The following is a 57671-nucleotide window of genomic DNA, read 5'->3' on the forward strand; positions in this document are numbered from 1 at the left end:
GGGAGCGTCGCATGCGTGCTTGCACGTATGTCGTGACTGCGTGCCTTTTGAAGAATGAGCCTGCGAGTTTGCGGTATGTTGCGAGGTTAACCCGGGTGGGGTAGCCGTAGCGAAAGCGAGTCCGAAGAGGGCGTTGAGTAGCGTGCCCAAGACCCGAAGCGGAGTGATCTAGCCATGGGCAGGTTGAAGCGGAGGTAAGACTTCGTGGAGGACCGAACCCACCAGGGTTGAAAACCTGGGGGATGACCTGTGGTTAGGGGTGAAAGGCCAATCAAACTCCGTGATAGCTGGTTCTCCCCGAAATGCATTTAGGTGCAGCGTCGTGTGTTTCTTGCCGGAGGTAGAGCACTGGATAGGCGATGGGCCCTACCGGGTTACTGACCTTAGCCAAACTCCGAATGCCGGTAAGTGAGAGCGCGGCAGTGAGACTGTGGGGGATAAGCTCCATGGTCGAGAGGGAAACAGCCCAGAGCATCGACTAAGGCCCCTAAGCGTGTGCTAAGTGGGAAAGGATGTGGAGTCGCAGAGACAACCAGGAGGTTGGCTTAGAAGCAGCCACCCTTGAAAGAGTGCGTAATAGCTCACTGGTCAAGTGATTCCGCGCCGACAATGTAGCGGGGCTCAAGCACACCGCCGAAGTCGTGTCATTGCGGTATTACCCCTAACGGGGATCGTGATGGGTAGGGGAGCGTCGTGTGCCGGGTGAAGCAGCACTGGAAGGTAGTTGTGGACGGTTCACGAGTGAGAATGCAGGCATGAGTAGCGATACACACGTGGGAAACGTGTGCGCCGATTGACTAAGGGTTCCTGGGTCAAGCTGATCTGCCCAGGGTAAGTCGGGACCTAAGGCGAGGCCGACAGGCGTAGTCGATGGACAACCGGTTGATATTCCGGTACCCGCTTTGAAGCGCCAAACATCGAATCAGGCGATGCTAAGTCCGTGAAGCCGCCCTGAGCTCTTCGGAGTGTAGGGGAGTGGTGGAGCCGACGGACCAGACTTGTAGTAGGTGAGTGATGGGGTGACGCAGGAAGGTAGTCCAGCCCGGGCGGTGGTTGTCCCGGGGTAAGGGTGTAGGCCGTGCGGTAGGCAAATCCGTCGCACGTTAAGGCTGAGACCTGATGCCGAGCCGATTGTGGTGAAGTGGATGATCCTATGCTGTCGAGAAAAGCCTCTAGCGAGTTTCATGGCGGCCCGTACCCTAAACCGACTCAGGTGGTCAGGTAGAGAATACCGAGGCGTTCGGGTGAACTATGGTTAAGGAACTCGGCAAAATGCCCCCGTAACTTCGGGAGAAGGGGGGCCATTGCTGGTGAGGGGTCTTGCATCCTGAGCTGGTGGTGGCCGCAGAGACCAGCGAGAAGCGACTGTTTACTAAAAACACAGGTCCGTGCGAAGCCGTAAGGCGATGTATACGGACTGACGCCTGCCCGGTGCTGGAACGTTAAGGGGACCGGTTAGTGACCTTTCGGGGTTGCGAAGCTGAGAACTTAAGCGCCAGTAAACGGCGGTGGTAACTATAACCATCCTAAGGTAGCGAAATTCCTTGTCGGGTAAGTTCCGACCTGCACGAATGGCGTAACGACTTCTCGACTGTCTCAACCATAGGCCCGGTGAAATTGCACTACGAGTAAAGATGCTCGTTTCGCGCAGCAGGACGGAAAGACCCCGGGACCTTTACTATAGCTTGATATTGGTGTTCGGTTCGGCTTGTGTAGGATAGGTGGGAGACTGTGATCTCGTCACGCCAGTGGCGGGGGAGTCGTTGTTGAAATACCACTCTGGTCGTGCTGGATGTCTAACCTGGGTCCGTGATCCGGATCAGGGACAGTGTCTGGTGGGTAGTTTAACTGGGGCGGTTGCCTCCTAAAGGGTAACGGAGGCGCCCAAAGGTTCCCTCAGCCTGGTTGGCAATCAGGTGTTGAGTGTAAGTGCACAAGGGAGCTTGACTGTGAGACTGACGGGTCGAGCAGGTACGAAAGTAGGGACTAGTGATCCGGCGGTGGCTTGTGGAAGCGCCGTCGCTCAACGGATAAAAGGTACCCCGGGGATAACAGGCTGATCTTCCCCAAGAGTCCATATCGACGGGATGGTTTGGCACCTCGATGTCGGCTCGTCGCATCCTGGGGCTGGAGTCGGTCCCAAGGGTTGGGCTGTTCGCCCATTAAAGCGGTACGCGAGCTGGGTTTAGAACGTCGTGAGACAGTTCGGTCCCTATCCGCTGTGCGCGTAGGAGTCTTGAGAAGGGCTGTCCCTAGTACGAGAGGACCGGGACGGACGGACCTCTGGTGTGCCAGTTGTTCTGCCAAGGGCATGGCTGGTTGGCTACGTTCGGAAAGGATAACCGCTGAAAGCATCTAAGCGGGAAGCCTGCTTCGAGATGAGGGCTCCCACCTCCTTTGAGGGGTTAAGGCTCCCAGTAGACGACTGGGTTGATAGGCCAGATATGGAAGCGCCGTAAGGTGTGGAGTTGACTGGTACTAATAGGCCGAGGGCTTGTCCTCAGTTGCTCGCGTCCACTGTGTAGGTTCTGAAGTAACGAACTCGCCTTGCTGGCCGGAGTTGTTATCTTCATAGTGTTTCGGTGGTCATAGCGTTAGGGAAACGCCCGGTTACATTCCGAACCCGGAAGCTAAGCCTTTCAGCGCCGATGGTACTGCAGGGGGGACCCTGTGGGAGAGTAGGACACCGCCGAACAAATTTTAGAGAAAGCCCCGTAGGGAACCTGGTTCCCTACGGGGCTTTTTCGCGTTTTTGGAAGCTGTAAGCCAGTCCTGTGCATTGCTGAGCCCGGGTCATGAAGCCGGTCGGCGGCGCGGGAGATGGTAAAGGGTGTGCAGGGCTGCCAGGCGGGTGGCGCGAAGGATGCGCAACGGCGCGTAGACGTCTTTGTCGTGCCACAGAGCCGGGATGTTGTCGGTGACGCACTCGGCCTGGAGGATACGGCGGGCGGAGGTCAGGGCCTGCCGCGCGGCTCCGGTCTGCGGCGTACGGCCCAGCAGGATCCACACCGCGTACGCGGTCTCCTCCACGGTCCCGTTTGCGCCGTGGCCCCAGCGTCCACCGGGCAGACGGGTGGCCAGCGCCCAGGCCGACGCGCGGGCCAGAGCTGGATGGGCGACCGGCCCGGCGAATGCGGCCAGCGCACGGACACAGCAAGCGGTGGCGTAGTAGGGGGAGGCGTGCCACTTGTCGCTCCAGGAGCCGTCGGGATGCTGCTGGGCGAGCAGCCAGTCGATGGTCCGACGGATGACGGACCGGTAGCGCCCGCGGTCGGCGGGGTGACGCGCCACGTACAGGACAAGAGCCTCCAGGGCGTGGGCGTTGGTGCTGGAGGAGGGGGACCGTTCCTCGGGGTAGCAGCAGAAGTGGTCGTCGGTGAAGTACGGCATGAGACTGTCGGGGCGTATGTGGTCGCCGTGGTGCAGGAGGGCGTAGAGAACGGCAGCGGTGTCGTCGGCGTCGGGGGGAAGACCGGGGCTGCCGGGAGCGCCGGCCTCACCCAGCGCATCGCGCAGACCGGCGAGGAGCGCGGGCGGCGGGGTGTGCGGGACGCCGTGATGGGCGAAGAGCCCTGCGATCCAGGCGCGTTCGAAGGTGGTGATGGGGGCGGCGACGGGGACCGGGCCACCGTAGCGGCTCTGTATACGGTGCAGGTAGCGGAGGCCGGCCTGTCGCCGCTCGCTGTCGTGTGGCCGGCCCAGCCAGGCGGCGGTGGCAGCCGGGGAACAGCTCACGGCCCCCTCGTACGGACGGATGTGACGGTCGGGGTGTTCGGTGGCCGGGGCGAGGATCTCCCAGGTGTGCCAGAGCTTTTCCGGTAGTGGTTCTCCCTGGTAGACCGCAGCGCGCAGCTCGGCCAGGACCGAAGGAAGGCACCCTTTCGGCCGGGCGAGAAGTATGGAGGAGGCCCAGGGCAGAAGAAAGGGTGGCCGACTGCGTGCGCAGCGGCCCAGGTGCTGGTGGATCCGGTCGATCAGGGCGGGAACGATGAGTTCGACCGCGACGGTGTCGGGCAGCGTCGGGGGGCACTGGTGGTTGCCGAGCGAGTGACTGAGGCGGGTGACGGCGAGTGCGGTGGTGTTGACCAGTTGGGGGCGGGGGACGTGGACATCGTCGCCGCGGGCGAGGACGGTGAGCAGTGCCTCGGCCGCGCTGAGGGTCTGCAGCAGTCCGTGTTCGGCGGTGCCCCAGGTGCCGTCGGGGTTCTGACGCTCGCAAAGAAAGCGGACCCGCCGGCTGTGGCCCTCCAGCCACGGGGCGTCGGACACCAGGCGGGCGGTCTCGTACACCGATGGTGTGCTCTGCCCGAGGTCGTCGGCGGTTGCCTCGTTCAGCAGCTTGGCTGCATGCAGGTCAAAGGGAGTGTGGTTCTTCACGGTGGACTTCCGTTCCGGGCAGTTCGAAAAGCAGGCATGCGACCGAGCGGCGGAAACACGGCTCGGCACCCGGTAGCCGTGGGAGCACTCTGGTGATGCGGAGGTATTTCGCTCCGGTGCTTGTCCGGTGCCGCCTCCTGCTGTCCTATGGGGACAGCAGGAGGCGGGAAGGTTCACCGGAATCATCGGTAGAAGTGATTGGCTTCGTACCAGCCGTTGGAACTCACCAGTACTGCCATTCCCTGGGCGAAAGCCCTCAGTTGGGGGTCGGGCGAAGCCGCGAGCTCGTCCGACAGGCGGCGGACCCGGGCGATCTCTGCGTCGAGGATCGCCACGGACCGGTCGACTGCCTCGTCCAGGCCGTATGCATGGTGCGCGGCGAGTACGCCGGGCAGGGAGAACGGCAGCCCTCCGCGAACGTCGTGTTCCCTGAAGGCGGAGTAGATGTCGTTCACCCAGCCGATGTCGTTGGCCACAGCCATCCGCAGGTCGTGAACGGTCGGGGAATCGCGTACCTCGGGGGGCAGGTCGCATTCCATGGCCAGCTCGGCGAAGAGGACGCTGATGTGTCCGTAGACCACATGCCTACGGAGCACCGTGAAGTCTTCGAGTGTGACGTCGGCCGGGTCCTCCAGCAGGGCTTCACAGAGCATTGCGGCGAAGGCGGCGTGGTACGCCATCACGACGCGCTCTGTCATGCGACCACTTGCGGTGGCGCGGAGCCGGGCCACGAAAGCAGCCAGGGCCGAGGCGAAGCCGGGCTCGGTGGGACGGGCACCGGGTTCCAGCATGCGCATCATGGTGGTTATGCGTCGTGCGAAGCCCGGCATATCGGCTCGGGCGCGTTCCTCGCAGTGGACGTCGTCGAATACGGTCAGCCACCACATGCCCTCCCCGATGATCTCCGCCATGACCGGGTCGGTGACTTTCCACCACCCCAGATGGATCCCCAGGGCCAGACGTGAGCGGTATTCCCTGTCACGGACCACCGAATTTTCCATGAGGTGGTGCTCTTCCGCCCAGGCGCGGATGTGCCGTTCCACGGCATGTCCGATCCGGGTGAATTCGGGAGGCTGTGCAGCCCATACTCCCGCCAGTTGGGGAAAATGCCGCTGCAGGCTTTCGTACATCGGTGTTCGGTCGGTGCCGTCATTGACCTTGTTCCAGGCCCTGACCGGTTCGGTGGTCATCGTGGGTGCCTTTCGGAGCGGGCTGCGGCGCATGCTCTGTGCTGTCTGTTTCGGGTTTCTTGTCCGCCGTGGGTGACGGGGGCTCAGAGGGGGGAAGAGGCGTGGCAGGCCGGCAGGCAGGTGGCGTGCCGGGAGTCACGGAGGAGGCAGGCAGAGACGGAGATGGTGGGGCGGAGGAAGCAGCACGGCCCTCGTCAGGACCGGTCGGGCGAGCGGCGGACGACGCGCGTTGTGGTGTCAGCGTTGAAGAAGCCGGCGAAGACGCGGTGAGCGATCTGTTTGTGGCTGCGGCGGGTGGGGGCTGCACCGGTTGGTTGGGAGGTTGGTTGGGAGATGGCCAGGGTGACGCCATCGCGGGTGGGGGGACGATGCGTACGTCGGCGGTTATGGGGGGTGTGGTGGCGCAGGCTGCGGCGGTGAGGAGGGTGCACAGGGCGAGGGCCAGGAGCAGGGTTCGCATGGGGGAGCCTTCCGTTGGGGATTGGCTTGACTGAATGGCGAGTCAGGAGGCGCTGAGGGTTTCTACGAATTTTTTGAGGCCGGTGAAGAATTTGGTGATGCCGTGGGCCATGTCCAGGAGAGTGTGGGCGGTCTGGACGGGGGCTATGGCTACGAGAAAGAGGAAGGTGATCAGGACCAGCCAGAAGAGCAGTCCTCGGGGTTGGCTCAGCACGGCGGTGTCTCCCTCCGGTGGGGTTCGGCCGCGGGCGTGCGCGTATCAGGTGGGTGGCTGATGGTGGCGGTGGCGTCTCCACCAGGTGAGGGCGAGGAGTACGGCGAGGGAGTCGCGGAGGACTTTGTGGTTGCTGAGTGGGAGGTTTTGTAGGGCGCGGTTCATGGGGAGCTGGTTGACCTGGACGGTGAGTTCGCGATTCGACAGGTCGCGGATGATGCTGCGGGTCTGCTGGGGTGCGGTGGCGCTGCCGAGGATGAGGTCGAGGGCGGTGCGGGCGGCCTGTTTCTCGGAGAGGGCTTCGGTGGCGAGGCGGAAGGCGATGTGCCGGAATTCCTCTTCGAAGATGTCGATGAGGGACAGTTCGGGGCACAGGTTGCGGATGGAGCCTTCGAGGTTGGCGAAGGACTTGCCCAGTACGGAGATCATGGGGCTGGTTTTGATGCCGCGTTGGGTGGAGTGTTCCAGGATGGCGGTGAGGGTGACGCCGAAGTTGAGTTCTTCCAGGGTGGCGGTGGCGATCTGGGGGACGAGGGCGGCCATGTCCTCGATGAAGTCGGTGACTTCGGCCCAGGGAGTGGCGTGGCCCATCTCGATCCAGGCTTTGGCGGTGGCGGCGCCGTCGTTCTGGGCGAGGCTGAGCAGGACCAGCAGGATGCTGGTGCTCAAGGGGCGGTCGATGCGGCCGACCATGCCCCAGTCGATGAGGTGGGCGGGCTGGCCGGGGTGGACGAGGATGTTGCCGGGGTGGGGGTCGGCGTGGAAGGTGCGGGTCAGGAAGTAGGAGCGGTACATGAAGGCGAGCAGGTCCCGCCCGATGCCCGCGCGTTCCTCCAGAGAAAAGTCGTGGGGGCGGGCGTCGGCGATGGAGCAGCCCGGGGCCAGGCTCTGGATCAGGACGCGGGGGGTGGCGGAGATCGGGGTGGGGACGGTGAGGTGTTTGAAGTCCGCGGTGTGTGTGCGGGCTTGGTGCATGTTGCGGGCTTCGAGGGTGAAGTCGAGTTCGGGGCGCATGGCGTCGAAGACGACGCCGAGCATGGCGCTCACATCGATGACGGCGTTGAAGCGGGGGGACTGGCGGGCGAGGAAGCGGGCCGCCTTGGTCAGCAGGGCCATGTCGGCTTCGACCAGGGGGCGTACGCCGGGGCGCTGGATCTTCAGGGCCACCGGGGTGCCGTCGGCGAGGGTGGCGGCGTAGACCTGGGCCAGGGAGGCGGTGCCCAGGGGGCGGTCGGTGTCGATGTCGCGGAAGCCGGCTGCCCACAGTGGGCCGAGGTCGCCGGCCATGACCGGTTCGAAGTCGGCGAAGGGGGACGGGCTGACCTGGTCGTGCAGCGTCTGCAGTTCCTCGATCAGGGTGGGGGAGACCAGGTCGGGACGGGTGGAGAGGATCTGGCCGACCTTGATGTAGAAGGGGCCCAGGCTCTCCAGGGCCTCGCGCAGCGCGCGGGCCCGGTCACGTGCGGCACTCTCACCGTCGGCGTCGCGGTGCCGGGTGTGCCGGGCGAGGGTGTGCGCGCCCTCGCGGACGAGCAGGGTGCCGAACGTGGTGAGGACCAGGCGGGCACGGCCGGTTGCCATGGGCAGCTCCAATAAAGGCGCGGGAGGCCGGGGTGCGGGGCTCAGCGTCCTCCGGTGGGCGTGGCACCGCGGCGTGGCGGGTCGCCCAGCAGCGTGGCCGGATTCAGGGGGCTGTGGGCTGCCGCGGTGGGGACCCACGCCCCGAGTGCCCAGGCGATCACCTCGGCCAGTACCTGGTACGTACAGTCCTCGCCGGTCCGGTGGTCGCGTACGACGAACTGGCGGCTCGCACGCAGGTCCTGGATCAGTTCGTCGAGGGTGACGGGTTCGTGCAGCCGTACGTCGATGAGCCGGCCGCCGCCGTGCCGGTTCAGGACGCGGTCGGGCGGCGGCCCCGGCCGGTGCCGGTGCCGGCGCGGCGAACCGGCTCCGGCCGGGGGCAGGCGGCCGGGACCGCCCGGCACCGTCACGACGACGGCTGCTTGGCGCGCCCCGCGGGCTGGGCGGCGACGGTCCCCTCCTGCTGCTGGCGCAGCAGCTCCTCGATCTGCCCGAGCTTGGACCACAGGGCCGCCATCTCCAGTTGCGGGCTCCGTGCCTCGTCCGGGCCCGTACGGCGCCGCTCGGTGTCCCGCTCGGTGTCCCGTTCGCGCTCCGGGCGCAGGCTCCTGCTCAGCGAGTCGCGGGTGTCGTGCTCCAGGTCGCAGACGCTGTCGAGGGCGTCGTCGAGCATGTCCTTGATGTCGTCGACGATGTTCGAGACGGTCTTGGTGATGCCGGTACGGCGGGCCATGGTGTCTGCTCCTTCTGGTTCTCTACGGGGGTCCGGTGTGGCGCGGGTGGCGGTCGGCCGTCAGGCCAGTGGCGAGGCCGGTGGTCAGGCCGGTGCGTCCGGGGGCGGCGGCCCGGTGGTCCGGGGCACGAGGTTGCGGGGCAGGGCGAAAAGCTGGTGCTCCTCGGCCGCCCGTACCACGTCGATGCGTGTGAATCCGTACGTGGCGAGCCGGTCCAGGACGCCGTCGACGAGGAGGTCGGGAACCGAGGCGCCGGAGGTGACACCGACCGTCCGTACGCCGGTCAGCCAGCCCTCGTCGATGTCCTCGGCGGTGTCCACCAGGCGGGCCGCGCCCGCGCCGGCGTCCAGGGCGACCTCCACGAGCCGTACGGAGTTGGAGGAGTTGCGGGAGCCGACGACGAGGACCAGGTCGGCGTCGGCACCCAGCCGTTTGACCGCCGCCTGGCGGTTCTGTGTGGCGTAACAGATGTCGTCGCCGGGCGGGGAGAGCAGGTGCGGGAAGCGGGCCCGGAGGGCGGCGACCGTGGCCGTCGTCTCGTCGACGGACAGCGTGGTCTGGGACAGCCAGGCGACCTTCTCCGGGTCGCGGACCTCGACGGTCGCGGCGTCGTCGGGGCCGTCGACCACGGTGATGTGGTCGGGGGCCTGGCCGCTGGTGCCGATGACCTCCTCGTGCCCGGCGTGGCCGATCAGCAGGATGTCGTAATCCTCGCGGGCGAACCGTAGGGCCTCCTTGTGGACCTTGGTCACCAGCGGGCAGGTCGCGTCGATGGTGGTCAGACGGCGGGCGGCGGCCTCCTCATGGACGCCGGGGGCGACCCCGTGGGCGGAGAGGATGACGGTGGCGCCTTCCGGGACCTCGGTGGCCTCGTCGACGAAGACGGCGCCCCGGTGCTCCAGGGACTTCACGACGTACTTGTTGTGGACGATCTCGTGGCGTACGTAGACGGGCGCGCCGTACAGCTCCAAAGCCTTCTCGACGACGGTGACGGCGCGGGCGACGCCGGCGCAGTAGCCGCGGGGAGCCGCCAGCAGTACCCGGCGCCGGGCGGTCGGTGTGCTCATAGGGCACGCTCCGTGAGGGTGTGGGCGACCTCGCGCAGCGCGTCCCGGGCGTCGGCGGGGAAGGGCGCGCAGTCCAAGGCGCGCAGAGCGGTGTGCAGGTGGGAGTCGATGAGCGTCTCGACCCGGGCGCGGGCACCGGTGCCGGCCAGGACGGTACGCAAGGTGGCGGCCTGTTCCTCGTCCAGGTCCGGGTCGCCGACCAGGTGGCGCAGCGTCCGCGCCTGGCGGGCGTCGGCGTGGCGCAGGGCCAGGGCGAGCAGGACGGTGCGTTTGCCTTCCCGCAGGTCGTCCAGGACGGATTTGCCGGTGACGGCGGGGTCGCCGAAGACGCCCAGCAGGTCGTCGCGCAGTTGGAACGCCTCGCCCAGCGGCAGGGCGTAGGCGCTCAGCGCGGCCCGTACGGCAGGCCCCGAACCGGCCAGGGCGGCACCCAGGTGCAGCGGGTGCTGGACGGTGTACTTGGCCGTCTTGTAGCGGACGACGGCCAGCGCCCGCTCCACGTCGTCGGTCAGTTGTTCGGCGGTGTCCAGGTCCATGTACTGGCCGTAGAGCACCGCGGTGCGCATGGCGTCCAGCGTGGGCAGGGCGACGGTGAGCTGGGCCGTGCTCAGACCCGCGCCGTTGAGCATCTCCTGGGAGCAGGCCAGCGCCAGGTCGCCCAGCAGGATGGCGGCGTGCTCACCGAACTCGATGTGATGCGTACGGTGTTGATGGCGCTCGGCAAGGGTACGGTGAACGGTGGGGTGGCCGCGGCGGGTGTCGCTGCGGTCCATGATGTCGTCGTGGATCAGGGCGAAGGCGTGGAAGAGCTCCAGGGAGGCCGCCGCCCGGAGCACCGGGTCGGCCTCGCCCCGCCCGCGGGCGGCGTACCAGCCCAGGACGCACATCAGCGGGCGGATGCGCTTGCCACCGGCGAACAGGAAGTCGCGCAGGACCTCCAGCGGGAGCGCGGGCAGGTTTTCGGTGCGCGCGGCGTACGCCTTGACGGTCAGGTAGTGGTCCAGGCAGGAATCGATCCGCTTGCGCAGGAGGGGGAGGTCCAGCGGCGTTTCCAAAGCGGCGGTGGTCATGACGCCGGCTCCGGTTCCTGGTTTCCGCCCTGCCCGGCCCGGGGCTGCCCGGTCTCGGTCCGTCCGGCCTGGGCCTGTTCCACACGAGACTGTTCGGCCTGGGCCTGTTCCACACGGGCCTGTTCGGCCTGGGCTTCGCCGAGGCGCAGGGCCTCTTCGACGAGAGCCTCGACGATCTTCGATTCGGGTACGGTCTTGATGACGGCGCCCTTACGGAAGATCTGGCCCTTGCCGTTGCCGGACGCAACGCCGAGATCGGCCTCGCGGGCCTCGCCGGGGCCGTTGACCACGCAGCCCATCACCGCCACCCGCAGCGGGTGTGGGAAGCCGTCCAAAGCCGCGGCCACCCGTTCGGTGAGCCGGTAGACATCGACCTGGGCACGGCCGCAGGAGGGGCAGGAGACGATCTCCAGTTGCCGTCGGCGCAGGCCCAGGGACTGCAGGATCTGCAGGCCGGCCTTGACCTCTTCGACCGGCGGCGCGGTCAGCGAGACCCGGATGGTGTCGCCGATCCCCTCGGCCAGGAGGATGGCGAAGGCGGTGGCGGATTTGATGGTGCCCTGCGGGGGTGGTCCGGCCTCGGTCACCCCCAGGTGCAGCGGGTAGTCGCAGGCGGCGGCGAGCCGGCGGTAGGCGGCGACCGTCGTCAGCGGGTCGTGGTGCTTGACGGAGATCTTCAGGTCGGTGAAGCCGTGCTCCTCGAACAGCGAGCACTCCCACAGCGCGGATTCCACCAGGGCCTGAGGGCTGGCCTTGCCGTACTTGGCCAGCAGCCGCCGGTCCAGCGAGCCGGCGTTGACACCGATCCGGATCGGCACTTTCGCGTCGGAGGCGGCCCGGGCGATCTCCTTGACCTTGTCGTCGAACTTCTTGATGTTGCCGGGGTTGACGCGGACCGCCGCACACCCGGCGTCGATGGCGGCGAAGACGTACTGCGGCTGGAAGTGGATGTCCGCGATCACCGGGATCCTCGACTTGGCGGCGATGGCGGGCAGCGCGTCCGCGTCGTCCTGGGAGGGCACCGCCACCCGTACGATCTGGCAGCCGGCCGCGGTCAGTTCGGCGATCTGCTGCAAGGTGGCGTCGATGTCGGTGGTGGGGGTGGTGGTCATCGACTGGACGGAGACCGGGGCGCCGCCGCCCACCGGGACATCGCCGACGTGGAGCTGGCGGGAGCGGCGGCGCTCCGGGGTCTGGGGAGGTGCGGCGGCCGGGGACGGGGGCCGGGGCGGGTATGGGGGTGAGCCGGCCGGCCGGGCGCGGACCTCGGGTATGGGCAGGTTGGTGGTGGTCATCGAAGCCTCCGGGGGTGGTGCGCGTCATCAAGGGCGGGGAGCGGGACGTACGGGGCGGTGGGCGCGTACGGAGTGGCGGGCGGGTACGTACGGGACAGTGAGTGCGTATGGAGCGGTGGGTGCGTACGGAGCGGTGGGCGCGTACGGACCCTTCAGCATGTACGGACCGTTCGGCGCGTACGGGACGGCGGGTGCGTCATCGGCGCCGGTGCCGGGCGTTCCAGGCCAGGTGGACGGCGGTGGCGATGCCGCCGGCGTCCAGGCCCGTGGCAGCCAGCAGTTCGGCGCGCGAACCGTGGGTCAGAAAGGTCCGGGGCAGACCCAGACTGTGTACGGGGGCGGCGACCGCGGCGTCGGTGCAGGCCTGGGCCAGCGCGGAGCCCACCCCGCCGGTACGGGCGCAGTCCTCCACCGTGACGACCAGCGTGTGACGGGCGGCGAGCTGCACCAGCTCCGGCGGCAGCGGTAGCACCCAGCGCGGCGCGGCGACGGTGGCCTCCACACCGCGCGCGGCCAGCCGTTCCCGGGCGGCCAGGCAGGGAGCGGCCATCGCCCCCAGACCCACCAGCAGCACGTCGCGCCCGGGAGCCGAGAGCAGATCCACCTGCCCCATACGGCCCACCGCCGGTACGTCCGCGCCCACCGCTCCCTTGGGGAAACGCAGGGCGGTGGGGCCGTCCTGGTCGGCCAGCGCCTCTCCCAGCAGGGTGCGCAGCGTGGTGGCGTCCCGTGGGGCGGCCAGCCGCAGGCCGGGGACCAGGGAGAGCAGGGTGTGGTCCCACATGCCGTGATGGGAGGGGCCGTCCGGGCCGGTGATGCCGGCCCGGTCCAGGACCAGGGTGACCGGCAGCCGGTGCAGGGCGACGTCCATCAGCAACTGATCGAAGGCGCGGTTGGCGAAGGTGGCGTAGAGGGCGACGACCGGGTGCAGGCCGCCCATGGACAGCCCGGCGGCCGAGCACATCGCCTGCTGTTCGGCGATGCCCACATCGAAGACCCGCCCCGGGAAGCGGTCGGCGAACGGCCCCAGCCCGGTCGGGCGCAGCATCGCCGCGCACACCGCCACCACGTCCTCGCGGCCGGCGCCCAGCTCCGCCAGCTCGCCGGCGAAGACATCGGTCCAGGTGGGCGCAGCGGTGTCGCGGGCGGTACCGGTGGCCGGGTCCACGACGCCCACCGCGTGCAGGCAGTCCGCGTCATCGGTCTCCGCCGGTACGTAGCCCTTGCCCTTGACGGTGACGGTGTGCACCAGCACCGGGCCGCCGATTTCGCGCGCCTGCCGCAGCGCCGCCTCCACCGCGTCCAGGTCGTGGCCGTCCACCGGACCCAGATAGGTGAATCCCAGGCAGGTGAAGAGGTTGCGCGCCTCGGGCGGGCCGTCCACATAGGCGCTTACGGGGGCATCGGCCTGGGCCAACGGCCGCCTCAGGGCGCTCAGGTGATCGGCCAGTGCCCCGGTGGTGGGCGCGTAGGAACGGCCGTTGTCGTTGAGCACCACCGCGATACGGCGGCGCCCGGCCGTCCCCAGATTGTTCAGCGCCTCCCAGGCCAGCCCGCCGGTCAACGCGCCGTCCCCGATCACCGGAACGACCCACCGGTCGCCTTCGCCCCTTGCCGCGAAGGCTTTTCCCAGACCGTCCGCGTACGCCAGGCTGGTGGAGGCATGGGAGTTCTCCACCCAGTCGTGCACCGATTCGCTGCGGCTGGGATATCCGGACAACCCGCCCCGCTGCCGCAGCCGGTCGAAGCCGTGCGCACGTCCGGTGATGATTTTGTGCACGTACGCCTGGTGCCCGGTGTCGAAGATCAGGGCGTCGCGGGGCGAGTCGAAAACCCGGTGCAACGCCAGAGTCAGCTCCACCGCACCCAAATTGGGGCCGAGGTGGCCGCCGGTCCCGCAGACGTTCTCGATGAGGAAGGTTCGTATCCGTTCGGCCACCGCGACCGTTTCGCGCGGCGATAACGCCCGCAGGGCCTGCGGTGACCACCGTATGGCAGCCATGGCAGTGTCACCGTCGTCATCGGCAGCCGGTGGAAGCCGCGTCGGACTCGGGGCAAGACGCATGGATTTCCCCCTGAGCACTGGTTATCCGGGAACGGACGTCTGATGGGCGGCGGGCACCGCCCACATGCACATCCCTGCACGCAGGGAGGAACCATCCGGCGTCGAAAAGACGATTCCCCCCTGGCGTCGGCCGCCGGCCCCGCGGCCCCCGAGCGATCTCGCATCGCTCCTTCCGCGGCCCTGCCGAGCAGCCACTTCGAGCCCACCGCAAACCGCCGCCGCCGGCAACCCCGTACGGACGGCGCGCGGAGTGACGCCCTTCAGCACTTCCCGGGCGTACGCGCCGGCCCACCGAGCACACGCCATCAGGTCCGCTCACCCCAGGCGCACACCCGGACCGCGGCGGTCCGCGCCGGTGGGCGGTCGCTGTTCCGGCCCTGCCTCGTACGGTGTTCCGGCAGCTCAGGACCTGGCCGGACCACGACGGCCAGGGCATCTTCAGGCATCCCCGGAGCATCCCCGGGACACCACCCTGTTCCTCCACCCACTCCAGACACCCGCTGTCGCACATCGCCGCGCACGGTGATGCCGCGCGCTCAGCATTGCGCGCGTGCGACGACCGTCAGCAGACCGTTCACTTCTGCGCGCCCTTGGCGGAATCACGCGACCCGCCGGTGTCCCCGGGCCTTGAGGGGCCGGGGTGCTCCGGAGTGCTCGGAGGTGCTCCGGGAGAGTCGGGTAGTCCGGCGTGGTCCGGGCCAAGGGGCGTATATCAGCCACCCCTTGATCACGACCGGTTACGCCCCCTAGCATCGAGAACGGTCATGCGCGGCCGATCGCCGGCGGTGCGCTGGAGGAGTTGCCCGGCTGCCCGTACGGCCGGCCGTTCGGCCATGACCGGGCCCCGGGGACCGGTGGCGATACGAAGCCGGTCGACGCCATGCGCCGGCCCGCGTTCAGCGACACCTGGAACCCTGGCGGGCCGCCGATGCCCGCCATCAACGAGGAGGCCGTCCCATGGAATCCGTCGCGCTGATCACCGGCGGTTCGACCGGAATCGGTGCCGCCACCGCCCGCGCCCTGCTCAAGCAGGGCCACCGTGTGGCCGTCACCGGACGCGACGCCGGCCGCCTGGCTGCCTTCGCCGCCTCCGCCGGAGCGGGGGAGCAACTGCTGACGTTCACCGGTGACGCCAGTGACGCGAGCCATGTCGCCTCCGCCGTACGTCAGGTCGTCGACACCTGGGGCCGGTTGGACACCGTCATCGCCAACGCCGGGTTCTCCCTGCCCGGCACCCTGGAGGACCAGGACCCCGAGGCGATGCGTGCCATGGTCCTCACCAATGTCCTCGGCCCGTCCCTGCTGGTACGGGAGACACTGCCGCACCTCAGGGAGTCCAAGGGCCGGATCGTGATCGTCGGTTCGGTCGCCGGCGTCAGGCACACGCCCGGCAACCTGTACTCGGTCACCAAGTGGGCCGCGCACGCCCTCGCCGAGAACACCCGGCTCCTGGTCACCAAGGACGGAGTCGGCGTCACCCTCGTCGCCCCCGGGATCGTGGACACCCCGTTCTGGGACAACCGTGGCGGACGCCCCGATACGTCACCGGCGATGACCGCCGAGCAGATCGCCGAGGCCATCCTCTTCGCCGTCAACCAGCCCGAGGGCATGGACGTCAACCACATCACCATGCGACCGCTCGGCCAGGCCAACTGACCTCGCGCTCGCGCCCTGCCCACGAAAGCCGACTCGAACAAGCGGTCGAGTGCACGCGTCCGTACGCGATGGCGCGCGGTGAGTCGTACGCGATGTCGCGCGGCGAGGCCGCACCGGTCATTTGACCTGCCCATGACGATGGGCAGGTCAAGGCACTTGGTCCGTCGGCGATGTGCTCCCGGACAAAGAAGAGCCTCACCGGTGTTTTCGCTGGTGAGGCTCGGTTTGCGCCCCCGGCAGGACTCGAACCTGCGGCCAAGTGCTTAGAAGGCACCTGCTCTATCCACTGAGCTACGGGGGCCGGTGGTGGACGTGGATCACGGGCCGCGGACAAGGATAGGGGTCCGTGTGCCTCGTCCTGGTTGCTTCACCTCCGTGGCACGTTGTGGAGGTTCGGTGAAGCGGTCCCGATAATCGCAGGCAGGTGCGAATCGCGCACCGCTTTTGGCGTCTCGCGCGGCGGGTGTTGTGTACTCGTTATGCCTGAGTCTCTCCTGTCCCATGTGCCCCGTGTGTCACTGATTCCGATTTGTACGGGTTCAGACGGCGCACACGAGGGGGTATACGCTTCAAAAACCCGCCAAAATTGGGCATTCTGCACGTGTGGCGACCTCGGACGTACGACCCCGGATCATCGACGCGCTGTCCGCACTGCGCGACCGCGTCGATGCCGCACGCTTCCCACTGCCACTTCCCGGTGCCGCCCGCGCCCGACGCGGCCGGTGTGAGCTGCTCGCCCAGCTCGACGACTATGTGATGCCCCGCCTGCGCTCCCCTCAGGCGCCCTTGCTCGCGGTTGTCGGCGGATCCACCGGGGCGGGCAAGTCCACGCTCGTCAATTCGCTGGTCGGACGGCGGGTGAGTGAGGCGGGGGTGCTGCGGCCGACGACGCGTACGCCCGTATTGGTGTGCCACCCCGACGATCACCATTGGTTCGCCGGACAGCGGGTGCTGCCACAGCTTGCCAGGATCCGGACACCGGGGCAGGAGGACGCGGGGGCCGGTGCGGCGGCCGGGGCGGAGGCGCTGCGGATCGAGACGGACGAGGCGCTGCCCAGTGGGCTCGCGCTGCTGGACGCCCCCGACATCGACTCGCTGGTCGCCCGCAACCGGGAGCTGGCGGCCGAGCTGATCTGTGCCGCCGATGTGTGGGTGCTGGTCACCACCGCCGCGCGCTACGCGGACGCGGTGCCGTGGCACCTGCTGCGTACGGCGAAGGAGTACGACGTCACGCTGGTCACCGTGCTCGATCGCGTACCGCATCAGATCGCCCTGGACGTCTCGGCACGGTACGCGGCGCTGCTCGCACGGGCGGGCCTGGCCGATGTCCCCCGGTTCACCATCCCCGAGCTGCCCGAATCGGCGGGTGGCGGAAGCGGACTGCTGCCCGCGACGGCGGTGGCCGGGCTGCGCGAGTGGCTGGAACGGCATGCCCGGGACCCCATCGCCCGTACCGCCGCCGCCCACCGCACCAGCGCCGGGATCATCGCCTCCCTGCGCCGCCGTATGCCGGCGCTGGCCGGGGCCTGCGCGGCGCAGCACGCCGCCGCGCTGCGCCTGGCCGACCGGGTCGAGGAGGCGTACGAGGAGGCCGCGGAGCGGGTGCGGAAGGAGATCGCCGAGGGGGAGGTGCTCTCCGGGGACGCCCGCGCCCACTGGAGGGACCACGCGCTCGGTGGACGCCCTGATGAGCTGCTGGACGCGCTCACCCGCGGGCTCACCTCCCTGCTGCGCTGCGCTGTGGAGCAGGCGGACGAGCGGATCGCCGACGCGTGGCGCCGCGACTCGGTGGCTTTGGCCGCTCGGCCGGATACGGCGGCTGTGGGGGTGCTGGGGGAGGGATGGGTGAACGGGCCGGAGGTGAGGCCGGGGATGAGGTTGGGGGTGAGGCCAGGGATGAGGTCGGGGATGAGGTGGCGGACGGGGCGGCCGGGCGGGTGGGGGTTCTCGTACGGCGTTGGCGGCGCTGCCTTGAGGAACTGGCCGAGGACGAGGTGCGGGAGGTGCGGGAGGAACGTGGGGCGCGAGGGGCACGAGGAGCACGAGGGGCTATGGGGGTACGAGGGGTGGGCACCGGGGAGCGTGCGGGTGCGCTCGACGCGGAGGAAGCGGCGGCGCTGCTGGCCATCGCGCTGCTCGGCGGGCGGCGGGCGCGGGCGGCGGGGCAGCACCTGGCGGGACTGCTGGGGGCCCATGGCGCGCTGCGGCTGCGGGACCGGGGGGAACGGTTGCTCAGGACGTACCTGGAGCACGCGCTGGACGGTGAGCGGGAACGACGGCTGGCTCCGCTGGAGTGGTGGGGAGTGCCGACGGCCCATCAGGTCGGGCTGATCGCCGCGCTGTCCGTATTGCAGAGGGAGCAGCGCGAGAAGAGGGAGATGGTGGCGCGGTGAGTGTTTCTGCGGGGTCTTGGGAGGCGAAGGGGAGGGGTGCTTCGAGTGAGGTGGGAGGGGAGGAGGGTGGCGAGTGTGGGCTGGTCGAGGCCGGTGAGGTGGGTGAAGCGAGTGAAGGGGGTGGAGTGGGCGAAGTCAGTGAAGTCGGTGAAGTGGGTGATGTGAGAGGTGTGAGGGAGGAGGTTGAGGGGTGGGAGGGCGGGCCGGGGGGCTGGATGGGGTGCGTGGGGTGTGGGACGACGGGCTGATCGCGCGCAGGGCGCCGGAGGGAGGCCCGGCGGGGTTTGCGGCCGAGCGGCGACGGGCGCGGGCGGCGGCCGTGGCGGAGGCGCGTATGAGAGCACCGGGTTGGGTGGGGCTGGCCGGAATGGTGGATTCGGAGGGGCTGGCGGATTTGATGGGGGTGGCCGACGGGGGCGATATGTGGGGCGGCCGTGCGGGCGAGGACGCCGGTACGGACTGGAGCGCGGACCGGAACGCGGACCGGAACGTGAGCGGGTACGGACGCGCGTCGGCCGGGGAGCGGCGGGCGGCGGCCACGGACGGGCTGCGGACCAGGCTGGACGCGCTGCGGGAACTGGTCGGCCTGTCCCGTACGAGGCTGGACGGGGAGACGCTGGCCGAGGCGGGGCAGGTGCTGTTCGCGGCGGAAGAGAGGCGCCGGCTGTCCAGGAACCACACGGTGGTCGCCATCGCGGGAGCGACCGGGAGCGGCAAGTCGTCGCTGTTCAACGCGTTGGCCGGGCAGGAACGGTCCGAGGTGGGGGTACGTCGTCCGACGACTTCGGAGCCCGTGGCCTGTGTGTGGGCGGGTGGCCGGTCAGGGGCGGACGGGCTGCTGCACCGGTTGGGGATTCCGGAGGCGCGGAGGTGTGTGCCGGGGAACGGCTCGGGGACCGGGCCTGGGACCGGTTCGGGGGCCGGGGCCGGGGGCGTGGCCGGTGCGATGGGGGGAGGCGGGAGTGGGAGCGGGAGCAGGGTCGGGGGTGGATCCGGGATCTTCGGGACAGACTTCGCGTACGGCTCCGGGAGCGCCGCCGGGCTGGACGGACTCGTACTGCTGGATCTGCCCGACCACGACTCGGCGGCAGGCGGGCACCGCGAGCAGGTCGACCGGCTGCTGAAACTGGTGGACGCGGTGATCTGGGTGGTCGACCCGGAGAAGTACGCGGACGCCGTGCTGCACGAAAGGTATCTGCGGCCTTTGGCGGGCTACGCGGAGGTCACCTTCGTGGTGCTCAATCAGGTGGACCGGCTGCCCGGCGAGGCCGCCGACCAGGTGGTGGACGATCTGCGCCGGCTGCTGGACGAGGACGGGCTGGCGCTGGGGAGCACGGTGAGCCGGGTGCGGTGGTGCTCGCGCTGTCGGCGGCCACCGGCGAAGGGGTCGGTGAACTGCGCGAGCTGCTCGGGCAGTTCGTCGCGGAGCGAGGTGCCGCGGGCCGGCGGCTGACCGCTGATGTGGACGCGGTGGCGGCGCGGTTGCGGCCCGTGTACGTGGCGGAGGGGCGGATCGGCCTGACGGAGGGGGCGCGTGAGGACTTCGAGGACCAACTGGCCGAGGCGGTCGGGGCGATGGCCATGGGGCGTGCGGCGGAACGTGACTGGCTGCGGCACGAGGAATGGGCCTGCGGGACGGCGTGGGGGCGGTTCCGTGGACGTCGCGCGGCGCGGCCGGCGGCACGGCGGGTGGGGGCAGGGGGAGCGGCGCGGCGGTCTAAGGGCTGGTCAGGGGCGCGGTCGGAGGATCGGCGGGGGACGTGGTCGGAGGATCGGCTGCGGTCGGATCAACTGGCGCGCCGGTCTCGGCTCGTTCGCGTCGGGGGGCTGTGGCGCCTATGGGGAGGGCGGAAGCTGAGGCGAGCCGGTGCGGGTGCGGGTGCCGGAGTGAGTGTGGGCGCGGGTGCGGGCCCGGGGGCTTGGGGCGGTGGCGGAGTGGGGCCCGGCGTGCGGCCGTCGGCCGGCAGCGGGATCTTGGGCGGCAGTGGAATCTTGGGCGGCAGTGGTGCTGATGCTTTGGCCGGCAGCGGTGCGCTGGGCGGCAGCGGTGCTCTGGACCGGCGGGCGGCGGCTCGGCCGGTGGTGGAGCAAGCCGTACGGGCCGTGGCCGGCGAGGCGGCTCGCGGACTGCCCGTGCCCTGGGCGCAGGCGGTACGGGAGGCGGCCGAGCGGGGGGCCGAGGGGCTGCCGGAGGCGCTGGACGCCGTGGTGGCGGCTGCCGACGGCGCGCTGCGGGCCGGGCCGCCCGTGAAGCCGCGGTGGTGGACGGTGGCCGCCGCCGCACAGGGACTTCTGCTGGCCCTGCAAGTGGTCGGCGTGATGTGGCTGCTGGGAGCGGTGACGGGAGTGACGGGGGAGGTGGCCTGGCCGGTGGCGTTGTTGCTCGGCGCGGTGGGGACGGCCGGCGGGCCGGCGCTGGCGTGGGCGTGCGGGCTGATGGCACGTGGACCGGCGCGGCGGTACGGGCAGGAGGCCGAACGGCGGCTGCGCGACGCGTCGGCGGCGTGCGGGCGGGCCCGGGTCCTGGAACCCGTCGCGGCCGAACTGTTCCGCTACCGGGAGGTGCGTGAACAGTACGCGGTGGCGGCGGGGTTGTAAGCCGGAAGGCCCCCTCGCCGCCTCCCTCTTCCGCCTTTTCCCTCCTCGGAGTGACGCAGTTGTCCACAACTGCTCGGTAGCCCACAGGCTTCGGCAGGCGTCGGAAATTTTGTGCAGCATGGCGCCAACGCACGGAAAGACCGGCGGAGGGGGAGGCGGGTTCGATGTACGAAACGACGGTGACGGTGGTGGGGAACGTCGCGACGGCGGTGGAGTACCGGCAGACGACGGCGGGCGTGTCGGTGGCGCGGTTCCGGATGGCGACGACCGAGCGGCGGTGGGACAAGGCGCGCGAGCGCTGGGTCGACGGTGACACGAGTTTCTATACGGTACGGGCGTGGCGCTCCCTGGCGGACAACCTCGCCGCGTCGGTGGCGGTGGGCGAGCCGCTGGTCGTGCACGGCCGGCTGAGGATGCGGGAAGGGGAGCGGCCGGAGGACCGCGGCGGGCAGCGGTGGGTCTCCGCCGAAGTCGACGCCTTCACGATCGGGCACGACCTGTCGCGCGGCACCGCCGCCTTCCGCAGGATCTCGCGGGCCCGCCCGGACCTCGTACCGCAGCCCGGCACATCGGCCGCCACCGCGGTGGCCATGGTCGACGCGGTGGGAGCGGCACAAGCGGCGTCGAGTACGGAGGCGGCGACGAGAGCCCCAGCCGTGACGAAGGCAGAAGCCACGCCGGAGGAAGGGGCGGCGGGGCCCGGGCCGAAGGCGGCGTCCATGCCCCTGGGCGCGCCCGCACCTCCGGGCCGGCCGGGCCGGCGAAGTCCTGCGACCACCTCCGCGGGCCGCGTGCTCACGCTGCTGAGTGATTCGCCTGAGAAGGTGTCAGTGCCCTGAAACCTCCCGGAGATATGTCGATAATCCCAGGTCAGGAGGGCTCTGTACGGTAACGATTGCGATTCGGATCGCTTATAGGACGGCATTACCGGGGACCCTGGTACGCCCGCTCTCTAGGATCCGACAGGTACTCACGGGGGCTGACACATTCGGCTGTTGAGTCTGTTGGGTTCTGTTCTTTCCGGCGAGACACCTCCCCGATCCGCCCCGTCTCGCCCAGAGGGGAAATTCATGATTTCTGTGAGGAGCCGGGGCGCAGCGCGCCTTGCTGCCGCCGTCCTGGCCTCGGGCCTGGTCGCCGCGGGTGTCGTGGCTACCGCGGGTACCGCCGCGGCCGAGGAGACCGCGCCGGTGCACGCAGGCGCCACCGCCACCCTCGGGGGCTGAAGACCTTCGGACAGGCGGTCGTCCACGGCGAGGACGGAAATCAGCAGGTCGGTGCCGGTCTCTTCGAGATGGCGGTGGACAACGGCGGCACGCTCCAGACGTACTGCATCGACATCCACAACCCGACGCAGCGGCAGGCGAAGTACCAGGAGGTGCCCTGGAGCGCCTCGTCGCTGACGGGGAACAAGGACGCGGGCAAGATCCGCTGGATCCTCCAGAACTCCTACCCGCAGGTCAACGACTTCGCCGCACTGGCCAAGAAGGCCGGGGCCGGCAGGCTGACGGACAAGGCCGCCGCCGCGGGCACCCAGGTCGCGATCTGGCGCTTCTCCGACCACGCCAAGGTCGAGGCCGTCGACCCGGCCGCGGAGAAGCTCGCCGACTACCTGGAGAAGAGCGCGCAGAACCTGCCCGAGCCCAAGGCGTCGCTGACCTTGGACGACCCCGCCGTTTCCGGGAGGACCGGCGGCCGTCTGGGCCCCGTCACGGTCCGTACCAACGCCGGCAGCGTCAGCGTCGCACCGGCCGCGGACATGCCCAAGGGCGTCAAGATCGTCGGTGCGGACGGCAAGCCGGCCACCGATGTGACCGACGGCGCCAAGCTCTTCTTCGACGTGCCCAAGGGCACGGCCGACGGCACCACCTCACTGACCGCCCAGGCCGCGACGAAGGTCCCGGTCGGCCGGGCCTTCACCGGCAACGTCGGCCAGGTCAGGAGCCAGACCATGATCCTGGCCGGTTCCAGCGAGTCCACCGTCTCGGCGACGGCCACGGTCTCCTGGAAGAAGCAGGGCGCCGTCCCGGCGATATCCGCCGAGAAGAACTGCGCCAAGAACGGCGTGGATGTCACCGCCACCAACAAGGGCGACAAGGCGTTCCGGTTCCAGCTCTCCGGCAGGTCGTACGAGATCGCTCCGGGCAAGGCGCGGACGATCACCGTGCCGGTGGCCGAGGACCAGGCGTACGAGATAACGATCAAGGGCGCGGGCGGCTTCAGGAAGACCTTCACCGGAGTGCTGGACTGCAAGACCGCCGGCAGTGCCGCGCCCAGGCCCAACGCCCAGCCGGTACCCGCCTCGGCAGGCGGCACCGGGACCGGCACCGGGACCGGTAACGGGAGTGGCGCCGGTGGCTCCACCGGGACCGACCTCGCCGAGACCGGGTCCAGCAGTGCCACGCCGGTGATCGCGGGATAGCGGTCGCGCTGGTCGTGGTCGGCGGCGGCGCCGTCTTCTTCGTCCGCAGGAAGAAGACCGGTCCCGCGGAGTGACCGAGCGGTGACGTTCGATCACCTCGCGGCCCCGGAGCGCACCGCCCGCCCCGGGGCCGCGGCCGTCGGTGCGCCTGGTACCCGTTTCCTTCGGAGGGCGGCCGTGCGGCAAGATGGGTGTATCTGCCCTCGCGCGGCGGAGCCGCACATGCATCGGCCCACGCGGCGGAGCCGCATGTTGACCATGACAGATCCAGACTGCCGGACGGTTTCTCTTGGCTGAGTACATCTACACGATGCGCAAGACGCGCAAGGCCCACGGCGACAAGGTCATCCTTGACGACGTGTCGCTGAGCTTCCTGCCGGGCGCGAAGATCGGCGTCGTGGGGCCCAACGGCGCCGGTAAGTCCACGGTGCTGAAGATCATGGCCGGGCTGGAGCAGCCGTCCAACGGTGACGCCCTCCTCGCCCCCGGCTACACCGTCGGCATGCTCATGCAGGAGCCGCCGCTGGACGAGTCCAAGACGGTCCTGGAGAACGTCCAGGACGGCGCCCGCGAGATCATGGGCAAGCTCAAGCGCTTCAACGAGGTCGCCGAACTGATGGCGACCGACTACTCCGACGCGCTGATGGAGGAGATGGGCAAGCTCCAGGAGGACCTCGACCACGCCAACGCGTGGGACCTGGACACCCAGCTCGAACAGGCCATGGACGCCCTGGGCTGCCCGCCCGGCGACTGGCCCGTCACCAACCTCTCCGGTGGTGAGCGCCGCCGCGTCGCGCTGTGCAAGCTGCTGCTGGAGGCCCCCGACCTGCTGCTGCTGGACGAGCCCACCAACCACCTGGACGCCGAGTCCGTCCAGTGGCTGGAGCAGCACCTCGCCAAGTACGCCGGCACCGTCGTCGCCGTCACCCACGACCGGTACTTCCTCGACAACGTCGCCGAGTGGATCCTGGAGCTCGACCGCGGGCGTGCGATCGCCTACGAGGGCAACTACTCCACCTACCTGGACAAGAAGGCCGCCCGCCTGAAGGTCGAGGGCCAGAAGGACGCCAAACGCGCCAAGCGCCTGAAGGACGAGCTGGAGTGGGTCCGCTCCAACGCCAAGGGCCGCCAGGCGAAGTCCAAGGCGCGTCTGTCCCGCTACGAGGAGATGGCTGCCGAGGCCGAGAAGACCCGGAAGCTGGACTTCGAGGAGATCCAGATCCCGCCGGGCCCGCGTCTGGGCAACGTCGTGGTCGAGGTCGAGCACCTCTCCAAGGCGTTCGGTGAGAAGGTCCTCATCGACGACCTGTCGTTCACGCTGCCGCGCAACGGCATCGTGGGTGTCATCGGCCCCAACGGTGCCGGCAAGACCACCCTGTTCAAGATGATCCAGGGCCTGGAGACCCCCGACTCCGGCGAGATCAAGGTCGGCGAGACCGTCAAGATCTCCTACGTCGACCAGGGCCGCGCCAACATCGACCCCAAGAAGACGCTGTGGGCCGTCGTCTCCGACGAGCTGGACTACATCAACGTCGGCCAGGTCGAGATGCCCTCCCGGGCGTACGTCTCCGCCTTCGGCTTCAAGGGCCCGGACCAGCAGAAGCCGGCCGGCGTCCTGTCCGGCGGTGAGCGCAACCGCCTCAACCTGGCGCTCACCCTCAAGCAGGGCGGCAACCTGCTGCTCCTGGACGAGCCGACCAACGACCTCGACGTCGAGACCCTGTCCTCGCTGGAGAACGCGCTGCTGGAGTTCCCCGGCTGCGCCGTGGTCGTCTCCCACGACCGCTGGTTCCTGGACCGCGTCGCCACCCACATTCTGGCGTACGAGGGCGACAGCAAGTGGTTCTGGTTCGAGGGCAACTTCGAGTCGTACGAGAAGAACAAGGTCGAGCGGCTCGGCCCGGACGCGGCCCGTCCGCACCGTGCCACGTACAAGAAGCTGACCCGGGGCTGACCGGCGTGCGACACCTCTACTCCTGCCCGCTGCGCTGGTCGGACATGGACGCGTTCGGGCACGTCAACAACGCGGTCTTCATCCGCTACCTCGAAGAGGCACGGATCGACTTCATGTGGCGGCTGGCGCCGGGCGACGGCAGCCCGTCCTTCTCCGGCGGGTCCGTCGTGGCCCGCCACGAGATCGACTACGTGCGGCCCCTGGTCCACCGGCACGAGCCGGTGACCATCGAGTTGTGGGTGACGAAGATCGGCGCCGCGTCGATGACGATCGCGTACGAGATCCGGGACGCGGACACCCTCTACGTCCGGGCCTCGACCGTCGTCGTGCCCTACGACCTCGCCGAGGGACGGCCGCGCCGCATCAGCGCGGAGGAGAGGTCTTTCCTCAAGGAGTACATGGACGACGCGCGGCCGGACGCTGCCCAGCCCCAGGAGGGGGCCGTCGCCGCATGACGACGGCGCTGCGCCTGGCCGATGCCGGGGAGGCGGCGGATCTCGCCGCCTTCCTGGCCCGGCTGATCCACTACGACCGGGCCGCGGCGGTACGGCTCCAGGCCGGCGGCGGTGTGCTCGCCGTCTTCGGCCGTCCGCCGTCGTTCGAGGTCCTGGCCATCCGTACGGCCCGGCTGGCACGGGCGGGTGAGCCCGGCGCGGGCCGGACCACTGTTGGGAGTGGCAGGGCTGGTGATGCCGGTGGGGCCGACGAGACTCCGGACAACCTGGATGTCACCGTCTCGGCCGGCGAACTCCTTGAGGGCATCGGGGACGGTACGGGCCTGGTCGACGTCCCCGCTGCCGTCACCGGCCCGCCCTGGACCGGGGTGCTGCCACCGCGCGGCGGTTGGCGGCGGGTACCCGGCCTGCCCGAACCGGCGGCGCTGCGTCGGGTGCTGACCGCCGCGGTCGCCGAGTTTCGGGCCCGGGACGAGGCGCTGGCGCCGGAGCGGCGTACGCGCGTCGAGCGCGACCGCATCGGCCGGGAGATCTGGTCCCGCACCCTCGGCGACACCCACCTCCCGCTGCGCGCGGTGCACGCCGCGCAGTCCCTGGGCTTCCTACGGGGTGTGCGGGCCGAGGGCGTGAGCGTGGCGGCGGCCGTGCCGGGTGCTGCCGGCGCAGGCGGTGGCCTGGGCGCGAGCACAGGCACGGACGCGAGCGCGGGCATCGGCAGTGGTGGCGGGGCCGACGGTGGGACCGGTGACGGGCGTTCCACGGCTGTCGCCATGGAGTCGCTCACCCTGCTTGCCGCGGGGAGCTGGCTCCGCCTCCGTACGCCGTACGGCTCCATAGCCGTCCGCATCTCCGCCACCGGCCTCGCGGGCCTCACCGTCACGCCGGTCTGATCCGCCGGTGCCGACGACTCAGCCGGTGTCGACTACTCGGTCGGTGGTGAGGGCTTAGCCGGTGGTGAGCGCTCAGTCGGTGGTGAGTGCTCAGTCGGTGTTGATCAAGGAAGCCGCCGCGTACGTCATGTAGTTCCACAACTGCGTCGCGTGCTCCTCGGACAGGCCGAGCGAGTTCACCGCGTCGCGCATGTGCCGCAGCCAGGCGTCGTGGGCGGCGCGGTCGACGGTGAAGGGGGCGTGCCGCATCCGCAGGCGGGGGTGGCCGCGCCTGTCACTGTACGTACGGGGCCCGCCCCAGTACTGGACGAGGAAGAGGGCCAGCCGCTCCTCGGCCGGGCCCAGGTCCTCTTCCGGGTACATCGGCCGCAGCAGCGGGTCCTCGGCCACTCCCTGGTAGAAGCGGTGCGCCAGACGGCGGAAGGTCTCCTCGCCGCCGACCTGCTCGTAAAAGGTCTGCTCCTGAAGCGTGCCGCGCGGAATCTTGTTCACCCTTCCATGGTGTCAGACCGCCCGGCCGAGGACCTCGGTCCTAGGACAGCGGGCGCATCCGGGCGGATGCGTAGGACAGTGGAGGTATGGGCGCTACAGATCGCAGGGGCGAGGCCGACCCGCTCGCCGGGCCGGCGGCCGAGGCGCGGGCCGCGATGGTGCGGCGGATCCGCGAGGAGGGCGGGCTCGCCGATCCGCGGTGGCGGGCGGCCTTCGAGGAGGTGCCGCGGCACCTGTTCGTACCGGAGTACTTCGTGGGTGTGATCGGCGGGTACGAGCGGCTGTCGGCGGACGACCCCGATCCGCGGCGGCGGGAGCGGTGGCTGGAAGGCGTCTATGCGGACGGGGCGCTGGGGACGTGGGTGCGGGACGGCGAGATGGTGTCCTCCAGCAGCCAGCCGTCGCTGATGGCGATGATGCTGGAGGCGCTGCGGGTGGGGGAGGGGCCCGAGGACGGTCGGTCGAGGGAAGACGGGTCCGGGGCCGGCCCACCGAGGGCAGAGGACGGGCCTGAGGGCGATGTGCTCGGGGCGCCGGGCGCCGGTGACGTGCGCGGCGTACGTGAGGTGGATGGCGTACGAGATGTGCGTGACGTACGTGGCGCACATGGCGTACGAGGTGGCTGTCGGGTGCTGGAGATCGGGACCGGCACCGGGTACAACGCGGCGCTTCTCGCGCACCGGCTGGGTGACGCGCAGGTGACCACCGTCGACCTTGACGAGGAGATCACCGGTGCGGCACGTGCCCATTTGGAGGCGGCCGGCTACCGGCCCACGGTCGTGACCGGGGACGGGGCCCTGGGCTGCGCGGAACGGGCGCCCTTCGACCGGGTGATCGCCACCTGTGAGCTGCCGTCCGTACCGAGGGCATGGGTCGAACAGTGCGCGGCGGGGGCGCTGATCCTGGCGCCGCTGGCGACCGGGTTGGTCAGGTTGCGGGTGGCCCGTGGGTGGGAGCCGGAGCGGGGAGCCGGGGGTGCGCAGGCGCGCGCGGACGTGCGTGCCGAGGGGGCGTTCTTGCGTACTCCGGCGTATTTCGTTCCGCTGAGGGCGGCGGAGGGGACGGAGGGCGTGGCCGACAGCCGTGGCGGTGGTCGTCAAGGCGGCGGACTGTGGAGACGCGGCCCCGGCCGGGGGCGCCGGGGATTCGGCGGCCACGGCGGGGCCGAACTGCCGCGCGAGGCCCTACGGGACGAGCGGTTCCGGTTCCTGCTGGCCCTGAGCGGCGGGGCGCTGGGGCCGCAGGAGGCGTACGAGCTGTGGCGGCGCGAGCGCCAGCCGCCGCGCGAACGGTTCGGGATCACGGTCGAGGGAGACCGTCAGTGGGCATGGCTGGATTCCCCTGACGGGCCCCACTGCTGGCCGCTCACCGCCCACGGGGGCCTGTGAAGGCCGGTTGGGTGGACGGTGGGCGGCCCGCGCCGGCCGACGTCAGCCGCGGCGGATCGTCAGCGTCGTCCAGGCGCCGACGTGGACCCGGTCGCCCTCGTGGAGCGGCACCGGCACGTAGGGCTGGATCGGGTCCTCGGCGAGGTTGACCGTCGTGCCGTTGGTCGAGTTCTGGTCGACCACGGCCCAGCTACTGTCCGCCTGCTGGACCAGCAGGGCGTGCTGGTGCGAGACGCCCGGATCCTCCGGCGGACGGCCCAGGTCGATGTCCGGCGACTCGCCCGTGCTGTGACGGCGGCGGCCGATGCTGATCTGGGTCCCGGCGAGCGGGATCTGCTGCTCGGGGGAGTAGGCGGGCAGGTTGAGCCCGGCCGCCTCCGGTCCGCTGCGGCCCATCATCGCGAGGAAGTACTCACGGTCCGGTGCGATCGCCACGACCCAGCCGGCACCGACGACGGGCACGGGGGCGGTCTGGGCAGCCTGGCCGGTGGGAGCGGCTTGGCCGGCCGGTCCCGGAGCGCCGTTCCACGGCTGTTGTTCCTGCTGTTGTTCCTGCGGCTGCGGTGGCTGAGCCTGCTGTTGCTGTTGCTGTTGCTGTTGCTGTTGCTGGAGGTGGTGCGGGGGTTGCTGCTGCTCGTACGGAGCCTGTGGCGGCTGGTACGGCTGCTGCCCGTAGGGAGCCTGCTGGTGCGGGATCTGCTGCTGAGACTCGTACGGTGACTGCTGCTGCTGCGGTGACTGCTGCTGCTCGTACGGGCCGGGCTGCGGCGGCTGGTGTGGCGGTTGCTGCTGCTGTTGCTGAGGCGGTTGCTGCTGGGGCGGGTAACCGTAACCGCCGCCCTGGCTGACGGGCGGGTTCTGGTGCGGGGGCGCGGGCTGGCCGCCGGGCGGGGGCAGCATCCAGTCGTCACCCTGGCTCTGCGGCGGGGGCGGAGGGCCGGGGGTGCCCTGCGGGCCCGGCTGTCCCGGCGGGGGGCCGGGACGGCTGCTCGGCTCGGGGGAGAGCGGCTCGGCCGGACGGTTCACCTGTGACGGCCGGGAGCCCTGGTACTCGTACTGCTGAGCTGGCGGTGTCTGCTGCGGTGGCAGGGGTGGCGGTGTCTGGTGGGGGTGCTGGGGCGGGTAGCCGTAACCGCCGCCCGGCGGGCCCGGGGGAGCGGGCTGTGGCGGGGCGTACGGGGACGGGCCCGGGGCTGCGAAGTTGTAGCGGCACTCCTCGCAGAAGGGGGCGCCCGGCTCACGGGGCGTACGGCACTGCGGGCACAGCTCGGACTGCGCCGGCCCGCCGGGAGCACCGCCGGGGATGTTGCCGGGAGCGCCGGGGGCACCGGGAGTGCCTGGGCCACCGGAACCTGCGGGGCCGCCCGGCATGCCGGGGACTGCGGGCCCCCCGGGACCACCCGGTCCGGGGGCCGGGGGCGGGTAGCCGTAACCGCCCTGACTCGCCTGCGGACCGCCTTGGCCGCCCGGACCGCCTTGGCCGCCCGGAGTGCCCTGGCTGCCGGGGGCACCCGGGCCACCCGGGCCCCCGGAGCGCCGGAACCGCCCGGACCACTCCGACCGTCGCCGGGACCCTGACCACCGGGACCTTGACCACCGGGACCTTGGGCTGCCGGTCCGCCTGCCGGTCCGCTCCCCGGTCCCCCTCCCGGTGCGCCCCCGGGGCCACCACCCGGCGGACCGCCCGCCGGACCGCCCCCTGGCGCGGGCGGTGGCGGCGCGGGCGGACCGGGAGGCTGGGCCGGCGGTGGTGTGTTGAGGAACCCCGCGGGCAGAGAGGGCGGCGGGGGGACAGCGCCCGCCATCCGGTGGCCGCACACCTCGCACCAGTCTTCGGCCACCGACTGATGGCCGTTCGGGCAGGTCGGCATGTCGGTTCTTCCCCCTCCGTACCGTTTTCTTCCGGCAGTACGTCTCGTACGCCTGGTAGATCTTGTTTGTTACTTCTTGACGCGAACTGTCTTGGTCGAGCGCGTTTCGAGCGTCATCTCGTCCGCCTCTGTGACCTTCGCTTTCAGTCGCACAGTACCGGTCGCCGCATCGACGACGTCCACCACCTTCGCAAGCAGTTTCGCAGTCTCCTCGTTCCCGGACGCGCTCGCCAACTGGACGGCCCGTCCCAGCTTGGCCGTCGCGCCGTCCGCGTCGCCCGACTTACGGGCGTCGAGACCCTGCTGGATCACCCGCGCCAGCTCCGCCTGGCCCGTGTAGTGGGCCACCTGGGGGTTGATGGAGGTCGACGCCTCCATGTCGTCCGTCCACACGGCGCGTACGAGGCCCTGCGAGAGGATCTGTGGGGGACTGCCGCCGAAGCCGGGGAGCACGAGCGAGACGCGCGCCGCCAGCATCTCCCGGCCTACACCGGCGTTCGGGACCCGTACGCACAGGTGGTAGTCGCGGGACTCGTCCCCCCACGACCCGGTCGGGTAGTCCCCGGAGCGCGGGCCGGAATCCGTACGGCGGCCGGTCAGGTCCTCGACCGTCGGAGCCACCTGCTTGACGAAGACGATCTCCGCGCCCTGCGGTGTCCACAGCCGCAGGCTGACGTCGGCGACTTCCTTGCCCATCGCGTGTTCCATCATCTGCGTGAAGTCGGCGGCCAGCCCGTCCGGGTCGGCGACGATGTCCGCGGTGCCCAGCAGCGCGGAGGCGATGCCGGTGACCTCTTTGACTTCCCAGTCCGTGCCGACGCCGCGGGCGTCACAGGTGAAGTGGCCGGCGCAGGCATCGAGAGTGGCCCGTAGGTCCTCGGGTGATTCGTGTTCGTTGCGGCCGTCGGTGAGCAGGATGCCGTGCGCGATGGTGACGTCGGCGGAGGTCAGCAGGCGGTCGGCCAGCCGCAGCCAGGTGCCGATGGCGGTGCCGCCGCCCGCGCGCAGCTTGCGCAGCGCGTCCTTGGCCTGGGCGCGGGTGGTCGCGTCGGCCGTGGCCAGCCGCCCGCCGCCCGGGTAGACCTCGGCGGCCTGGTGGGTGCCGGCCACCACCGCGAAGGCGACCCCGTCGCGTACGGTCTCGATCGCGGCGGCCGTCGCGTTGCGCGCGTTGCGCATCTTGGCCGGCGGATAGTCCATGGAGCCGGAGCAGTCGACCATGATCACAACACCGGCGCCGCCGGGGACGGCCGGCCCGCGCGGGGCGCCCGCGCCGCCCGCGTCCGTGGTGGGGGCGAAGAGCGGCGCGCCTCCCGTGGTGCCGCCTCCGGTCGAGGTGACCGTGATGACGGCGTTCACCTCGCGTCCGCCCTCGGGGAGGTACTCGTTCTGGTACACCTCGGCGGAGAACCGCGGCACATGCGACTTGGCGAAGTTGGCCATCCGTTCCGCTCCTCAAGTCTCCATAGCGGTAAAGCGACAAACGGTCGGGCGGAGGTGACTTTGAACTTCCCCCGTTGATGCCGGACGGCGCCATGCTGCACTGCGCTGCCGTTTTTCTTTTGTTTGCCTTCGGTTGCTTTCAGATGCCGTGAGGTCTTTCAGGTGCCGTTAGATGCCATGAGCTGCCGTTGGCTGCCGTGCCGCGCCGGTGCTCGTTGGCCGCTGGTACGTGACGTCATCTGCCGGTACCGGTACGTGTGCCGATGCCTGCGCTTGTGTCGGTACCTGTGTCGGTGCCGTTGTCGCTGCCGCCGGGCCGGGTCTCAGGCCGTACCCGTCCCTTCCTGTGGTGCCGGGAACGGCACCACCGCCACCGTCACGTTGTCGTGGCCCCCGCCGTCCAGCGCATGGCCGACCAGGGTCCGCGCGCCGTGCAGCGGCCGGGCGGCGGCGTCGGCGGGCAGTACGGCGGCCAGGTCCGCGGCGGCCTCCGCGTAGTTCCACAGTCCGTCCGTGCATACCACCACTACACCCGGTCCGTCCGGCCGGAAGGAAGCCGTGTGCGGCTCCAGTTCGTACGCGTCCGCGCCGAGCCACCCCGTGATGGCGTGCGCCCGGTCGTCCGCGTACGCCTCCGCCTCGGACATCAGATTGTTGGCCACCATCTGGGCGGCCCACGAGTCGTCCTCGGTGAGCCGGGCGGCGGGAGCGGTGCGGTCGTCGGGGACCCAGTACGCACGGCTGTCACCGACCCAGCCGACGGTGAGCAGGCCGCCGCCGACGACCGCCGCGACCAGGGTGCAGGCCGGCGCGTTCTGCCGGCGGTGCGGGTCGTGCTGCTGCGGTCGGCTGCGCTCGGCGGCCAGGGAGTTGACGGCCTTCCCGGCGGTGATGATCGCGTCGTGCAGGGCCTGCTGCGGATGCGTACCCCTGGGCAGGGACGCGAGCAGTGACTCGCCCGCGGCCTCCGCGGCGGCGGCCGAGGCGTCGTCGGGGCGGGTCGCCGAGGAGACACCGTCACAGACCACGGCGATCACGGCGGGCGAGCCGTCCGCCAGCGTCGTCGTGGACACCGAGAAGAAGTCCTCGTTGCGGTGGTGGCGGTGGCCGCGGTCGCTGACCGCCGCCACGCCGTGGAGTTCGCACTCCAGGTGGTCGCGTTCCCGGGGCTGGGCGTGCCCGCAGGTCTCGCAGTAACCGTCCCTGTCGACGCCGCCGGCCCGGCAGGCGGCACAGACTGTTGTGCCCCGCGGGGGTGTGTGGTGCTCGGTGGGTGCGGAGCTGTCCGGGGAGCTTCCGGGTTCGTACGCCGAGCTTCCGGATTCGGGCGCTGTACTTCCGGATTCTTGTGCGGTGGCTTCGGAGTTGTACGGCGCGCTTCCGGATTCGTACGGAGCGGGCCGGGCGTTCTGCGCGTTCTGTGCTGCCGACTCGGCGACGAGGTCGTAGCCGACGACGCGCGGATCGGCGGCCCGGGCGGCTGAGGGCCGCGGGGCGGCGTGCCCCTGCTCGCCGGAGGACGCCTGCGGGACCGGCGCGGGGGAAGCGGGGGCCGCGGATCCGGTGCCCACCGGGTCGGGGGCGCTCGCAGGGAAGTCACCTGCCGGGCGCGCACGGTTCGGCGGTACGTAACCCGGCGCGGCGACATAACCGGACGACGACGGCGGCATATGGCTGCCGGACGACGGCGGCACAGGGCTGCCGGAGGACGGCGGTACATGGCCGGGAGACGGCGGCACATGGGGTGGCGGCACAGGGCCGGGCGCGGCGGTCGGCGGTGCCCCGTAAGCCGCTTCCGAGTCCCCGTGCCCGTACGCCGCACCCGAGGAGGCGTCGTAGGCCGCGCCCGGCGTGCCGGGGGGCGCCGTGCTCGCCTCCGCGCCCGGCACGCGGGCTTGCGGCCCCTGTGGGACGGCCGGCGGGCCCTGAGGAGCGGCCGACGGACCCTGCGCGGTGGTCGGCGGGGCCTGGGGCATCCCCGGGGGCGGCGGGGCGTGCGGGGGCGGGGCGGGGGCGGAGGCGCGTAAGGGGGCGCGGGCGGAGGATCGTACGCCGGGGAGCGGGACGCGCCACGCAGCGCGACCGTCGGCCGCTCTCCGGCCGTCAGTGCCCCGGTACCGGACAGCGCGGCACCGCACGACCCGCAGAAGTTGTCCCCCGCCTCGTGCGGCTCCTCGCACCCCGGACACCGGAACGGCCCGGTCACACCCACACCCACACCCATGTCACACCCACGTCCTGGGGCGGAAGCGGTTGGCCCGTTCCACCAGTTCGATCCTTTCCTCGCCGCGCTGCGCCAGCCGTGCGAGCAGTCTGAACGACCGCTCCAGGCCGAAGCGCAGGCCGCGTTCGTCCAGCTCGCTGCCGAGCAGCGCAGGCCGGCCGGCAGCGCCGGGCGAAGTGCTCGCACCCTGCTCCCGGGCACCTTGGCTCCCGGAGAGTACCCAGTCCAGCGCGCAGCCCAGTACCTCGGTCGACAATTGCTCACGGCGCTGAGCGTCCAGACCGGACTCCGTCAGCCGCTCCACCTCCTCGGCCGCGGCCCGCAGATCCGGCAGCAGCGGATCGCGCGCGGAACGCTGCCGTAACCGCGCCCGGACTGCGGCGATACGGGCCGCGGTGCAGTGGATCGAGGACTCCGGTACGGATTCCAGGGCGGCCACCGCACCCGCGCGGTCCCCGGCCGCCAGCCGGACGCGGGCCAGCCCGAAGGCGGCGCTGACATAACTGTGGTCGGTGCTCCATACGAGGCGGTAGTACTCCGCCGCGTTGTCCAACTGGCCCAGTTCCTCGGCGCAGACACCGAGCGCCAGCTTGGGCGCGGGCTCGCCCGGGAAGGCGTCGTAGACCGCGTCGAAGGAGAGCGCCGCCGTCGCGTGGTCCCCGGTCGTCAGGGCGACCAGGCCCCGGTACCAGACCACCCTCCAGTCCTCGGGGTGGTCCTTTTCGAGGTCGTGCAGTTCGCGCCGGGCCGCCTCGCCGTCGCCCCTCTCCAGTTGGGCCCGCAGGCCGCGCAGCCGCGTTTCGAGGGATGCGGTGGGGGCGGCGCGGAGGGCTGCGATCAGCTCCGTCGGCGCGGCGGCCATCAGACCGGCCAGGAAGCCGGCGTTGGGGTCGGCCGGGTCCACCCGGGGGACGGGCAGCGCGAGGACGGCGAGTGCGGTGTCCAGCGGGCGCAGCACGGGAACGGACCGAGCGGAGACGGGCGTGGGCTCTGTGGTGCCCGTCGCACCGGTGACGCCTTCTGCGGTCGCTGCGGTTGCTGCGGTCGCCGTGGTAGCCGTGGCTGCTGTGGTGGCCGGAGCCGCCGTAGGGGCCACCGTTGTCGCTGCAGGGGGCGCTGCTTCCGTTGCCGGCATGGTCGCCGTGGCCGACGGAGCCGGTGCGGCTGAGGGGGTACGTGCGGCCGGTGTGACCTCGTACGCGGCCTGGACCCGCGGACCTGGGGCCGCCGACCGGGCGGGCGGGCCCGCGACGGCCGACGGGGGCGCGCCGACACCGCCCGGCGCGCCGATGCCCCGGCCGGCCCCACCACCGCGGCATGCGCGACGCCCGTACCGCCGCCCGTACGACCGGCGGCGCCCGTCCCGCCGGGACCGCTCAACGGGCCGCCCGGCCCGCCGCGACCGCCCGGCCCGCCACCACCGGTCCGCCTGCCGCGACCGCCCCACCCGCCCGGAGCCGCCCGGCTTCCGCGCCACCGCCCCACGGTCCGTGCCCCCGGCGCCCGTGTCCCCGGCGCCCGCGTCCCCGCGGCCCGTGCGCCCAGGAGCGAGGTGTCCCCTGCGGCGCAGCGACCAGTTCGGTGTCCACAACCCGCAGTTCGGGGCCGAAGAGGGTGGAGAGCGAGGGCCGCTGTTCACCCGTCTGGAGCGCCACGACCTCCCGCAGCACCCCCGTGAGCTGCTCGGCCATCTCCTCCGCCGAGGCGAACCGGCGCTCGCGGTCGGGGTCGGTCGCCCGTACCAGGAGGCGGTAGAAGGACTCGTACCTACGGAAGACCTCGATGTTCTCCGGGTCGGGCAGGGAGTCCACGAAGACGTTGGTGTAGCCCTGGAAGTCGAAGGTCAGGACGGCCAGAGTGCGGGCGACCGTATACAGGTCCGAGGCGACCGACGGTCCCAGCTCGGCGACCTCGGGTGCCTGGTAGCCGACCGTCCCGTAGATGGCGCTCTCCTCGTCGTCCATCCTGCGGACCGCGCCCATGTCGATCAGCTTGAGCTGGTCGCGCTGCTGGATGGCGTTGTCGACCTTGAAGTCGCAGTACAGCAGGTTGCGGCTGTGCAGATGGCTCAGCGCCTCCAGCGCCTCGATGCCGTACGCGCACGCCTGCTCCACCGGTAACGGCTCACGGCGCCCCTGCGGCGTACGGCGTTCGTTGGCGATCTCCTTGAGTGACTTGCCGCCGACGTACTCCATGACGATGTAGCCGTCCAGGCTGCCCGTCGACTGGTCCAGGTGCTCGACGAAGTTGTAGATGCGGACGATGTTGGAGTGTTCGATCTCGGCGAGGAAGCGGCGTTCGGACACGGCCACCGCGAGGGCTTCTTCGTCGCCGGTGTCCAGCAGGCCCTTCAGGACGACCCAGCGGTCGGAGACGGCGCGGTCGACGGCCAGGTATATCCAGCCCAGTCCGCCGTGTGCCAGGCAGCCCACGATCTCGTACTGTCCGTGGACGACGTCCCCGGCCCGCAGCTTCGGAACAAAGCTGTACGGATGGCCGCACTTGGTGCAGAAGCCTTGCGTACGGCCCGGACGGTCGCCGCGCGCCCGGCCGACCGGGGCCCCGCAGTCGCTCCGGCTGCAAAAACGCTTCCGTTCGGGAACCTCCGGGTTCTTCAGCACGGCCGCGCGCGGATCGGGACGCGGCACCTGCGGCACCGTGACCAGCCCCGCGCCCAGCCGGCCGCGTACCGAGCCGGAGCCGGAAGCGGAACCGCTGCTCAGGCCCGCGCTGCGCACCGAGACCGGCGATGCCTGCGCGGAGCCGCCGGACAGGGAGCGGGACAGGCGTCCTGAGACCGAGCGCCGGGAGGTGGAGGAGCGGGCGGAGGCGCTGGTACGGGAGCCGCCGGACCCGCCCGAACGGCCTCCCGGTCCGTCCCCGAGCCACCGGAACCTGCCGAGCCACCGGAACCTGCCGGCCCCCTGAAGCCACCGGAGCCCCCCGAGCCCGCAGAACCCCGCTGGTCCGCCGAGCCCGCCGGCCCGCTTCCGGAACCGCCGGCCGCACGCTTTCCGGCCGTGATCCCCGTGGGCGCCGAGGTCACCACCCCGCCGGGCGGGACGACCGGAGCCAGCCCGCAGGTGTCGCAGTACAGTTCGCCCCGCCGACGTCCTCGTAGCGGCCCTCGCAGTCCCGCCGCTGGCACGGGACCCCCGCCCGCTGGTCCGTCATCATTCCCCCCTACGGTCCATGTGGTCCTTGAGGTTCTTGTGGTCCAGGGGACCCGTACGGCCCGGGTACCCGCCCCGTTCCATACGATTCGTCCGGCCGCTCCGCCTCGTACGGCCCGTCCCCCCGACCTGCCTCACGTGATCCATCGGCCCGGCCTGCCCCATACAGCCCTTCCACCCGGCCTGCCTCATACGGCCCGCCCGCGCGGCCGGCCCCTCCCGTCCACCCCGCCTCTCCCGACCCTCCCGTGCCCCCGAACCGCCCCGGCCGGTCGTCCGGCGGCTCGGGCGTCAACGCCTCCGCCGTCGCCCGCTGGTAGCGCAGCACCGCCTGTTCGGCCGCCCGCAGATCGCAGGGAGCGCTCCACAGCATCCGGCGGGCGGTGTCGTACCGCTCGATCAGCACCGGGTCCTCGGCCAGGCCGTGCCGGGCGACCTTCGCCCGGTAGGCGTCCAGCCGGCCGCGCAGTTCGGCCCGTACGGCCAGGGGTGCGGTGACCGCCGTCAACGACTCGCGGGCCCGGTGCAGTTCGTCGTCGGCGCGCTGCTCCAGGCTGTCCAGCAGCGGGGACAGCCGGTGCCACTGGGCGTGCCTGCGGTATTCGGCGGCGGTCGCCAACTGCTCGTGCAGCGCCGCGGACGGCCCGGAGACCGCGGGCACCTCGGACGCGGCGATCTTCGCCAGCACCTCGCCACGGGCCTGGCGCGCCTCGGTCAGCGTCCGGTCCGCGCGCGAGAGCACGTCGCGCACCCGCATCAGCCGCCGCTCGGCGTCCTGCCGTACGTCCAGGACCGCTTCGATCTCCCGCCGTACGTCCTCCAGGCTGCGCGCCGCGCGGTCGTAGCGCCCGGTGTCCGGCCGCCCGCCGCCGGGCGCGGAGCTGCCGGCGGACGCGGAGACCCAGAAGGCGAGCGGGTCGGAGACGACCTGGGTACGCAACTGCGTCAGCTCGTACGTGATCCGCTCCAGGTCGTCACCCGCGGGGTGTTCGCCGGGGCGCACCCCCACCGAATGTGCCAGCGAGCGTGTACGGCGCAGCTCGGCGGCGAGGAGGTCTATCCGGGCGGGCAGCGCGGACCACACGGCGTCGGCGGCGACGATCACGTCCAGCGCCCGCGCGTACAGGCCGTTCATCCGGGCGACCAGTTCCTCCAGGCTGAACCGCTCGCTGAGCCGGGCCCCGCCGCCCTCCGGTGCGACGCCGCCGGTGGCCGCGCCGGAGACCGTCACACCGCTGCCGCGCAGCAGTTCCGTCAGCTCGGCGAGGTCTTCCTGGGACGGCCAGCGCCGACGTCCGCGCAGCTCACGGGCGGTGTTCAGGGCGGTGGTGTACGCGTCGAAGTGCGCCCACAGGAGGGCGATGGACTGTTCGGTGGCGGCCCAGCGCTCCTTGGTGGTGCCGGTCAGGTCGGCGCCCTCCAGGAGACGCCGGCCCGCGTGGTCCTGAAGGGCCAGCAGGGAGGTCTCGATCGCCTCGTACTCGGCACCGAGCCGTCCCAGGGCGCGGTCCACCTCGTCCCGGTTCATCACCGGGCCGCTGGGCCTCCCGGCGGAGCTGGGGAAGGGTCCGGGGACCGCCATCGATCACCTCTCCAATGTGCGTGTGGCGCGCGGGGGTCGGCACGCTGCCGCGGTGCCGCCGGTCAGTCGCTGTACTCCGGTTCGGGTGCCCGGGACATGCCCGGCAGGTCGTCCTTGAGCCAGGTGCGGTAGGCCGTCATCCACGGGCTGTGCTCGCCGCCGTCGCCGCGGTAGTCCTCCAGCACCTTGTTGACCCGCCGCACCAGGTCGGTGTCGTCCTTGTTCATCGCCACTCCATACGGCTCCTTCGTGAACGGCCGTCCCTTCAGCTCGACCGTCGGGTCCTGCGCCGCCTGCGCGGCGGCCAGCGCGTTGTCCGTGACCACCGCGTCGGCCTCGCCGAGCTGGAGCCGCACCAGGCAGTCGAGCTGGTTGGGGACGGTCAGCACCGACGCGCCGTGCCGCTGCCCGGCCAGCTCCGACTCGCCGGTGGATCCGGCGGCCGTACAGATCTTTTTGCCCTTCAACGAGTCGTCGAAAGCGTCGATCCTCGACCACTTGGGTGCCAGCACCTGTTGACCGGCCTGGAAATAGGCGGTCGAGAAGGCAACCTGCTTCTTGCGCTCGCAGTTGATCGTCATCGTCCGTACGACCATGTCGACCGTACGCTTCTGCAGCGCCGGTATGCGTTGATTGGTGGGGATCGCCAGGAAGACGGGTTTCGCCTTCGGTCCCAGGATGTCCTTGGCGATGGCGTTCGCGATGTCGATGTCGAAGCCTTCCAGCTTGCCGGTGCCCGGATTGCGGTAGCCCCAGCGGTAGGTGTTCTGGTCGACGCCGACGACCAGACGGCCCTCCTTCTTGATCCTTTTCACCGCCGGTCCGTCGTCCGAAGACGGCCGCAGGCTCCGGGCGGCGGTCTCAGGGGTGCATTCGGCCGCCGCGGGCCGGGCGTACGCCGGTCCGGCGCCGGACGTACCGCCCGTGGGCGCCCCGTCCCCCGTGCCGCCCGCCAGGACGGGCACCAGCACCGCGGCGGTGGCGGCCATCACGCACACACCGGCCGCGACCGGCGCCAGCACGGCCCGCAGGTTCCGCCGCCGCCTCGCGCGCAGCCCCTTGCGCGTCTCGCCGCCCGACGGCCTCATGACCCCTTCACCCCGCCCCCTCACCGGTACTCCGACAGCCTGCGCCCGATGCCCAGCACCGCGCTCGTGGCGGCCAGTACGGCCAGCACGGCGGCGCCCACCGCCAGCCCGGACAGCGCCCCCGGCCGTCGTCCGCCGCCCGCCGGAACTCCCGCTGCTCGTGTCCCAGGGCCGTACGCAGCTCGGCGTCCACCCGGTCGAAGGACTCACCCGTGGCCTGGTTCGTGCCGATCACCTTCTCCAGCGCCTTGTCGTAGTCGCCCGCGTCGTCGGCGGCGCGGGCGACGGCGTGCCGGGCCTGCCACTGCCGTACGCCGCTCAGCGCGCGCTCCACCGGACGGCGCCCCGCGTCGTCGTCCGCGAGCGCCAGCGCCGTCCCCAGCCTGCTGTCCGCCGCCGCGGCGCCGCTGGTGCCCCGGCCCGCCAGGCCCCGCATCCCGGAGCGGTACCCGACCTCGTAGAAGTCCTGCTGGTCCTTGGTCAGCACCGCGCCGCGCGCGACCAGCGTCAGGTTCTCGTCGCCGCGGGCCTGAAGGGAGTCGATCCGCGCCTCATTGAGGACCCGCAGTGACTTCGCGCCGTGATCGTAGGAGTCCGCCAGTCCCGCCCGCGCCACGGCGTGCCCCACGGCCAGCCACAGCAGGGTGACGGCCGTGGCGGCGGTCGCGGCCACCAGCCCACGGTTGAACACCCGGTTCGTACGGCGGTAATGACGCCGCTGGGCCCACCCCAGGGCGGCCAGTGCCACTACGCCCGTGCCCAGCGCCGCCCAGGGCCAGGCCCTGGCGGAGTCGTAGTCCGCGCCCAGCCGGGCCGTCTCGGCGACGTACAGCTCACGGGCCGCGGGCAGCAGGTCCTGGCGCATCCGCTCGTTGGCGTACCGCAGATACGCGCCGCCCAGCGGCAGGCCCTGCCGGTTGTTCGTACGCGCCGTCTCCACCAGGCCCGTGTAGCGCGGCAGTTGGCCGTTGATGCGGGCTATCCGGCGGCCGGCGGTGTCCGAGCCCTGGGCGTTGGTCGCGGCCTTGACCAGCAGCCGGGAAGCGGTCGCGATGTCCCTGCGGTAGCGGTCGCGGGTGGCCTGGCTCTCCTTGTCGCCGGCCAGGAAACCGACGGCGGCCGTGGTGTCGGCGTCGGCGAGCGAGCGGTAGATGTCCGCGGCGTCCGAGCTGAGGGGCTGGCTGTGCTCCACGACGTCCCGCGCCGCCGCCGCCCGGTCCGTGACCTGCCAGGCCGTGACCGCGCCGAACACCACGACGAGAAAGGCCAGTACGGCTCCCAGGACCCGCAGCCGGCCCGGCTCGGTCGTGGCCGCCGCCCGCAGGCGGTCCCATCCCTCGGCCCACGCCGTCCGGCGCCCGGCGGCGGGCGCGGACGCGAAGCGGAAGGCAGGAGCACCGGCAGGGCCCGGGGCACCGGCAGGGCCAGGAACACCGGCAGGAGCTGCGGCAGCGGCAGGGGAGGGCGAGGAGGGCGGCGAAGGAGGCGGCGGCGCGCTGCCGGCCGGCACGTAGGACACGGAACCTCCCCCTGAGTCGCTGACGGCGGACCCGGTCACGCGCGACGGGCGCACGGGAACAGGTGCACGGTCAGCAGTATGGCCGCAGGCACTGACAACCACACCGGTATCGGCGGGATCTTGCCCGGTATCGCGTTGTTCCAGACGGATCGGGATCCATCACCCTTCCCCTGTCTCTTCTCACGCTTGCCCGGTGTGTCCGGTTCCCGAAAGTGACGCCCCGTGTACGGGAGTTGACGGATACCCTGTCCGGCCTGGGCGTCCTCCGTCACGCTCCCCGACGGGCGGGCAGGGCTTCGGGCCGCTCGTCCGGGACGGCGGACGCGGCGGGCGCGGCGGTCCGGCGTCGGTATTCCTCGCGTGCGTCCATGAGTTCGGGCAGGTGCTCCCGTGCCCAGTCGCAGGCCGCCGCCATCGGGGCGAACAGGGACCGGCCGAGCGCGGTGAGCTCGTACTCGACGCGCGGCGGATTCTCCTCGTACGCGGTGCGCGTGATGATCCCGTCCCGCTCCAGGGCGCGCAGCGACTCGGTGAGCACCTTCGGCGTGACGCGGCGCAGCGGCACCCGCAGTTCGGAGAAGCGCCGTGGGCCTTCCTCCAGACAGCGGATGATCATCCAGCCCCATTTGTCGCCGAACCGGATCGGAAGCGCACGACTGGGGCACTCCGGTGCGAACATGTCTGGTTTCAGCGGCGTGATCACACTCCGACGGTACCGGCGGCGCCGGTACCGTTGAAGTAACCGGCAGGTGGCCGCATACGGTCCGGCCATGACCGAAACCCGCACCAAAACCTCTGCTCCCCGCGTCGGGGCGGAACACCTCGGCACGGATATCGTGATCTTCGGCGCCGGTGGCAGGGCCGGCCGCGCTCTCGTGAGAGAAGCGCGCTCCCGCGGCCACCGCGTCACCGCCGTCGTCCGCGACCCCGACCAGCACGCGGACCTCGCCGGCCCCGATTTCGCCGGCCCCCACCTTCCCGGCGGCCCCGGTGTACGGCTGCTGGCAGGCGACGTCACCGACCCCCGCGCCGTCGCCGCCGCGGCCACCGGCCACGCCGTCGCCATCAGCGCCGTCTACCGCCCGGACATACCGGCCGAGTCCCTGTACGTCGGTGCGGCCCGTGCCTTGAAAGACGGCCTGACCCGGGCCGGCACCGGGCGGCTGCTCGTCATCGGCATCGCCACCCTCGCCGAGACGGCGCCCGGCGTACGCATCCTGGACGCCCCGGACTTCCCCGAACCCGCCCGGACCTTCTCCCTCGGCCATGCCGCCGGCCTGGAGGCGTTGCGCTCCGGGACCCCTGGCCCGGACTGGGTGATGGTGCTGCCGCCCATGGAGATCGACTACGCGGCGTGCGCACGTTCCGTACTGGACGAGATCGAGCACCCGGCCCACCACCGGTCGGTCCTGAACCTGGCAGCTCCGGCAGTCGGTCGGTCCTGAACCTGGCCGCTCCGGCAGCGGGCTGAGCCACTCGTCACATCACGGCACTTCAACAGCTCTCCCGGTGGAGGCGGAAGGGCCGGGCCCCTGGGGCACCGTGATCCCCAGGGGCCCGCCCGGAGGCCCGTCCCGCCCGCCCCCACGGCCGGCGGCTACGCGTACCACCCCGCAGCCGCTCGTACGCCGGTGCCGCGGCACCCGCCCGGTCCAGGGCGTGCAGGGCGGCGCCGAGCACCGGTGGCGCGGTGACCACCTGGGGAACCGCTTTCGGCGCGCGTTCCGCCAGGAGCCGTACCACTTGGTCGTTCAGCAGCGGATGGCGGGCGGCCAGCACGCTGCCGCCCAGGACGACCGGCGTCGGCTCGTCCAGCAGGTCCAGCCGTTCTAGGGCGACCGTGGCCATCACCACCACCTCCTGTGCCTGCCGGTCCACGATCGCGCGGGCCACCGCGTCGCCGTCCGCGGCCACCGCGAACAGGACCGGGGCCATCTCGTGCCGGCGCCGCTCCGGTACGTGCCCCAGGTGCAGCGCCTCGATCAGCTCGGGCATGCCGGGCAGCCCGAAGTGGGCGGGGAGCGCCCGCGCCAGCGCGGTCCTCTCGCCGCGGCCGTCGTCGGCCCGTGCCGCGTACCACAGGGCCTCGTGGGCCAGGAAGCCACCACCGCCCCAGTCCCCGGAGATCCGGCCGAGGGAGGGGAACCGGGCGGTGCTTCCGCCGTGTCCCACCCCCGCGCAGTTGATGCCCGCGCCGCAGACCACCGCCACACCGACCGGCGTGCCGAAGTCCGGCAGCCCGGCGCGCAGCAGGGCCAAGGTGTCGTTGCGGACCGTCACCGTACGGGCCCAGCCCCGGGCCGCGATGAGGTCCGTCAGACCGGCCTCCTCCGCGGGGAAGTCGGCGTTGGCGAGGCAGGCGGAGACGTGGTCCACCGGCCCGGTGGCCCCGGCACGCGCGAGGGCCGTGGCGACGGCCGGTGCCAGGTCCTCGACCGCCTGCGCGGCTCCTGCCCGTGGGGGCTGGAAACCGCCGCCGCGGGCCGATCCGAGCAGGGTCCCGTCGGTACGCACCAGGGCCACGTCCGTCTTGCTGTTGCCCGCGTCGATGGCGAGCACGGTGCCGGGTCTGCCGGGTCTGCCGGGCCTGTCGGCTCTGCCGGGTGTCGCACCGTACGCCGTGCCGGGTGTCGCACCGCGCGCCGTGCCGTGCGCCGTGCCCCCTGCCGTCCCCTGTCCCGTGCCGGACGTCGTATCGGCCAGGTCGGTGAGGTCGGTCAGGCCCACGTGAGGTATTCCCGGTTGTGCGCGATCAGGTCGTCGGTGAGGCGTTCGGCGTAAGCGATCTGCCCCACCAGAGGGTGGGCGAGCAGCGCGTCGAAGACACGCTCCCGGCCACCCTTGAGTGCCGCGTCCAAAGCGAGGTGCTCATATGCGGTGACGGCGGCGACCAGCCCGGCGTACAGCGGCTCCAGCGGCCGTACGGGCAGCGGGGCGGCCCCGGAGGCGCTCACCGTCGCCGGTACCTCGATCACCGCGTCGTCGGGCAGGAAGGGCAGGGTGCCGTTGTTCAGGACGTTGACGACCTGTACGTCCTGTACGGCCGTACGGTCGCCCGCCTGCGTACTCGTGGAGGGGGCTGCTCCGCCCTCGGCGCCCCCGTTCCCCCGGGGCCGCAGGAGCGATGACGTCAGCGCCACCGCCGCCTCCGAGTAGAAGGCGCCCCCGCGCTGCCCCAGCAGCTCCGGCTTCTCGCTCAGCGCCGGGTCGGCGTACATCTCCAGGAGCCGCCGTTCGATCGCCGCGACGTCCGCGGCCCGCGACGGCCTTCCACGCGACTCCCGTACGACCTCGTCGTGCTGGTAGTAGTAGCGCAGGTAGTACGAGGGGATCACGCCCAGCCGCTCCAGGAGCGGCAGCGGCATCCGCAGGTCCTCCGCGACGGCCCGGCCGTGTCCGGCGAGCAACTCGGGCAGGACGTCCTCGCCGTCGACCCGTACGGCCCGCTCCCACGTGAGGTGGTTCAGGCCCACGTGCTCCAGCTCCACCCGCTCCGGCGCGACGCCCAGCAGCGCGGCGAACCGCCGCTGGAAGCCGATCGCCACGTTGCACAGGCCCACCGCCCGGTGCCCGTGCGTCAGCAGCGCCCGGGTGACGATGCCGACCGGGTTGGTGAAGTCCACGATCCACGCGTCCGGGCTGCGGCGCCGTACCCGCTCGGCGATGTCCAGCACCACCGGCACCGTACGCAGCGCCTTGGCCAGCCCGCCCGCGCCGGTGGTCTCCTGGCCCACACAGCCGCACTCCAGCGGCCAGGTCTCGTCCTGCTCGCGGGCCGCCTGCCCGCCGACGCGCAGTTGCAGCAGCACCGCGTCGGCGCCGTCCACGCCGGTGTCCAGGTCATCCGTCCAGGTGATCCGGCCCGGGTGCCCCTGCGCGGCGAAGATCCGCCGGGCCAGGCCGCCCACCAGCTCCAGCCGGCCGGCCGCCGGGTCGATCAGGACCAGCTCCGTCAGCGGCAGCACATCACGCAGCCGTGCGAAACCGTCGATGAGTTCGGGGGTGTAGGTCGAGCCTCCGCCGACCACTGCGAGCTTCACGGTCAATCAGCCCTTTACTCCGGTGAGAGTGACGCCTTCGACGAAGGCTTTCTGTGCGAAGAAGAAGACGAGGACGACGGGCGCCATGACCAGCAGGGTCGCGGCCATCGTCAGGTTCCAGTCGGTGTGGTGCGCGCCCTTGAAGGATTCCAGGCCGTAACTGAGCGTCCAGGCGGCCGGGTTCTCCGAGGCGTAGATCTGTGGCCCGAAGTAGTCGTTCCAGGCGTAGAAGAACTGGTAGAGCGCGACGGCGGCGATGCCGGGCCGGGCCATCGGCAGGACCACCCGCAGCAGGGTCCGCAGCTCGCCGCAGCCGTCCACCTTCGCCGCGTCCAGGCAGGCGTCGGGGATGGTGAGCAGGAACTGCCGCAGCAGGAAGACGGAGAAGGCGTCCCCGAAGGCCATCGGGATGATCAGCGGCCAGAGGGTGCCCGACAGATGCAGTTCCTTGGCCCAGAAGAGGTACATCGGTACGACGATCACCTGCGGCGGCAGCATCATCGTGGCGATGACCAGCACCAGGGACAGACTTCGGCCGCGGAAGCGGAACTTGGCGAGCGCGTAGGCGACCGGGATCGAGGAGAGCACGGTCAATGCGGTGCCCAGCCCCGCGTACAGGAGCGTGTTGCGCCACCAGGTCACAAAGCCCGGTGCCCGGAAGACCTCGACGTAGTTCCCCCAGTTCCAGGTGTGCGGCCACAGGTCGCGGGTCAGGGCCTGCTGGTCGCTCATCACGGACGTCAGGAGGACGAAGACGAAGGGGAGGACGAAGAAGAGGGCCGCGGCGACGGCGAAGGCGTGTACGGCGATCCAGTGCAACAGGGCCTTGCGGCGGGCGGTACGGGCCGCGCGGGGCGCACCGGGACCCGTACGGGCGGTGGCGGGGGAGGAGGACGGGGTGGGCGCGGCGGAGCTGAGGACATCGGTCACCGTGGTCACGCCCCTGTCCGGATCAGGCCGCCGCGGCGGCGCATCAGCAGTGCGGTGAAGGCCATCGCCAGGGCGAAGAGCACCAGCGCGACGACACAGGCGGACCCGGTGTCGAAGCGCTGGAAACCCAGGTTGTAGATGAGCTGGGGGAGGGTGAGTGTCGACTTGTCGGGATAACCGGGCTCGAACGCCTGCCCGGAGTTGCCGATGATGCCGCTGGCCACCTTCCCGGCGACGAGCGGCTGCGTGTAGCACTGCATCGTCTGGATCACGCCGGTGACCACCGCGAACATCACGATGGGCGCGATGTTGGGCAGCGTGACGAACCGGAACCGCTGCACCGCGCCCGCGCCGTCCAGCTCCGCCGCCTCGTACTGCTCCTTCGGCACGTCCAGCAGCGCCGCCATGAAGATCACCATCAGATCGCCGACGCCCCACAGGGTCAGCAGCGTCAGCGCGGGCTTGGACCAGGCCGGGTCGTTGAACCAGCCCGGCTGCGGCAGGCCGAGAGCGCCGAGAATGCCGTTGACCGGCCCTGTCCCCGGGTTCAGGAGAAAAGCGAAGGCCATGGTGGCGGCGACCGGCGGGGCGAGGTACGGCAGATAGAAAAGCGTACGGAAAAGGCCGGTACCCGTCTTTATCTTCGTGACCAGTACACCGATGCCGAGGCCGAACACCACCCGGCAGGTCATCATGACCAGGATCAGCCACAGGGTGTTCCACAGCGCCGGCCAGAACAGCGGGTAGTCGCGGAAGACGTAGGTGAAGTTCTCCGTTCCGTTCCACTCCGGCGGTCTGAAGCCGTCGTACTTCATCAAGGAGAAGTAGACCGTCGATATCAGCGGGTAGGCGAAGAAGACGCCGAAGCCGATCAGCCAGGGAGAGAGAAAGGCGAGGGTGCGCAGCGTCGTACGCCGTCGCTTCGCGCGAAAAGCCTTGGTGCGCCGGGCGTTCACGTGCGAGGTCTGCGTGCGAGGCGTTTGCGTACGAGTCGTCTGCGCGCCGGGCGATTCTGCATGTGGCGTTTTTGCGTATGCCGATTTTGCGTACGGCGTTTGCGCGCGAGGCGTGTCCGCGTTCACGAACGCGACCTCCTTTCGGTGTCGGTCTGTGCTGCCGGGGCCGGCTGCCGCACGGGGCCGCCGGCCCGGAGCCGCCGGTCCGGGGCTGCCGTCGGGGCCGGCTCAGTGGGCCTGGACGATGTCCCGGTCGATCTGCTCGGCGGTCGCGCGCAGCGCCGCGTCCAGGTCCGGCTCGCGGCCCTCCTCGTACCGGTAACTCAGGTCCTGCAAAGTCACCTGGTAGGTACCGCCGTTGACGCTTGCCGGAGTGGTGTTGCTGTGTGGGTTCTTCGCGATGTCCAGGAACGTACGGAAGCGCGGGTCGGTCTTCAGCCGGGGTGAGGAAAGCGCCGCGAACGTCGAGGGCACGTTGTGGATGGCGTTGGCGAAGTCGACCACCGCGTCGGTGTCGGTGGTCAGGAACCGCACCAGTTCCCACGCCGCGTTCTTCTTGGCGCTGGTCGCCGCGATGCCGGTGACGGTGCCGGTCATGTACCCCTTGCCGTACGTGCCGGCCTGGTCGTCCGGTACGGGCAGCGGCGCCACCCCGATTTCGAAGCCGGGCCTGCTGTCCAGCGCCATGCCCAGCCGCCATTCGCCGTCCAGGGCCATCGCCACCTGTCCCGTGTGGAAGGGGTTCTTGGCGCCGAATTCGTCACCGTAGGAGGTCCGGGCCCGCTCCAGCTTCCGGAATCCGCCGAGCCGCTCGGCCAGGTGCTTCTGCCAGGTCAGCACCCGCCGGAACGCGCTGTCTTTCCCCACCGTGGACTTGCCGTGCCCGTCGAAATACGTCGGGGACCACTGGGCGGCGTAATGAGTGATCGTCGTCTCGTACGCGTGGAAGTTCGGCATGAAGCCCAGCCGCTCGTACGAATCCCCCGTACGCCGGGTCAGTTTCACCGCGTCCGCGTCGAACTCCGACCACGTCTTCGGCGGCGCGTCGATTCCCGCGGCCTTGAAGGCGTCCTTGTTGTAGTACAGCGCGTACGCGTCCCCCAGCAGCGGCAGCGCGCACCGTACGCCCCGGAACCGGGTGTATTCCCGCATCGGCCCGGGGAACGTCTTCGCCGGGTCGATCCCCGACTTCTTCAGGAAGGGACCGAGATCCGTGAACGCCCCCGAGGAACAGAACTTCCCCACATTGTCCGTGGTGAACGACGACACCACGTCCGGCGCGTTCGGACCGCCCGCCCGGAGCGCCTGGTTGATCTTGTCGTCGGTGATGTTGGCGACCGACTTCACATGGATGTTGGGGTGTTGTCGCTCGAACGCGGCGATGTTGTCGTCGATCGCCTTGATCTCCTTGGGATCGCTCCAGCCGTGCCAGAAGGTCAGCGTGACGTCCGCGTGGGGATCGTCGTCGGCGGCCGGGAGGCTCTGTCCCGTACACGCCGCGGCGACCAGGGACAGCAGGAGCGCCGTCGCGCCGGCGGTTGCGGCGCGGCCGGCTCTGCGACTGGTGGACATGACAGACGCCTCCGGCTATCTGTAAGGAAACTTTCCAATCACCGCCCAGGAAGGTAAGCGCCCCCTCATCCCCCCGTCAATGCTTCCGCCCACCCCACTTTCACCCGCGCCCATACGGTCTTCCCGATCCCGCCGCGCTCCCGCACCCCCCACTCGTCCGCCAGGGCCTCGACGAGCACCATCCCCCGACCGTGCTCGTCCTCCACACCCGGCGTCCGCACGACCGGCCGCCCGGCCCCCGCATCGGACACCTCCATGAGCAGCGCACCGGTGCCCGGATCGAGCGTCCAGCAGACCTCGATCTCCCGCCCGGGCCCGGTGGCCGCCAGCACGGCGTTCGACGCCAGCTCGGCGATCAGCAACTCGGCGGTACGGGCGGTGTCCTCATCCAGCCCCCAGGCCGCGGCCTGCTCCATGAACGCGTGCCGGGCCCGCCCGACGCTGCGCCGATGTCGTGGCAATCGCTGGGAAACGCGTGCGAATTGAGGTGCATCGGCCATGAGAAAACCCCCAAGGGGTTGTGAGAATGAGCCTTCAACAGGATGCTCTTGCGACGGAGAACCATGCAACGTTGAACGTAAACACGGAAGAGTGAATAGCTGTTGATCCGTGCGACGGTCGTGCCGCAGACTGACGCCCGAACAGGGGAGGTCGTCATGACCGAATACAGCTCTACCCTTCGCCCTTCCACCGTGCTGGGCCGACAACTCGGGGACGAACTGCGGCGATTCCGGGAGCTGGCAGGTCTGTCCACCGCCGCGGCGGCCGAGACCCTCGACTGCACGAAGGGCAAGATCAGCCGCATCGAGAACGGCCGGGTGCCGGTCCGCGTACCGGACCTGGTGGCTCTGTTGTATGCCTACGGGATCGACGAGCCGGGCGTTCTGGAAAGACTGACGACCTTGGCGCGTACGGCCAACCGGCGCCGCAGGGACGGCTGGTGGAACCAGTACGGTCAGGTCCTCGCGGACACCTACCGGGACTACATCGCTCTGGAGGCGATGTCCGACAGCATCAGGACGTTCCAGTGCCAACTGGTGCCGGGCCTGCTGCAGACACCGGCCTACGTACGTGCCGTCACTCTGGCCTCGAAGGCATGGCGCTCCGTCGACGAGATCGAGCAATTCGTACAAGTGCGGCTGGCGCGCCAAGAACGTCTCACCTCGGAACCGAGACTCACCATGTGGGCCGTCGTGACGGAAGGAGTCCTGCGTCAGCAAGTCGGCGGCTCCAAAGTGATGAGCATCCAGCTCCAGCACCTCGCCACCATGGCTGAAGAACCCAATATCACTGTCCAGGTACTGCCGTTCTCGCGCGGCGCGCACGCGGGTATGTTCGGTCCGTACCTGCTGCTGAGCTTTCCGCAGGTGTCGGCCCTTGATGTCGTACGGGCGGAGAACCCCACCGGGGCGGTCTGGCTCGAAAGGGAATCGGAGGTCGGTCGCTACCGAGAACTTTTCGACGACGCCCGCAAAACGGCGCTGTCACCGACGGAATCGATGACCCTTATTCGGCGCGTGGCCAAGGAGCACAGTCAATGATCCGTACACACGATTCGTCCCTGGACCGCATCCCTGCGACCTGGCGCAAGAGTTCGTACAGCGGAGGCCAGGACGAGTGCGTCGAGATAGCCGACGGCTTCCGGACCCGTGTTTGCGTGCGTGACAGCAAGCGTCCCGCCGGTCCCGTTCTCACCTTCCCCGTTGATGCCTGGCGGGTCTTTGTCCGGGATGTCGGAGGTCGGTGAGGGAACTCGTCGGGTGGGCATACGGCGCCACCCCCGGCTCTGGCGGGAGGCGGGGGCGGCGCGGTGACGGGGTGGTTCGGGGTTACTTGCCGAGTCGGGGGTGGCGGGGGGCGCGGTCAGCGGGGGGATGGGGGCGGCGGCCAGGGACTGGGGAGAGGTGGGGTTGGCCAGGGCCGAGGGGGCGGCGACGGCGGCGGTGGGGTCGGGGGCAGCCGGGTCTTCCCCGGGCGTCGCGGCGGGGGCGCCGGGAGCGGGCGCCAGGCGGATGTCGGCGGAGTCCAGGGCCTGCTTGATGCGCCAGCGCAGCTCGCGTTCGACACCCAGGGCCTTGCCGGGCATCGTCTTGGCCGAGACGCTGATGGTGACGGAATCCAGGTGGACCTCGCTCAGGCCCAGGACCTCCACCGGCTCCCACAGTTGCTCGTTCCACGGCTCGGCCCTGGACATCTCCTCGCCGGCGTGCACGATGACCCGGCGGGCGCGCTCCAGGTCCTGGTCGGAGCGGATCTGCACGTCGACCTGGGCGGTGGACCAGCCCTGGCTGAGGTTGCCGATGCGCTTGACCTCGCCGTTGCGGATGTACCAGATGGCGCCGTTGGGCCCGCGGAGCTTGGTGACCCGCAGGCCGACCTCGATGACCGTACCGGTGGCGACCCCGGCGTCGATCTCGTCACCGACGCCGTACTGGTCCTCCAGGATCATGAAGACACCCGAGAGGAAGTCGGTGACCAGGTTGCGGGCGCCGAAACCGATGGCGACACCGGCGACACCCGCGCTCGCCAGCAGCGGCGCGAGGTTGATGTTCAGGACGGACAGTACGGTCAGCGCCGCTGTGCCCATGATCACAAAGGACGCGACGCTGCGCAGCACCGATCCGATGGCCTCCGAGCGCTGACGGCGGCGCTCGGCGTTGACCAGGAGACCGCCCAGCGCGGTGCCCTGGGCGGCGGCCGTGGTGCGGTTCATGCGCTCTATGAGCTTGGTGATGGTGCGTCGGACGACCTTGCGCAGCACCACGGCGATCACGATGATCAAAACGATGCGCAGGCCCGCCGCGAGCCAGTTCGCCCAGTTCTCCTGGACCCAGCCGGCGGCGTGGCCGGCCTTCTCCGTGGCCTCGTCGAGTGAGGACGGACCGGATGCGCGCGGTGACGCGGCGGCGGCCAGGGACGTGGACCAGGGCACAGCAGGAACCTCCGTGTGGGACAGCAGACCGGTGCCGAGGCGGGCCTCGGTCCCGGCAGACCCATCAGACTAACGGGACAACGGGGGCGGTCCGCGCCGGTGTTCGAGATGTCGGTGTCGCCGACGGGCGCATCGGGCCAAGATGCCGGGGCGGCGAGGCCGGGTGCCCGCTCCGGCGCGCCCGGCGGCTCCTCCGTGCCGCGAAGTCCCCCGCAAGGTGGAGAGGTGATCAACGGGGATCACTCGTACAGGACCGGAGGGAACTGGGCCCGATTGGGGGGAAATAAAGGGGTGTGCTCGAAAACACCTCGGGCCCGTTACCCGGTCATGGTGGCGCTCCGACCAGGCACCGGGGGACACTGTGGGGAGATCGTCCCGGCGCGAGCCACGCGCCGCCGGCGTACAAGGAGGCACCCGTGCCGCATGTCCTGGTCCTCAACGCGTCGTACGAGCCGCTCGGCGTCGTACCGCTCCGCCGCGCGCTCATCCTCGTACTCAACGAAAAGGCCGTGAGTCTTGAGGAGTCCGGCGCCCTGATGCACAGCGCGACCCGCGTGATACCCGCTCCCAGCGTGGTCCGTCTGAAGCGGTTCGTACGGGTGCCCTTTCGCGGCCCCGTCCCTTTGACCCGTCGAGCGCTGTTCGCCCGTGACGGCGGACGGTGCATGTACTGCGGTGGCGTCGCAACCAGCGTCGACCACGTCATTCCGCGCAGTCGTGGCGGCCAGCACACCTGGGAGAACGTGGTCGCGGCGTGTCGCCGCTGCAATCATGTCAAGGCCGACCGCCATGTCGCCGAGATCGGCTGGCGGCTGCGGCACCAACCCGCCCCGCCGGCCGGACTGGCGTGGCGGATCATCGGCACGGGGCATCGCGACCCGCGCTGGCTGCCGTATCTGCAGCCGTACGGCGCGGATGACGCCCTGGCCCGGATCGACGCCGTATCGGCGTAGGATCCGGATTTTTTGTGTCTCTTTCCGAGGCCGCCGCGGGACCCGTACCGGTACGGGAACCGCGGCGGCCGGTTTCTGCCGCGCCGCGGCCGGTTTGTGTGCCGCGCCGCGGCCGGCTTTCCCGCGGCTTCTCCACGGGCTTGTACCGTCTTCCGCTGTCAGCGTTCCTCGCGTCCGTCCGTGACCGCGTAAGCCTCCACCGACCAGAGCGAGTAGCCGAACCGGCTCGCGCGCTTCTCACCCTGGATCCGGACGAACCGCGCGTCCTTGGCGTCCATGTGGACCGTCTCCCGGCCGCCCGCGCTCTCCCGTACGGACGCCGCCGTCCGCCAGGTGCGGCCGTCCGGTGAGACCTGGACGCGGTAGGCCGCGGCGTGCGCCTCCCAGTTCAGGACCAGCTTGCCCAGGCGCGCGGGGCGGTCCAGCTCGAACTGGAGCCAGGCACCGTCCTCGGCCTTGGAGGACCAGCGGGTCCCGGGGTCGCCGTCGGTGGCGGCCGAGGCCGGGAAGCCGGGTGTCTCCTCGCCGGAGGAGGTGGCCAGCGCGCCGCGGGCCAGGTCGGGGCCGCCGGTGCGCGGGTGGGCGCGGACGGTCAGGGTCTGCTGCTGGTCGCCGTAGGAGACGGGGATCTCATACGTACGCGCCGGGGCGTCCTTGGGGACGCTCACCTCGATCCGGGCCGTGGCCGTGCCGCCGCGCGGCGCGGTGATCCGTTCCGGCGCGTGGACCGTGAAGCCCTTGGGCGCCTTGACCGTGAGCTTGTCCCGCACGTCGCCGGGGCGGCGGGAGAAGATCCGCGCGTCCACGGCCGTGGTGGTGCCGGCCTCGGCGTCCACGTCCTTGCGGGACAGTTCCAGACCGGCCGCCGGAGTGTCCTCGAACCACGGGGTGAGGGTGTGGACGGACGGCGCGTCGGTCCCTTCGGCCCAGGTCAGACGTACGGCATCGGCATGCAGACCACGGGCCCGGGCCTGCGTCCAGCCGGTGGCGGACATCCCGCCGAGCCGCCGCCAGCCCTCGCCCGGCACCCGGGCCTCCACGGAGACCGACGGCGCCGCCGCGCCGGGCTCGCTGAGCACGGTGACCGCGGTCAGCGGGCGGGTACGGCCGAAGGGCACGGTCAGGGAGGTGGCGGTGGCGTCGGAGCCCTTGTCGGGGCGCGGGGCGGCCGAGCGCGCGCCGGTCCAGGCGTCGGACTCGGTCATGGCCCGGTCCAGGAAGGGCCACAGCACGCCCTTGCCGACCGTCACCGTGCTCTTGGAGATCTCCGTACGCAGGTTCTGGATGGCGCGCTGCGCGGCCCACGCCGCGGCGCCGTCACCGCGGGCCTGGGCCAGCAGCATGTCCACGGCCCGCTCGCCGGCCGCGCCGTAGCGCCCCAGCTTCTCCGCCCACGGGCGCACTTCCTCGGCGATGGCCGCCGGGAGGCGGTCGGGGGCGCCGCTCATCGCGTGGAACGCGGCCCGCAGGGCGTGCGCGGCCTTGGTGAAGCGCTCCTCGTCCTTGGGGTCGCCGCTGTTGGTGGCCGCGGCCCGGGCCTTCCAGAAGGCGTCGATCAAGGGGCGCAGATATCCGGACTCCTCACCGTGGAGCACGGAGGAGGCGTCGTTCGCGGCGAGGGCGTGCAGGGCCTCACGGGCCCGCCGGTCGCCGCCCGACAGGTCCTCCAGGGCCGCTTCCCAGGACTCGTCGGGCCGGTAGCCGTGCGGGTTCCAGGCATAGTCGGCGGCCGTGAACAGCGGGACGCGGGAGGCGGTGGGCTGCTGCATGGCATTGCTGAGCAGTGCGCTGGAGCCGGTGGCCACGGCCGGCTCGCGGCCGGTGTACGGGCCCAGGAAGATACGGTCCTGCGCGTAGTCGTTGACCGGGTAGTTGTCCATGGTGACCAGCGGGTGGCCGAAGACCTCGCGGGCCGTGGCCAGTTCGCCGCCGGTGATGGTCCTGGGCAGCACGCCGACGCCCGTCCAGGCCACCTCCACCCGGTCCGACAGCGCGGCGGCCAGCGCCTGGCGGTACTCCGTCGAGCCGTTCTGGAAGTACTCGGTCGGCATCACCGAAAGGGGCACGGACCCTGGGTGGCGCTCCGCCAGGTGGTCGGCGAGCGCACCGGCGACCCGGGCCTGGGCCTGCGCCGCGGCCTTGGGCCCCGTACCGAAGGTGTCCGGGTCCGCGTCGCAGTGCCACTCGCTGTAGCTGACGTCCTGGAACTGGAGCTGGAAGGCACGCACGCCCAGCGCCCACATGGCGTCCACCTTGCGCTTGAGCGCCCGGATGTCGTCCTGGGAGGACATGCACATCGCCTGGCCGGGCGTCAGGGCCCAGGCCAGCGTGACGTGGTTGGCGCGGGCCCGCTCGGCCAGCGCCCGGAAGTCGGCGCGCTGCGCGGCCGGGTAGGGCTCGCGCCAGCGGGACTGCCGGTAGGGGTCGTCGCCGGGTGCGTAGAGGAACCGGTTCTGCTTCGTACGGCCGAGGAAGTCCAGCAGGTCCAGACGCTGCTGCCGGCTCCAGGGCTCACCGTAGAACCCCTCGGTCGTGCCGCGCACCGCCGTACCCGGCCAGTCCCGCACCACCACCGAGGCGATCCGCCAGGAGCCGCCGGGTGCGCCACCGCCGTCCCGGGAGGCGCCCCGGCCGCCGACCAGGAGCTGACGCAGGGTCTGTACGGCGTGGAAGAGGCCGTCGGGCCCCACCCCGTCCAGCGCCACCGTGTCCCGCCCGGACACCTGGCCGACCGCCAGGCGGTAGCCGCCGGAGGGCAGATCGCCGCGCGCGGGGGCCCGCAGCGCCCGCAGCGCGTCCTGCGCCTGCTGCCCGCCGACGCGCAGGACGGGGCCGTCGGCGGGCAGCGGCCCGCCGGGCTGCGCCTCGCGGACCGTACGGACCCCGGCGTCGCGCAGCAGGGTGCGCAGCGCGTCCATGGCGTACGGATCGGCGTCCGGCGCGGCGACCACGGTGACCGACTCGGACAGCGGTACGGACCTGGCGAGCGAGCGCATCGACTGGGGGCGCGGCCAGACGGTGGGCAGGCCGGCGGCGTCGGTGGTGCGGTTGGCGGGGAGGGCGTGGCCGGCGGGGTGCTGACCGTCCTGGCCGCCTTGGTCGGGGGCCTGTGCGGCCGGGTCGGCGGGCTCGGACGGGGCGGTGGAGGCCGCCCGGGAACCCGGTGCGCCGACCAGCCCGCCGACGAGGGCGGCAGCCAGCGCGGTCGCTCCGGCCGCCCGTGCCTTGCCGCCGGTGCCGACGGCGGCGGCGCGGCGGGCGAGCCTGCCCAGTCCTCTGCGGCCCCGTGATCCCGTGCTGCTCCGGGGCCCTGTGTCCGTTCGGGGCCCTGTGCCCGACCGGAGTTCTGCGCCGCTTACGTACTTTTGGCCGTCCCAGGGCTCTCCGCCACCGGAAGACCCTCCGCCACGGGGAGACCCTCCGCCGTCAGGAGATCCTCCGTCGTTCCGAACGTCTCCAACGCCCCCGACTCGCACGGCCTCTCCTTGTCCCCTCGGGCCTGTCCGACGACCCGTCCCGTACTCGTTGTGCACCTTCCCGCCACTGACCGGCGGGCCGCACGGACCGGCCGGCGGCCGTGCGGCGAAGCCGTCCGGTGGGGGTCCCGCCGTCGCGGATGCCGTGGGACGCGGTGATCATGGACCGCCGTGTCACGGCGATCTCGGAGCCGGGCGGTCGTGCCCGCCCGGCAGCCCGGGGAATTCCCCCACCGGAAAAGCCTTCGGCTGCGAGCCCACCATTCGAGCGGTGAGGGTGTCAACGAGGGTTACCGAAGTGCCGGGTATGCCCGGTGTGGAGGCGGGCCATCACGGGGACGCGCCGGCCGCAGGACTTCCCTCCGCCGCCTGCCCAAGCCGCACGGTCTGTGGCCTGCGGCGCTTTTGGCAGCCGAATCGCCTGCTTGGGGGAGGGTGTGACCTGGACCACGTTGGTTCAATGGATGCGTCTGCGACCGCCGCGAGTGGGTAGGGCAGTCGTGTCCCACTACCGAAGAACGGGAGGCCCTTGTGGCCGCGTCCGCTCAGCTTCTCTTCGATGCGCTCTCCCCCGACGTCGGGGAAACCGGATCGGCCGGGTCCGGCACGGCCGGATCCGAGTCGCCCGGTTACGAGTCACCCGGGTCCGGTCCGGCCACATCCGGTCCGGCCGGGTCCGATGTCTTCGGCGGGGTGTCGGGCCCCGACTCCGTCCTGGAGGGCTCCGGGTCCTTCGGCTTCACCGAGCCGCCCCTGACGAGCGAGCCCCCGCTCGCCGACGCCGCGCCGCTGACCAGCGAGCCCCCCATCGCCCCCGAACTGCCGTTGACCAGCGAGCCCACCGCGGCCGGCCTGGGCACGGAGTCCATGGAGGTCTGATGAGCCGCTCGCGGCTCGCCCGGCTGTACGGCGTGGACACGTCCTATGAACCCGCGCCCGGCCGGATCGTCCAGGTCGGCGCCGAGACCGTCGTCAAGGTGCTCGCAGCCCTGGGTGTCGACGCCTCGACCCCGCAGGCCGTGCGTGCCTCCCTGGAGGCGTACGAGAACGGAGCCGGCCGCGCGCTGCTCCCGCCCACCGTCGTCCTGCGGCCGGGCCGCCCGCCCGATCTGAGCCGGCTGCCGGAGGGGACCACCCTGCGCGTGGTGACCGGGACCGGCGAGAGCATCGACTGGCAGCCGCCGGACCCCTCGGATCCCCCGGGCCCCCCTGACCGCGCGGGCCGTGAAGGACCTGGGAGCCGCGAGGTCCGTGCCCGTAAGGCCCGCGCCCGCGAGAGCGAGAGCCGCGCCCGCGAGAGCCGCGCCCGTAAGACCCCCGGCCGCAGTCCCGGATCTGCCTCCGACTCCGCCTCTGCCTCCGGTCCGGCGTCCGGCTCCGGCCCTGCCCCCGCCCCCGGCTCCGTACGGGCCCCCGCCGCCCCCTGCCGCTCGGCGTCCACACCCTGCACGCCCACGCCCCCGACGGCCGCCGCGCCCGCGCCCATCTGATCGTCGCCCCCGACCGGATGCCCGCGCCCCCCGACCGTACCCACGGCTTCATGGTCCAGCTCTACTCGCTGCTCTCCAGGCGCTCCTGGGGCATGGGCGACCTGGGCGACCTCGCCGACCTG

Annotated in this window: 35 protein-coding genes, 1 tRNA gene, 2 rRNA genes and 9 pseudogenes (2 of these 47 only partly in view); 17 read left to right on the top strand and 30 right to left on the bottom strand. The window is 71.1% G+C overall.

Annotation, left to right across the window (positions count from 1 at the left end):
- Together KGS77_RS23590 and rrf are read left to right on the top strand one after the other, a co-directional pair.
- A 23S ribosomal RNA gene (locus tag KGS77_RS23590) occupies nt 1–2502 on the top strand (it extends 620 nt beyond the left edge of the window).
- Nucleotides 2503–2578: 76 nt separating this feature from the next.
- Nucleotides 2579–2695: ribosomal RNA gene (gene rrf / locus KGS77_RS23595) — 5S ribosomal RNA — on the top strand.
- Between the two features lie 98 nt (nt 2696–2793).
- On the opposite strand, the gene KGS77_RS23600 is transcribed toward rrf, so the two are convergent.
- From KGS77_RS23600 to KGS77_RS23650, 11 genes and pseudogenes are all read right to left on the bottom strand, one after another.
- Nucleotides 2794–4377, bottom strand: coding sequence for a prenyltransferase/squalene oxidase repeat-containing protein (locus KGS77_RS23600; RefSeq protein WP_242584995.1), 1584 nt, complete (start codon nt 4375–4377; stop codon nt 2794–2796).
- 182 nt (nt 4378–4559) lie between these two features.
- A complete protein-coding gene (locus KGS77_RS23605; RefSeq protein WP_242584996.1) occupies nt 4560–5567 on the bottom strand; it encodes a hypothetical protein in 1008 nt (335 codons plus the stop codon).
- Between the two features lie 502 nt (nt 5568–6069).
- Complete coding sequence (locus KGS77_RS23610; protein WP_242584997.1) at nt 6070–6240, bottom strand: hypothetical protein; 171 nt, start codon at nt 6238–6240, stop codon at nt 6070–6072.
- A 45-nt stretch (nt 6241–6285) separates the two neighbouring features.
- Nucleotides 6286–7821 carry an AarF/UbiB family protein gene (locus KGS77_RS23615; RefSeq protein ID WP_242584998.1) on the bottom strand — a complete coding sequence of 512 codons (1536 nt, stop codon included), beginning with the start codon at nt 7819–7821 and terminating at the stop codon, nt 6286–6288.
- A 41-nt stretch (nt 7822–7862) separates the two neighbouring features.
- On the bottom strand, nt 7863–8231 hold the full coding sequence (locus tag KGS77_RS23620; protein ID WP_242584999.1) for a polyhydroxyalkanoate synthesis regulator DNA-binding domain-containing protein: 369 nt from the start codon (nt 8229–8231) through the stop codon (nt 7863–7865).
- Entirely contained in the window at nt 8228–8554 is a 327-nt protein-coding gene (locus KGS77_RS23625; RefSeq protein ID WP_242585000.1) for a hypothetical protein, read from the bottom strand. Before KGS77_RS23625 ends, KGS77_RS23620 begins: the two co-directional genes overlap by 4 nt.
- A gap of 84 nt (nt 8555–8638) precedes the next feature.
- On the bottom strand, nt 8639–9622 hold the full coding sequence (locus KGS77_RS23630; protein ID WP_242585001.1) for a 4-hydroxy-3-methylbut-2-enyl diphosphate reductase: 984 nt from the start codon (nt 9620–9622) through the stop codon (nt 8639–8641).
- Nucleotides 9619–10692 carry a polyprenyl synthetase family protein gene (locus KGS77_RS23635; RefSeq protein ID WP_242585002.1) on the bottom strand — a complete coding sequence of 358 codons (1074 nt, stop codon included), beginning with the start codon at nt 10690–10692 and terminating at the stop codon, nt 9619–9621. Before KGS77_RS23635 ends, KGS77_RS23630 begins: the two co-directional genes overlap by 4 nt.
- Nucleotides 10693–10832: 140 nt before the next feature.
- Nucleotides 10833–11987 (bottom strand): annotated as a pseudogene (gene ispG / locus KGS77_RS23640) (flavodoxin-dependent (E)-4-hydroxy-3-methylbut-2-enyl-diphosphate synthase); the annotation flags it as partial.
- Between the two features lie 196 nt (nt 11988–12183).
- On the bottom strand, nt 12184–13989 hold the full coding sequence (locus KGS77_RS23645) for a 1-deoxy-D-xylulose-5-phosphate synthase (protein ID WP_242585003.1): 1806 nt from the start codon (nt 13987–13989) through the stop codon (nt 12184–12186).
- 368 nt (nt 13990–14357) lie between these two features.
- The gene (locus KGS77_RS23650; RefSeq protein ID WP_242585004.1) at nt 14358–14498 is read right to left on the bottom strand and encodes a hypothetical protein; all 141 of its coding nucleotides are present in this window, start codon (nt 14496–14498) and stop codon (nt 14358–14360) included.
- A 511-nt stretch (nt 14499–15009) separates the two neighbouring features.
- On the opposite strand from KGS77_RS23650, the gene KGS77_RS23655 reads away from it, so the two are divergent.
- Complete coding sequence (locus KGS77_RS23655) at nt 15010–15708, top strand: SDR family oxidoreductase (protein WP_242585005.1); 699 nt, start codon at nt 15010–15012, stop codon at nt 15706–15708.
- A gap of 228 nt (nt 15709–15936) precedes the next feature.
- Here the strand turns inward: KGS77_RS23655 and KGS77_RS23660 are convergent.
- Nucleotides 15937–16009, bottom strand: a tRNA-Arg gene (locus tag KGS77_RS23660).
- 302 nt (nt 16010–16311) lie between these two features.
- On the opposite strand from KGS77_RS23660, the gene KGS77_RS23665 reads away from it, so the two are divergent.
- The 7 genes and pseudogenes from KGS77_RS23665 to KGS77_RS23700 all read left to right on the top strand — a co-directional run bounded on the left by KGS77_RS23665 (nt 16312) and on the right by KGS77_RS23700 (nt 26420).
- Nucleotides 16312–18039: a dynamin family protein gene (locus tag KGS77_RS23665; protein ID WP_242585006.1), complete on the top strand. Its 1728-nt coding sequence runs from the start codon at nt 16312–16314 to the stop codon at nt 18037–18039.
- A gap of 609 nt (nt 18040–18648) precedes the next feature.
- Nucleotides 18649–20699: pseudogene (locus tag KGS77_RS23675) on the top strand (GTPase).
- Between the two features lie 164 nt (nt 20700–20863).
- Complete coding sequence (locus KGS77_RS23680; RefSeq protein ID WP_242585007.1) at nt 20864–21538, top strand: single-stranded DNA-binding protein; 675 nt, start codon at nt 20864–20866, stop codon at nt 21536–21538.
- A gap of 231 nt (nt 21539–21769) precedes the next feature.
- Nucleotides 21770–23195, top strand: a pseudogene (locus KGS77_RS23685) (LAETG motif-containing sortase-dependent surface protein).
- 215 nt (nt 23196–23410) lie between these two features.
- Complete coding sequence (ettA, locus tag KGS77_RS23690) at nt 23411–25075, top strand: energy-dependent translational throttle protein EttA (RefSeq protein ID WP_242585008.1); 1665 nt, start codon at nt 23411–23413, stop codon at nt 25073–25075.
- 5 nt (nt 25076–25080) lie between these two features.
- Nucleotides 25081–25530 (top strand): thioesterase family protein, encoded by a 450-nt coding sequence (locus KGS77_RS23695; protein ID WP_242585009.1) that lies wholly within the window; start codon nt 25081–25083, stop codon nt 25528–25530.
- Nucleotides 25527–26420: a hypothetical protein gene (locus tag KGS77_RS23700; protein WP_242585010.1), complete on the top strand. Its 894-nt coding sequence runs from the start codon at nt 25527–25529 to the stop codon at nt 26418–26420. Before KGS77_RS23695 ends, KGS77_RS23700 begins: the two co-directional genes overlap by 4 nt.
- A 90-nt stretch (nt 26421–26510) precedes the next feature.
- Here the strand turns inward: KGS77_RS23700 and KGS77_RS23705 are convergent, their stop codons facing one another.
- Nucleotides 26511–26912, bottom strand: coding sequence for a globin (locus KGS77_RS23705; protein ID WP_242585011.1), 402 nt, complete (start codon nt 26910–26912; stop codon nt 26511–26513).
- Between the two features lie 86 nt (nt 26913–26998).
- Between KGS77_RS23705 and KGS77_RS23710 the strand changes: the two genes are divergently transcribed.
- Nucleotides 26999–28300, top strand: coding sequence for a methyltransferase domain-containing protein (locus tag KGS77_RS23710; RefSeq protein ID WP_242585012.1), 1302 nt, complete (start codon nt 26999–27001; stop codon nt 28298–28300).
- A 42-nt stretch (nt 28301–28342) separates the two neighbouring features.
- Here the strand turns inward: KGS77_RS23710 and KGS77_RS23715 are convergent, their stop codons facing one another.
- The 9 genes and pseudogenes from KGS77_RS23715 to KGS77_RS23755 form a co-directional block, all read right to left on the bottom strand.
- The gene (locus tag KGS77_RS23715) at nt 28343–29671 is read right to left on the bottom strand and encodes an FHA domain-containing protein (protein ID WP_242587642.1); all 1329 of its coding nucleotides are present in this window, start codon (nt 29669–29671) and stop codon (nt 28343–28345) included.
- Between the two features lie 326 nt (nt 29672–29997).
- Nucleotides 29998–30171: pseudogene (locus KGS77_RS35050) on the bottom strand (forkhead-associated protein); the annotation flags it as partial.
- A gap of 69 nt (nt 30172–30240) precedes the next feature.
- Complete coding sequence (locus KGS77_RS23725; protein ID WP_242585013.1) at nt 30241–31614, bottom strand: VWA domain-containing protein; 1374 nt, start codon at nt 31612–31614, stop codon at nt 30241–30243.
- A gap of 323 nt (nt 31615–31937) precedes the next feature.
- Entirely contained in the window at nt 31938–33284 is a 1347-nt protein-coding gene (locus KGS77_RS23730; protein ID WP_347404522.1) for a PP2C family serine/threonine-protein phosphatase, read from the bottom strand.
- A gap of 558 nt (nt 33285–33842) precedes the next feature.
- A pseudogene (locus KGS77_RS23735) lies at nt 33843–37012 on the bottom strand (serine/threonine protein kinase); the annotation flags it as partial.
- A 273-nt stretch (nt 37013–37285) separates the two neighbouring features.
- A pseudogene (locus KGS77_RS23740) lies at nt 37286–38593 on the bottom strand (hypothetical protein); the annotation flags it as partial.
- A 62-nt stretch (nt 38594–38655) separates the two neighbouring features.
- On the bottom strand, nt 38656–39681 hold the full coding sequence (locus KGS77_RS23745) for a glutamate ABC transporter substrate-binding protein (protein ID WP_242585014.1): 1026 nt from the start codon (nt 39679–39681) through the stop codon (nt 38656–38658).
- Nucleotides 39682–39701: 20 nt separating this feature from the next.
- Nucleotides 39702–41005 (bottom strand): annotated as a pseudogene (locus KGS77_RS23750) (hypothetical protein).
- A gap of 463 nt (nt 41006–41468) precedes the next feature.
- Nucleotides 41469–41903: a helix-turn-helix domain-containing protein gene (locus tag KGS77_RS23755; RefSeq protein ID WP_347404523.1), complete on the bottom strand. Its 435-nt coding sequence runs from the start codon at nt 41901–41903 to the stop codon at nt 41469–41471.
- 67 nt (nt 41904–41970) lie between these two features.
- Here KGS77_RS23755 and KGS77_RS23760 point away from each other — a divergent pair, with 67 nt between their 5' ends.
- A complete protein-coding gene (locus tag KGS77_RS23760; RefSeq protein ID WP_242585015.1) occupies nt 41971–42645 on the top strand; it encodes an NAD(P)H-binding protein in 675 nt (224 codons plus the stop codon).
- Nucleotides 42646–42694: 49 nt separating this feature from the next.
- Here KGS77_RS23760 and KGS77_RS23765 read toward each other — a convergent pair whose 3' ends face one another.
- From KGS77_RS23765 to KGS77_RS23790, 6 genes are all read right to left on the bottom strand, one after another.
- Nucleotides 42695–43759, bottom strand: coding sequence for a BadF/BadG/BcrA/BcrD ATPase family protein (locus tag KGS77_RS23765; RefSeq protein WP_242587645.1), 1065 nt, complete (start codon nt 43757–43759; stop codon nt 42695–42697).
- Nucleotides 43760–43917: 158 nt separating this feature from the next.
- Nucleotides 43918–45240, bottom strand: a complete 1323-nt coding sequence (locus tag KGS77_RS23770; RefSeq protein ID WP_242585016.1) for a 6-phospho-beta-glucosidase — start codon at nt 45238–45240, stop codon at nt 43918–43920.
- Nucleotides 45241–45246: 6 nt separating this feature from the next.
- A complete protein-coding gene (locus KGS77_RS23775; protein ID WP_242587646.1) occupies nt 45247–46170 on the bottom strand; it encodes a carbohydrate ABC transporter permease in 924 nt (307 codons plus the stop codon).
- A 5-nt stretch (nt 46171–46175) separates the two neighbouring features.
- The gene (locus tag KGS77_RS23780) at nt 46176–47126 is read right to left on the bottom strand and encodes a sugar ABC transporter permease (RefSeq protein WP_242585017.1); all 951 of its coding nucleotides are present in this window, start codon (nt 47124–47126) and stop codon (nt 46176–46178) included.
- A gap of 228 nt (nt 47127–47354) precedes the next feature.
- Nucleotides 47355–48698 (bottom strand): ABC transporter substrate-binding protein, encoded by a 1344-nt coding sequence (locus tag KGS77_RS23785; protein WP_242585018.1) that lies wholly within the window; start codon nt 48696–48698, stop codon nt 47355–47357.
- Nucleotides 48699–48763: 65 nt separating this feature from the next.
- Complete coding sequence (locus KGS77_RS23790) at nt 48764–49198, bottom strand: ATP-binding protein (RefSeq protein WP_277994262.1); 435 nt, start codon at nt 49196–49198, stop codon at nt 48764–48766.
- A gap of 156 nt (nt 49199–49354) precedes the next feature.
- Between KGS77_RS23790 and KGS77_RS23795 the strand changes: the two genes are divergently transcribed.
- Together KGS77_RS23795 and KGS77_RS23800 are read left to right on the top strand one after the other, a co-directional pair.
- Nucleotides 49355–50239 (top strand): helix-turn-helix transcriptional regulator, encoded by an 885-nt coding sequence (locus KGS77_RS23795; RefSeq protein ID WP_242585020.1) that lies wholly within the window; start codon nt 49355–49357, stop codon nt 50237–50239.
- The gene (locus KGS77_RS23800) at nt 50236–50445 is read left to right on the top strand and encodes a DUF397 domain-containing protein (protein WP_242587647.1); all 210 of its coding nucleotides are present in this window, start codon (nt 50236–50238) and stop codon (nt 50443–50445) included. The genes KGS77_RS23795 and KGS77_RS23800 overlap by 4 nt, the downstream gene beginning before the upstream one ends.
- Nucleotides 50446–50565: 120 nt before the next feature.
- Here KGS77_RS23800 and KGS77_RS23805 read toward each other — a convergent pair.
- Nucleotides 50566–51630, bottom strand: a pseudogene (locus KGS77_RS23805) (mechanosensitive ion channel family protein); the annotation flags it as partial.
- Nucleotides 51631–52046: 416 nt separating this feature from the next.
- On the opposite strand from KGS77_RS23805, the gene KGS77_RS23810 reads away from it, so the two are divergent.
- Complete coding sequence (locus tag KGS77_RS23810; RefSeq protein WP_242585021.1) at nt 52047–52583, top strand: HNH endonuclease; 537 nt, start codon at nt 52047–52049, stop codon at nt 52581–52583.
- A 158-nt stretch (nt 52584–52741) separates the two neighbouring features.
- On the opposite strand, the gene KGS77_RS23815 is transcribed toward KGS77_RS23810, so the two are convergent.
- A complete protein-coding gene (locus KGS77_RS23815) occupies nt 52742–55579 on the bottom strand; it encodes a beta-N-acetylglucosaminidase domain-containing protein (RefSeq protein WP_242585022.1) in 2838 nt (945 codons plus the stop codon).
- Nucleotides 55580–56590: 1011 nt separating this feature from the next.
- Between KGS77_RS23815 and KGS77_RS35055 the strand changes: the two genes are divergently transcribed.
- Together KGS77_RS35055 and malQ are read left to right on the top strand one after the other, a co-directional pair.
- Nucleotides 56591–56938 carry a hypothetical protein gene (locus tag KGS77_RS35055; RefSeq protein ID WP_347404524.1) on the top strand — a complete coding sequence of 116 codons (348 nt, stop codon included), beginning with the start codon at nt 56591–56593 and terminating at the stop codon, nt 56936–56938.
- Nucleotides 56938–57671, top strand: a pseudogene (gene malQ, locus KGS77_RS23825) (4-alpha-glucanotransferase) (its annotated part continues 1530 nt past the right edge of the window); the annotation flags it as partial. The gene KGS77_RS35055 and the pseudogene malQ, both read left to right, overlap by 1 nt.

The organism is Streptomyces sp. MST-110588 (genome assembly GCF_022695595.1).
GTDB lineage: Bacteria > Actinomycetota > Actinomycetes > Streptomycetales > Streptomycetaceae > Streptomyces.

Excerpts from the sequence above, each read along its gene's own strand:
- KGS77_RS23605 (WP_242584996.1), bottom strand. The coding sequence starts at position 5,567 with ATGACCACCGAACCGGTCAGGGCCTGGAACAAGGTCAATGACGGCACC.
- KGS77_RS23615 (WP_242584998.1), bottom strand. The coding sequence starts at position 7,821 with ATGGCAACCGGCCGTGCCCGCCTGGTCCTCACCACGTTCGGCACCCTG.
- KGS77_RS23625 (WP_242585000.1), bottom strand. The coding sequence starts at position 8,554 with ATGGCCCGCCGTACCGGCATCACCAAGACCGTCTCGAACATCGTCGAC.
- KGS77_RS23630 (WP_242585001.1), bottom strand. The coding sequence starts at position 9,622 with ATGAGCACACCGACCGCCCGGCGCCGGGTACTGCTGGCGGCTCCCCGC.
- KGS77_RS23635 (WP_242585002.1), bottom strand. The coding sequence starts at position 10,692 with ATGACCACCGCCGCTTTGGAAACGCCGCTGGACCTCCCCCTCCTGCGC.
- KGS77_RS23645 (WP_242585003.1), bottom strand. The coding sequence starts at position 13,989 with ATGGCTGCCATACGGTGGTCACCGCAGGCCCTGCGGGCGTTATCGCCG.
- KGS77_RS23650 (WP_242585004.1), bottom strand. The coding sequence starts at position 14,498 with ATGCCTGAAGATGCCCTGGCCGTCGTGGTCCGGCCAGGTCCTGAGCTG.
- KGS77_RS23655 (WP_242585005.1), top strand. The coding sequence starts at position 15,010 with ATGGAATCCGTCGCGCTGATCACCGGCGGTTCGACCGGAATCGGTGCC.
- KGS77_RS23680 (WP_242585007.1), top strand. The coding sequence starts at position 20,864 with ATGTACGAAACGACGGTGACGGTGGTGGGGAACGTCGCGACGGCGGTG.
- KGS77_RS23700 (WP_242585010.1), top strand. The coding sequence starts at position 25,527 with ATGACGACGGCGCTGCGCCTGGCCGATGCCGGGGAGGCGGCGGATCTC.
- KGS77_RS23710 (WP_242585012.1), top strand. The coding sequence starts at position 26,999 with ATGGGCGCTACAGATCGCAGGGGCGAGGCCGACCCGCTCGCCGGGCCG.
- KGS77_RS23715 (WP_242587642.1), bottom strand. The coding sequence starts at position 29,671 with ATGCCGGGCGGCCCCGCAGGTTCCGGTGGCCCAGGCACTCCCGGTGCC.
- KGS77_RS23725 (WP_242585013.1), bottom strand. The coding sequence starts at position 31,614 with ATGGCCAACTTCGCCAAGTCGCATGTGCCGCGGTTCTCCGCCGAGGTG.
- KGS77_RS23730 (WP_347404522.1), bottom strand. The coding sequence starts at position 33,284 with ATGCCGCCGTCGTCGTCCGGTTATGTCGCCGCGCCGGGTTACGTACCG.
- KGS77_RS23745 (WP_242585014.1), bottom strand. The coding sequence starts at position 39,681 with ATGAGGCCGTCGGGCGGCGAGACGCGCAAGGGGCTGCGCGCGAGGCGG.
- KGS77_RS23760 (WP_242585015.1), top strand. The coding sequence starts at position 41,971 with ATGACCGAAACCCGCACCAAAACCTCTGCTCCCCGCGTCGGGGCGGAA.
- KGS77_RS23785 (WP_242585018.1), bottom strand. The coding sequence starts at position 48,698 with ATGTCCACCAGTCGCAGAGCCGGCCGCGCCGCAACCGCCGGCGCGACG.
- KGS77_RS23790 (WP_277994262.1), bottom strand. The coding sequence starts at position 49,198 with ATGGCCGATGCACCTCAATTCGCACGCGTTTCCCAGCGATTGCCACGA.
- KGS77_RS23795 (WP_242585020.1), top strand. The coding sequence starts at position 49,355 with ATGACCGAATACAGCTCTACCCTTCGCCCTTCCACCGTGCTGGGCCGA.
- KGS77_RS23800 (WP_242587647.1), top strand. The coding sequence starts at position 50,236 with ATGATCCGTACACACGATTCGTCCCTGGACCGCATCCCTGCGACCTGG.
- KGS77_RS23815 (WP_242585022.1), bottom strand. The coding sequence starts at position 55,579 with ATGCGCTCGCTCGCCAGGTCCGTACCGCTGTCCGAGTCGGTCACCGTG.